Below are 52,848 nucleotides of genomic sequence, written 5' to 3'. Positions count from 1 at the left end.
CTATGAAGATAAGAAAACTTGCAGATTTAGCAAAGATATTCGCAAACTAATTTGCTGAATATCAGAGATTAAAAAGAATTTTAAGGGACGACTATATAATAGGGCTGTATTGTTAGTTCTGAGGAAGATTGATTAGCCCTAAACAAACATCTCCACCCCAGTTGCGGTCTTGGGTGGAGTTTTCTTAACTCGTAAGTTTTTGGGTGCAGAAAAGGGTGTAAATCTCATAACTCGCTGATTTACACCCTTGTTTGCGGAGAGAGAGGTCAGTGAACCTTCCCCCTTATGTGCTTAAAAGTCAATGCTTTTGTTTTTCCAAACTTATAATCGGTAACGAAATAGGCACAAATTAAATAGCCTTATTTGTCCACCTTTGACCTATGCTCTTCTGCATATATCGTGGGTTCAAAGATACATATAAATTTCATATTTGCAAATTATTTAGTCCTCAATGCTTTAGCATTAGTGCAAGGTGCAAGCTTATCTATATAGATACTTGCACCTTGCACTAAAAAATGCAGAAAAATTTGTTTGTTTGAAATATTGTTCGTAGTTTTGCGAACAACAAATAAAGGAGATAGAATTGTGAAGATTAAGAATGACATTGAAGAACAGGAATTAATTGCCCGCTTTGCAAAAGCAATGGGACATCCTACCCGGATTGCGATACTACTGTTTTTGGCATCGCAAGAAAGTTGTTTCTTTGGGGATATTCACGATGAACTTCCGATAGCTAAAGCGACCGTATCACAGCACTTAAAAGAACTCAAAGATGCGGGCTTAATTCAGGGAGAAATCGAAACCCCGAAAGTGAGGTATTGTATCAATAAGGAGAACTGGGAAATAGCCCGAAAGTTATTTGCAGACCTTTTTAATGTATATGTAAAAGATGTATGCTGTTAATCAGCATATATTTTTTCCGACAGACGTTCGTTGTTTGGCGAACTACATTCGTTTGGTGTGTTCAGATAAATAAAGTGATATGAAAATTAGAAAAGTAAAATTAGAAGACGCCCGTAGGATTTGTGAAATATATAACTATTACATTGAGAATACGGCTGTAACATTTGAAACTGCTCCTGTTTCAGTAGAAGAAATGAAAGGACGTATCAGTGAGATTATTGATTCCGGATTTTCCTATTATGTCGGAGAAATCAATGGTAATATAGTAGGATACTATTACATCCACAAATGGAATGGCAGGTGTGCTTATTCATCTACAAAAGAGGTTACAATTTATTTAGATAAAGACCATACTGGAAAAGGATTTGGAACAGTGTTATACAACCATCTATTCCAAAACTTAGATAAAAAAAATATCCATGTGTTAATTGCTGGAATTTGTATTCCAAATGAAGGCAGTGTGAAGTTGCACGAGAAATTTGGATTCAAGCAAGCTTCACACATGAAAGAAATAGGATGGAAATTTAATCAATGGCAGGATGTCGGTCATTGGTTGCTTAACATAAATAATTGAAGCTATGAAAATACTTATTCTATGTACTGGTAACAGTTGTCGTAGCCAAATGGCACATGGGTTCTTGCATTCTTTTGACCCATCACTAAAAGTATATTCCGCAGGGACAAAAGCGAGTGGAAAATTAAATCCTCAAGCAGTGGAGGTTATGAAAGATGCCGGAATAGATATTTCGCACCATACATCCGACAATGTAGATAAATACTTGAATGAAGAATGGGACTATGTTATTACGGTTTGCGGTGGTGCAAATGAAAGTTGCCCTACCTTTTCCGGTAATGTTAAGAATCGTTTGCACATAGGATTTGAAGACCCATCAGAAGCAACGGGTTCGCCTGAATTTATCCACTCTGAATTTATTCGGGTAAGGGACGAAATTAAAGAAGCATTTTACAAACTATATATCGAAAAAATAAAAAGCAATGAGTAAGAAGAAAATGAGTTTTTTAGATAAGAATCTCACTCTTTGGATATTTTTGGCTATGGCTATTGGCGTTGGGCTGGGTTACTTTTTCCCATCATTCAGCAGTACAATAGATTCATTATCCAGTGGAACTACAAACATCCCTTTAGCTATCGGTTTAATCTTAATGATGTACCCACCATTGGCAAAGGTCGATTACAAACAATTACCGAAGGTTTTCAAAAACGTAAAAATATTATCAATCTCGTTAATCCTGAACTGGATTATCGGGCCAGTATTAATGTTTTTACTTGCCATCATCTTCTTACACGATTACCCGGAATATATGGTAGGAGTAATTCTTATCGGATTAGCACGATGTATAGCGATGGTTCTTGTATGGAACGACTTAGCAGAAGGAAATACGGAATACGGTGCAGGATTAGTAGCCTTAAACAGTATCTTTCAAGTGTTCTTTTATAGCTTCTACGCTTGGTTGTTTGTTACAAAACTTCCTCCCCTATTCGGTTTTGAAGGGGCTATCGTTGATATTTCTATCGGTACGATTGCCGAAACGGTTGCTATTTACTTAGGTATTCCTTTCTTGATGGGAATATTAAGCCGATTTATATTGGTTAAATTAAAAGGAGAACAATGGTATAAAGAAAAGTTCATCCCTAAAATATCCCCTATAACTTTAATAGCACTACTGTTTACTATCATCCTTATGTTCAGCCTGAAAGGTGAACTGATTGTGCAAATACCACTGGATGTAGTTCGCATAGCTATACCGTTGCTTATCTACTTTGTGGTGATGTTCTTGCTTAGCTTCTTCGCAGGTAAGCTTATGGGGGCTTCTTATGATAAAAATGCTTCGATTGCCTTTACTGCAACCGGAAACAATTTTGAACTGGCTATCGCAGTGGCAATTGGTGTATTCGGATTACATAGTGGGCAAGCCTTCGCCGGAGTAGTCGGGCCTTTGGTCGAAGTCCCGGTATTAATCCTGTTGGTAAACTTAGCATTTTGGCTTCGGAAGAAATATTATAAATAAACATAGTACAAACCAATAAAAAGAAAATGTATGAAGAAATGTATTTTAATCGGACTTTTTGCTGTATTGCTGGTTGCTTGTGGTGGTAATACACAAAAGAAAAACGGACAAGCTGCTGAATCTGAAACGGCAGCTAAAGAACAAGTTGCAGATGCTTCTGTGGTGAATGTGTATTACTTTCATGGAAAGCAACGTTGCAAAACCTGTGTGGCAGTTGAGAAAGTAACTAAAGAAACCATAGAAAAGGCTTTTGCTGATAATAAGAAAGTTCGTTTTGTAGAGATAAACACGGAAGATAAAGCAAATGCTAAACTGGTAGAGAAGTATGAGATTACTTGGAATGCCCTTATCATTGAAAAAGGCGATAATTATATCGACCTGACAAAAGAAGGTTTCGCCAATGCTGTCAATACTCCTGACGTGCTTACAGAACTGATTAAGAAAGAAGTAAACGCAAGGCTATAATACCTATGATGGAGTTTTTACAAAATCTTGTCGATGGGTCTAATTTCCCACTACTGACGGCATTCTTGCTCGGCTTAATGACTGCAATAAGTCCTTGCCCGTTGGCTACCAACATTACGGCTACGGCTTATTTAAGCAAGGATATTGCCGACAAAAGGCGGGTATTGCTTAACGGGGTTTTCTATACTCTTGGCAGGATGTTTTCTTATACGGCTCTTGGAACTATCTTCTATTTCGGAGCAAGTCAGTTTCAGATAGCAAGGTTTCTTCAAAATATCGGTGGATTTTGGCTGGGGATAGCATTAGTTATAGTAGGAATCTTAATGCTCGATGTAATAAAATTCAAGTTTAATGGAATGAATAAACTTACATCAGGATTGGAAAATAAGCCAAATAAACGGAATTACTGGAATGCCTTTTTGATGGGAGTTGTGTTTGCTTTGGCTTTTTGTCCATATAGCGGAGTTCTTTACTTCGGGGTGCTTATACCTATGACGATAGCCAGCCCGTCAGGATTATTACTTCCTCCGGTATTTGCTATTGCCACCGGGTTGCCTGTAATAATCATCGCTTGGTTATTGGCATATAGTATCGGGAATGTCGGAAAGTTCTACAATAATATGAAAACCTTTCAGGTATGGTTTAAGCGGATAGTAGCCGCCATCTTTATCATCGTAGGAGTTTATTATATCATTACAAATATTTAAAGAGAACGAAAATGGAAATTATAGTATTAGGCACTGGATGTGCAAATTGCAAAACCACGTATAACAGAGTTGCCAAAGTAATTGCCGACACGAACAGTAAAGCAACTTTGAAGAAAGAAGAAGATATACTGGAGATAGTGAAGTATAACATTATGTCGTTACCCGCTATCGTTGTGGATGGTGAAGTGAAAATAAAGGGCTATGTACCATCCGAAGAAGAGATAAAGAAATTAGTAACAGAATAAATAAAAATAATATGGTTGATTTAAAGTTAGATACACGGAAAGCCGTAAAGATATACGACCCGGCATTGTGTTGTCCTACCGGACTATGTGGGGTAAATATAGACCCTGAATTAATGCGGATAGCAGTTGTTATCGAAAGCCTGAAAAAGAAAGGTGTTATCATCGAACGCTTTAATTTGCGTGACCATCCACAGGTTTATGTTGATAACAAGAAAATCAACGAATACCTGATGAAAGAATCGGCAGAAGTGCTTCCTATCACAACACTGGACGGTGAAGTCGTTCTGACAAAGCAATACCCCTCAAATAAGCAGATTGCAGAATGGTTAAATGTCCCCGAAGAGGACTTGACCGTTAAGAAATAACAGTAACAATAATCAGGTTTACAACAATTTATTCTATCTGTAAAAATAGGTAGAACAGGATGTTTACATCCCAGATTGTAACCATAAAACAGATATAGATATGAAAAAGTATAATCCGGCAAACGAAAAACTTACCCAGTATATATTCTTCACGGGTAAAGGTGGCGTTGGGAAAACATCCATCGCCTGTGCTACGGCAGTGAATCTCGCTGATAACAGTAATAAGGTACTTTTGATAAGTACCGACCCTGCATCCAATTTACAGGATGTATTTGATATGCCGTTAGACAATAAGGGAACAGCTATTAAAGAGGTTCCAAACCTTACAGTAGTCAATCTTGACCCGGAACAGGCAGCAGCCGAATACCGGGAATCAGTTATCGCCCCTTATCGTGGGAAATTACCCGAAAGTGTTATTACCAATATGGAAGAACAGCTTTCAGGTTCGTGTACCGTTGAAATTGCAGCTTTTAATGAGTTCTCCGACTTTATTACCAACGAAGAAAAGCGCAGGGGATTCGACTATATCATCTTTGATACTGCACCTACCGGACATACCCTGCGAATGCTTCAACTGCCATCGGCATGGAACACTTTTATTGCCGAAAATACAACCGGAGCATCTTGTTTAGGACAGCTTTCGGGACTGGAAGACCGTAAAGAAGTATATAAGAATGCTGTTGCTACCCTGACAGATAAAACCCAAACTACACTTTTCCTTGTCAGCAGACCGGAAGAAAGTCCTTTGAAAGAGGTCGAACGTTCATCTAATGAACTGCTGGATTTAGGCATTGAAACACAGCATCTAATTATAAATGGAGTTTTAGAAAACTACGATGCAAACGACAGTATTTCCAAACAGATTTACGAACGCCAGCAAAATGCACTCAATAACCGTTCGTCAGCCTTGTTAAAACTGAATACATACATAGTTCCGCTTCGTTCTTATAATATGACGGGTATTGATAATATCCGTAATATGCTGAATGCAGATGTAACCATAAAGAACGATGTAGCGCATATTGAAAAAGATGATTTCAATACGATTGACAGCGTTATTGAAGACCTCTACCAATCGGGTAAGCGTGTAATTTTTACGATGGGTAAAGGTGGTGTCGGCAAAACTACTATTGCCGGGAATATTGCTCGTGGGTTGGCTAAAAAAGGCGTAAAAGTGCATTTGACTACAACTGACCCAGCCAATCACCTGTCCTTCATCGAAACGAAATTAGATGGTATTACAGTAAGTCATATAGACGAAAAAGCGGTGCTTGCCGCTTATCAAAAAAACGTATTGGATAAAGCAAGGGAAACAATGGGGGATGCCGATTTAAGCTATATCGAAGAAGACCTGCGTTCGCCCTGTACACAGGAAATCGCTGTTTTTAATTCCTTTGCCGAAATTGTTGCCAAAGCGGATAATGAAGTGGTAGTGATAGATACTGCCCCTACCGGACACACGTTGCTATTATTGGATTCAACTCAAAGTTATCATAAAGAAGTGGAACGGACACAGGGAAATATTACTCCTGCGGTTCAAAACCTGCTGCCTCGTTTACGGAATGAGAAGGAAACAGAGGTGGTTATTGTAACTCTGCCCGAAACAACGCCTGTATTTGAAGCACAAAGGCTGCAACAGGATTTACAACGTGCCGGAATTAAAAACAAATGGTGGGTAGTTAATTCCAGTCTGCTGCTTACTTCAACGAATAGTCCTTTCCTTAAAGCCAAAGCACTAAGCGAAGTACAATGGATTAATAAAGTAAAGGAAATTTCAGAGGGGAACTTTGCAGTTATAGAATGGAAAGAAAAGGTGTAATGCTACAAAACAGGAAGGAATAGGAATTTTCTTATTCTCTATGTAAGTTATCCTTTTTGAGATAAGAACCTGAAACTGTTTTTTAGCGGATTCAGGTTCTTACTGTTTTATCACAGATAAAAATATATGAAAATGAGAAAATAAATATATCATCAGGAATCAAAACGATAACTACGATGGGAGAAATAACAATAAAAGACTATTTCAGCAATCTATTACAGGAAGTGGATTCGGAAATTCAAACAATAGAATTAAACGAATCCGACTTTCTCCATGTGTGTAAAAAAGTAATTAATTACTTACAGGATATAATTTCTGATTTAAAGTCGTTCGTATTGAATTATAAATTTCAGGATAATTCAGAAGAAATATTGTTTTTCAAACACTTGAAACCTCAAATTAGTAGTAAATTAATCTATTACAATAGCATTTACAATATTGAGTTAAAACGTCCTACCGGAAGCGATGATGTTCAAACGCAATATTATGTATCAGAATTAGATTCTCTCACTACTTTTTTCAATCAAAATCTCACTTTTTATCAATACTACCGAACAAATGCCTGTTATCTTGACGATAAATACTTTCTTCGTGGAAAGCCAGATATACATTTGATTATAGATAATTCTTTTTTCGATTCAGACCCACAGTTCTCCACCAGTTATGATTTCAAGGTCGCAAAAATTTTAGCCAACGAGTTAATTAAAATTTACCTCACGAACAGGATAAAAGAACTAACAAATGAAGGTCTTCGGAAAAGGAATCAGGGTTCTTGTTGTCAAATGACTTGGACAGGCTCAAAACGTGGGCTTGTTGAACTGATTTACGCCTTTGATACTTGCGGTGCATTCGATAAGGGAAATACTGATATAAAAACAATAGCTGTGAATTTTGAAAAGATGTTCAATATAGATTTGGGGGACTTCTATCACATATACATGGAGATAAAGGGACGTAAAATTAACAGAACAAGATATTTAGATATTCTACAAAAGAATCTTCTTCGGCGGATGGAAGAAGAGGATTAATTACTGTCAATCCGATACGAGGTACTGGCAAGTTACCAAAGGCGAAGCTATCAATGTTTCGCCTTTTTTATTGAATAAAAATTTCACCACAGGTGGGTAAAACTGTGGTTTTTATTTGATTTTATCCCTTCATCTTTGCAGCAAATCAATTAGTTACAATTATGGATGTCATAACGATAGAATCAAAAGCATTTAAGGAATTGGAAGCAAAGATTAACGCCATTGCAGATTATATCCTTAACAAACAGGAATCGGAAGATATAAACGAAGATGAAATATGGGTGGATAGTTACGAAGTCTGCACATTCTTAAAAATCAGCGACAAAACATTACAAAGGCTTCGGGTATCAGGCACAATCGCCTATTCCAATATTCGGGGTCGATATTTCTACAAAATCGGAGAAATAAAACGGATGCTGGAAGAACGACTGATTAAGAGCAATTCAGAATGTTTAAACGATTTAGTAACAAACCATAAGCTATATGTTAAGGAAAGAAGAAATCTTAGAAAGAACAAGTAACGGACTGAACGTTTTTAGATATTACATTGCTTGTCAATGGCGTGTAGGACGTAATTTCTTCAACCCATTGTATAAAGACAATAAGGCTTCGTGTAATATTTATTTCGACCGAAAAGCCGGAGTATATAAGCTGAAAGACTTTGGGAATGACGAGTATAGTGGGGATTGTTTCTACCTCGTAGGAAAACTGAAAGGTTTGAACTGTAACAATGCTAATGATTTTGTCGAGATATTGAAAACTATTAATAAGGATTTATCACTTGGATTATCAGAGAATACAGATACCTCTGTACCATATAGTCCGAAGGAATCTATACTTGTCATTCCTGAAAAGAAAGCTAAACCATATAGTTTTCAGGAACAAAAAATTTCCCGGAATGAATTGGAATATTGGAAAACGTTCGGCATCACTTCTGAAATATTGGCACAGTACAAGGTCTGTTCTATCAGAGAGTTCAAAAGCGAAAATTCAGAAGGAAAACCATACTCCATAACTTCATCATTGGGAGAACCCATATTTGGTTATAAGAGCAAACGATATATCAAACTATACCGTCCATTTTCCAAAATGCGATTCTTATATGGGGGTGATATGGGGGAAAATTACAGCTTCGGATTGGAACAGTTACCAGCCAAAGGTGACACAGTTTTTATCACTGGTGGTGAAAAAGATGTCCTTTCCCTCGCAGCGAAGGGATTTCATGCGATATGCTTTAACAGCGAAACCGTAAATATTCCGGCAACTATCATTCACAAACTGTCTTTCCGGTTCAAACATATCATCCTGCTTTATGATATGGATAAAACCGGGCTTGAGAGTTCTTCTAAACATGAAAAACAGTTAGCAGAATATGGTGTAAAACGTCTTCTATTACCGCTTTCAGGAACAAAAGAAGAGAAAGATATATCCGATTATTTCAGGCTTGGAAATAGCCGTGAATCGTTTCTGAAACTCTTCCTTGATTTTTTAGATACTCTATACAGCGATACTATGACTATGCTGAAATCGTGCGAAATAGATTTTAATAACCCTCCGGCAAAAGCACAGGAAATCATATCTGCCGGGGATGTGCCACTGGGAACACAGGGAAATATCCTTTGCATCACAGGTGGTGAAGGTACAGGGAAAAGCAACTATGTTGCTGCGTTGGTTGCCGGGTCAATCAGACCGGAAAATATTTGTATTGATACATTGGGAATCAATGTACACGAAAACAGCCAAAATAAAGCTGTCCTGTTGTATGATACAGAACAGTCCGAAGTACAACTGTTTAAGAATGTTTCCAACCTATTAAAGCGGGCAAAACAACCGGGAAAGCCGGAAGAGTTGAAAGCATTCTGTCTGACCGGGATGTCCCGGAAGGAACGTTTACAGGCTATTGTTCAAAGTATGGATAAGTTTCATTATCAATATGGCGGTATTCAGTTAGTTGTCATAGATGGTATTGCAGATTTGGTACATTCCGCCAATGATGAAGCCGAAAGTTTGCGGGTTGTCGATGAACTCTACCGATTGGCTGGAATATATCAGACCTGTATTGTTTGTGTATTGCACTATGTCCCGAACGGATTAAAGCTTCGTGGACACTTGGGGTCGGAACTGCAACGAAAATCGGCTGCCATCCTCTCCATCGAGCTGGATAATGAACCGACTGTATCAGTAGTGAAAGCCTTGAAGGTACGGGAAGGCAGTCCGTTGGATGTTCCGCTAATGCTTTTTTCTTGGGATAAGGAAACCGGGATGCACCTATATCGTGGTGAAAAGCCCCGTGAAGAAAAAGAGAAGCGGAAAGAAAAAGAACTGGTAAGCGTAGCCCGTGAAGTGTTCGACCAGCAAACATTTATCACTTATATAGACCTGTGCGAACAGATACAGCAGATTATGGATGTAAAGGAACGCACAGCGAAAAGTTATATACGCTTTATGCGGGAGAAGGAAATTATTATTAAAGACCCTTCAAATCAGAGTTATTTTATTAAAGGTCATTTTTAATCGGTTATTGTTATGAATATAGATAGGGAAACATTCATCGCTTGGATGGAACGTATAATGGACAGGTTCGATATGACCGAAAAGAAAATCGACCGATTGGCAACCCAGCGTAATTGTTTGGATGGTGAACAGCTTTTGGATAATCAGGATTTGATGTTTCTTTTGAAAGTCAGTCTTCGCACACTCCAACGTTATCGAAAAAAAGGTATCCTTCCGTATATAAAACTGGATGATGGTCGATGCTATTATAAAGCTACCGATGTACATAAGTTGATTCGGGAGAAACTGTAAAAAATAATAGCTTATATCACCGACTTTCAGTATCTTTGCAGAAGAAAATTTGAGATAAAAAGCTGAAAGTTAATCTTTCAGAATTGATATATAACATAACGTTCGCAGAACGTCTCGATACGAAAACTGGCAATTTTCAAAAGAATAGGGACTACTGTGCAATGTCTATGCTATCGTTGTATAGCGTGGGCTTGCCTGTCTTCTATTCTTAGGTATGCCAGTACCTCGTATCGGAGCAGTGTGAGTTCCACGCTTCTTTTTGATGGGCTGGCGAACAGTTTTATAACTGTTTAATACCTACTGATATGGGAATCTTAAAATCGCAAATAGCTGTATCTCTTGATGGGTTTATTGCCCGTAAAGATGGTGAAATTGACTGGATTACAAAAGAAGTAAAAGAATCTATCAACAAAGTTTATAGTTCCGCAGAAACGCTGATTTCCGGCACAAATACCTATAATTTTATTTTTGAACGCTGGGGTGGTTGGCCATACAAAAGTAAAAAGACTTTTGTTGTCACAAATACCCCTATAAATACTATTCAGGAAGAATATTTAGCTTTCATAACCGACAATCCTTTCGATGTTATTCAAGGATTGAAAAAAGGAATGGAATCCGATTTGGTAGTTATTGGGGGCGGTAAACTTATCACATCTTTAATCAATAATCAACTGCTGGATGAATTGACAATTTACACAGTTCCTATCATGTTGGGAGAAGGTGTTTCTTTTATCGGAAAAACAATCGGTTCAGAATGGGAATTATCAGATTGTCATTCACTGGATGGTGGAATATTATGTGCAACATATAATTTTAGGTATGAATTAAACTGAAAAGCACCCAGTGTCCCCACCGGGTGCTAACCACAAAAATCCTCAATTACGGATAGCATAAAATCTATTCATAATGGAATTTTCTGTGGTAAAGATACGGAATTTCGGATTATTTCCTTGATTTCCCTTTCTTTTCAGGGAAAACGAATACCACATTGAACTGGTCGTCAAAAGCCAGTGAAGCATCAAAGGGCTTTCCGGCTTTACTCCTGAAACCTTTTATCATTCCGGTTTTCTTCGCTGTTACCAGTTCCGTAATCTGTTTATCCGTTAATTGCTTATCACTTTTATTTCGGAAGATAACCAGCCCGCAATCAGTATTATCACACTTTGCTACTTTCGGATACAGCAGGATCCGACCTGTCCCGCATTTCGGGCAGGTTAAATCCTGCTGCGTTGATAAGGTGAGCTGCACCCCTAAAAGTTCGCTGGTTATCTGTGAAGCATGAACTTCTGTACTTTTATGGAAGGTGTCGGGATTCATTTCCCCGCTTTCAATCTTGGATAGTGCGTTTTCCCACATACCTGTCATTTCCACATCTGCGATTTTCTTGTCCCGGACTATATCGTAAACCGCCAGTCCCTTTTCTGTCGGCACAAGAGCTTTCTTCTCCCGGATAATATACTGGCGGGTAAAGAGAGTTTCAATAATCGCTGCCCGTGTCGCTGGCGTACCGATACCGGAATCCTTCATACTGGCTTTCAGTTCTGCATCTTCCAGTTCCTTTCCTGCATTTTCCATAGCCGACAACAAAGAACTTTCCGTATGTAACGGCTTGGGCTTAGTCTGCTTTTCCAGTAACTCAATATCGGAGAGGGGTAAATTTTCACCTTCTTTTAATGCTGGTAAAACTGTATTTTCTTCGCCTTCTTCTTGGGCGTTGAAAACAGTCCGCCATCCGGCAGACTTTATTACTGTTCCTTTCACTGCAAAAATACTCTCGCCACTGGTGAGAGAAATTGAAGTAACTTCCTTGACACACTTTTGCGAGAAAGCTTCCAGCATCCTTCCGGCAACCAGTTCATATATTGCCTGTTCATCCGCCTGTAAACTTCCGGGCTTATTTTCGGTAATAATCAGGGCGTGGTGGTCGGTAACTTTCTTATCGTCCACCGAACGCCGATTCAGACTGCTGCCTTTCATTGATTTTGCGTAGCCGGCAAACCGGTCGTAAGTTTCCAGTAGGGAAATACGTTCTGGTATTTCATCGAAAACATCCTGTGATATATAACGGCTTCCGGTTCGGGGGTATGAAATCAGCTTGCATTCATACAGTTTTTGTGCAATAGACAGCGTTTTATCTGCGGAGAAATTAAGTTTTGTATTGGCTTCCTTTTGCAAGGTGGTAAGGTCATACAAAAGCGGTGGCTCTTGGTTCACTTCCTTGCATTCTACCGATTTAACCTGCACCTGACCGCTATCCTTTATTATTTGCAACTTGTCGATGGCAGGTTGCTGGCTATCGAATTTTTCTTCTGAAAGGGCTGAAAACTCGATGCTGTCTTTCCCGGTGTGTAATTTCAGTTGCCAATACTTCTGTGGAACGAAGTTCTTGTTCTCAAGATAACGGGAACATATCATCGCCAGCGTGGGTGTCTGTACCCGTCCCAAAGAATATGTCCCTCTTCCGGCAGCTATACTTAACGCTTGGGAAGCATTAATGCCGATAAGCCAATCTGCTTCGCTTCTTGCCTTTGCCGACCGGAAAAGGTTATCGTACATTGTCCCGTCCTTGAGATTCTGCAATCCGTCCCGGATGGCTTTATCCGTCAGGCTGCTTATCCATAAGCGGACGAAAGGTTTCCGACACTCAAGATATTGGTAAATGTACCTGAATATCAGTTCACCTTCTCTTCCGGCATCAGTTGCAACGATAATCTTATCGCACTGGTCGAATATTTCTTTAATAATCTTGAGTTGCTTAACCGTCCCAGTATCGGGCTTATATCCTTTGTCGGTTTTTATCTGACGGGGAATAAGCTGGAATGACTGCGGTAGTATGGGTAAATTTTCCCGCCTGAAGTTTTCGATTCCGTAGGCATCAGGCATGGCAAGTCCTACCAAATGACCGAACGCCCAGGTAACGATGTATCCGTTACCTGAAATGTTCCCGTCATTCTTTTTTGTTGCACCCAGTACGGTGGCTATATCCCTTGCCACACTGGGCTTTTCTGCTATTACTGCTATCATTATATAATTGGATTTTTGTGGTTAATAATTATTTCATTTTGCGACCTTGCGACTTTTTAGGTTTGTCGGGCTTCTGTTCTTCTTTCTTTTCTTCCCGCTTTTTCTTCTGTTCCCCGGTAGGTGTAGCTTGTCCGGGCTTCAAAGGTTCTTTCGTATGCTTGGTCGCTTCGTTCGTTTTGCCTTCGGAATTGACCGCTACCTGTGTTTTATGTTCGTTGGCAGGGGTTATTTCTTTGGCTTTCTCTTTCGCTTTATCAGGATTGAATTTGTAAAAATCCAGCTTTCCTTTTTCATGGTTTACCTTTACATAGGCGTTATATTCCTGACCTTCTTTATCTTTCAACCCTTTTACATAGATGGTTTTATCCGCCCGCAAATCAGCCTGCTGTTTGTCGGATAATTCCACTCCTGCAAGGGATTTGGGAATACGCACCCCTTCGGGCTGGTCGTTCCTCTGCTGTTGTCCCTGTTGCTGGGTATGCTTTTGCTCTTTTTCGGGAAAGATAAATTCAAGGCTGCGTTTTTCCGCATTGACCTGAACGAAGGCAGAAAACGGTTTATTCTTGGCGGAAATCATATTTTCAAGGAATACCGCTTTACCTTCCATCAGGGCAGCTTTCTGTTTTTCATCCAGCTTAACACCTTTTATTTCATCGGGTAGTTTGAGGGACGAAGCCTTCATGGATACCAGTTCATTGGTCTGTTTGTCGATACTGATAAAAGAAGGTACAAGTTCACCTGTGCGATAGTTCTTTACATCAACAATTCTACCTATGTTTCCGGTTTCCCGGAGATTCTTTTTGTCTTCATCGGTAAACTGGTGTCCAAAGAACGGACGGTCAAGTTCCGGTTCTTTACGGATACCATGAATTGCCAAAACCACATTTCCTTCACTGTCCGGACGAAACGAAAGACGGGCATCCGTTTTCATTACCATTGACCCGAAGTTGGCTTCAATTGGAAAAGTGGAAGGCGACTTATATCCTCGCAGCATAGGTTCTAATGCCTTTGACTTCTCAAGCTGTTCTTTGGTGATTCCCAGATTTTTCAGGTCGTCCCAGTTAATTTTGTTAGGGTCGATGAAATACTTATTCGTATCGGCTGGCTTCTGTTCCTGTGTAGTGGATTCCTTTGGAACTTCCGGTTTCGGTTCTTTCGGCTCGATACGGATTTTATCAAGTATTTCATCCGCAGCAGGTGTCGGATTCTTGATATTCTCCTGAATGATTTTTACTGTCCGTTCGGTATCTTCGGGTGCTATTTTGAAGAAACTGAAACGGGTCGGGTCTTTTAGCTGGTTGAAAAAGTTCTTCAAGAAATTTTCAAGTGCGTTCCCCTGCTTATCCACTTTCAGGAAATCGTTGTTATGTTCCTGCTTTGGCGGAACAGTTTGCAGTTCCCCGTTTTCATCAATACCCTTTACGGCATTAATCGTTTTCTTTTCCTTGTCAAAGACAAGAAGAATTTCCATCATCTGTTCATCAGAGCCGGACTTGTTGTTTGAATTTACATCCATAACTTTAATTTTTAATGGTTAATAAAAAACTTATCGAATTAAAAGTACGGATGAAATAGTGTATATATTAAGTTGTGGCGTTAGGTGGCTGTATATGACCTTATTTGTCTTATTCCCAAACACAAAGACGGTTATATCCTTTGTTTTTGTTAAATTTGCACTATTATTCAAAATGTAATTATGGCAACAAGAAGAAAGTGTTTCACGCAGCCAACGTTAGAAGTTATTTCTAAAATATTAGGTGATACGAATGAAGGACTAACGGGTAGTGAAATCCAATACTTATTAATGCAAAGTCAAATAGCAGATATAGAACCAGCACTAACAAAATGGAGAAGATTGTATAGTGCATTTGCGAACTATCAGAATATAAATCAATGTTCAAATTCTATTCTGAATTTTATTGCATTAGCATTAGCACCAGCGAAGTATGTTGATTGCCCCGAAATATTTACAGAAAAACGAAATCTGATAAATCAACAATTAAGTTTTATAGGATACCAATTTAATGATAATGGTAAGTTTAGTGAAATTACACAGGCAACTACAATTTCCGAAGCCCAAAGAAAGGCTAATGATTTGAAAACGAAGTTGGAACAGAGAAAAGCACATGCCGATATTTTCAAATACTGCAAAGCAGAACTATTAGCAAGCAATTACTTTCATTCTGTTTTTGAAGCTAACAAAGGATTATTCCAAAGAATCAGAGATTTATCCTTGCATAATGACGATGGCAATAGATTAATTGAATATGTTTTCAGTAGTACCCCAGTATTGATAATAAATAACTATCAGTCAAAATCGGAACAGGACGAACATAAAGGATTCTGTAATATTCTAAAAGGATTATGTGGTATGTTCCGTAATCCAGAAGCCCACGAGCCAAAAATCAGTTGGGAGATTACAGAACAAGATGCGCTTGAAATATTATCAATGATTTCATATTGTCATAGAAGATTAGATAATGCACAAAAAATAAGATAACTAATTATGGGAGAAACTTATAGAACAGGAAAAGATGGAAAAAAGGTTACATTTCCATCGACTGGGTACACGTATAGAGAGGGAAAAGATGGTCGGGTAATAGCGTTTCCATCTACTGGTTACACATACAGAGAGGGTAAAGATGGCAGAGTAGTGGCTTTCCCATCTACTGGATATACATACAGAGAGGGAAAAGATGGTAGAGTAATAGCGTTTCCATCAACTGGTTATACATACAGAGAGGGTAAAGATGGCAGAATAGTAGCTTTCCCATCTACTGGATATACATATAGAGAAGGTAAAGATGGTAGAGTAGTAGCCTTTCCTTCGACTGGATATTCGTACAAAGAAAATAGTAAAGGAAGAATCGTTCCAACAAAAAATAAATAGCCCCAAAATTGAGGCTATTTATTTTTTATTTTATTCTTCGGATTTCACCAAATGCTGCAACTCCGGGTCGCTTTTGATGCGCTCCATTTCATCAATAACAATCTGCTTTACATCCTGCTTTATCCGCTCGTAATTAAGCTGGATTTGCTCTTTCATCAGGTCGTTGCCATCTGCATCCCGGAAGTCGATAATCTCCGGTATCTTTTCATAGCGGGCTGTTTCACGCTTTACCTTCTCGTTATCCACTACGATTTCAGCATGGAAAATCTTTTGGTCTATCCGTTCATCGAAATTATCACTGACCGCACCCACAAACATTCCCTGCGTAAGATTCGATATTTTACTGGCAGGTATCAAACTATCCATCTGCGTACTGATTGAGGTTGATTTATCCTGACGGTTGATTGTCATAGACTGACGTTTCTGCAAAACTTTCCCGAAACGGTCTGACAATGTTTTTGCTGTTTCTCCTACAACCTGACCGCTAAAAATATTTCCAACTGTATTTTGGATTACTTTACTTTCCTTATCGCCATAATCCCTTGTTAGCTGGCTGTAATCCTGAAAGCCCAAACAGACTGCTACTTTATTGGAACGGGCAGTAGCTATCAGGTTATCCAATCCCCGGAAATAAATGGTCGGTAACTCGTCAATAATAACCGAACTTTTAAGCTGTCCTTTCTTGTTAATTAGCTTCACTATACGACTGTTGTACAGTCCCAAAGCGGCGGAATAAATATTCTGCCTATCGGGATTGTTTCCGACACAAAGTATTTTCGGTTCGTCCGGGTTGTTTATATCCAGTGTAAAATCATCACCTGTCATTACCCAGTACAATGCCGGACTTATCATTCTTGATAGTGGGATTTTTGCCGATGCGATTTGCCCCTGTAACTGGTCTTGGGCTTGGGATTCCCACGCATCCATAAAGGGAGAAAGATAGTTTTCCAACTCCGGGTAGGAAGTCAGAATAACAAATGTGTCTGCATACTTCCGGTTCAGGAACTCGATGGCGTGTGGGAATGTGCAATACTTTCCACCCTTATATATCTTGAGAAACCAAATAATCGCTGCCAGCAGGATAATCGGAGATTCCACAAAGAAGTCGCCTTGCTTCTGAATCCAGCTTCTGTTCAGGTTCAGCATAATGGTGTATGCCGATTCATAAGCATCCGATATATCTGTCATAAAAGCCGGATTGATAGGGTTACATCGGTGGCTTCGGCGTGGGTCGTCAAAATTTATCACATAGAATGTGGGCTTTACCTTATAAGCATCCGAATGGTTCATCAAATGATTGTAAGCGATTTCCGATAAGTCCGGGAACTTATAATCATAACAGTAAAGTGCAAAACCCTTCTCTATCTGCTGTTTAATGTAATTATTCACCACTGCATAGGATTTACCACTACCGGGAGTACCCAGCACAATAGTAGCCCGGAACGGGTTCACCACGTTTATCCATCCTTTGTGCTGTTTTTTCTTATACCAAAAACGTGATGGAAGATTTACTGAATATTCATTCTCCATCAGGCGGGTTTCCTGCATGAAGCTTTCGTTCTCCAAATTGAAAACATCGTCCATCATATTATTTTTGAGTAGCCGGGACATCCAGACCCCAGCAACCAGTAAACATAAATATCCGCCAGCCATTGACAGGATATAAAAGGTAGCGTTCGCCGAAAGTGGTAATGGCAAATACAGCATCCACCAGTTCAGGAAAAACAGGATAAAACCAATAGCAAGGAAAACGTAAATCTTTGTCCATGTTACCTTTTCTTCCTTCACTCCTTTTGTTCCCAAACAACTCAAAGCAAGGAATATCACTGCAAATACTTTCGTTATCAGGATATGGCTAAATAGCCCTGCGGTTCGCTGAAAGTTTAATAGTATCTTATCGAGTACGCCGATATTGATACCCCAGTTTACTATCGACTGGTAACAAAACCAGTAGATATTGATTACCACAAATAAAATACTGATTGCCCGCATAAAGTCCATGACTTTGGCAAGTCCTCTTAAATCATCTTCATTTTGCATAATTGATTATTTTTATAGATTGTTATTACATCTGCCGTCCGTAACGGCGTTTTTTCTTTTTCTTGGGAGTTGGCGGAGTTTTATCATTCCCTGCCGATGAATCGCTGCCACCGGGCAGGATACTGAAAAGGCTTCCGATTGTAGATTCCCCGTTTTCAGATTGCCGTTCTAACGGCACGAACGGTTCTGCCAAAGGTGTGAACGGTTCTTTCGGAACAGCCTGTTTTGTGTGTCCCTCGTTTACATGGGATTCTCTAAACAGGTCATTAAATACATTGGCTGAAAATTCCTTCCCTAAACGAGAGCCGTTCAGGACGGCTTTGTTTTCGTGGTCGATAAAGGTTGCACCATATATGCGCCCTTCCGGGTTCTGCCGGAATACGACTTCAATTCCTTTATCTTTCAGGTTCTTTTCAAATTGTTCCTTTGAGCCGGAAGCTTTCAACGCTTCGCTTACCCGACCTTTGATATTGGCTTTCAGTTTGCCGTCTTTCCATTTGGTTGCTGCTTGTCCTATCCTGCGTTCCAATGCTTCATAACCGACCGACTTACCCAGCCGGGAAGACTTGATGGGATTACCCAGCTTTTCGCCTTTATCATCGGTTGCGGAATAGACAATACCATTATACGCCTTGCCCCGAACTTCACCTTTAACTTCTTCCGCACGTACATTATAAATTGATAACAGAGTATTCAGTTCCCCGATACTTTGGAACTGGTAAGTGTTTACTACGCCTTTAACCGTATTGGAAAGCTGGTGCTTTACATCACCCGCAGCATAATCGACCTTTCGGAACTGGTGGTGTTCCTGCTGTTGTTTCTTTTCGGCAGGATGCAGACCATATTTTGCTTCCAGTTCCCGTGTAATATCCTTGCTCCGGCGATGTTCAAACTTATCATTCAGTTTTTTGCCGTTCTCGTCCACCCGCAGGGATACGATATGCAGGTGGTGACGGTCGATGTCTTCATGCTTGTAAACCATGTAGGGCTGATTCCCATAGCCCAGCTTCTCCATATATTCCTGTGCAATCTCCGATAACTGTTCATCCGAAAGTTTATCATCCGGGTGCGGATTCAGGGATATATGAATTATGGGCTTTTCGGTTTTGATGTCTTGGGGCAGGTGCATTTCAAAACTTTCCAAGCAACGCTGGATATTGAAATTACCATCTTCACTTTCAAACATCCGGTTGCTGAAAAGTACCTTGCCTTGTTCTTCATCAACCTTATTCTGATTGTATGCCAGCGCACCGAAAAGCGAACTTCCCACATTTATTTTTGCAACCATCGCTGTTCAAATTCCTGTGTGAGTTCGATAATTTTCCGGCTTAATACCACCAGTTCTTCGGTCGCCTTTTCCAATTTATAGAGAAAAGAAAGGGCTTTCTTTTCGGTAAAATTGGTATTCAGAGCCTTCACAACCTGATTATAGTTCACGCCTATTGCCCGGAATTGAGCGTAAAAAGTTGTCAGGCGTGTGTAATAATCGACTGCTGCCTTATCAATTTTTATCACTTTGAATGAACCGCCAAAAATTCTTTCTATGATAAAATGCGCTTTCGTCCGCATACCGGACTGTTCAAAAAGAGCCAAAAAACGGGCATGGTCAGTTGCATTGAAGCTGACCGAATACCGGAAAACTGCCGGGTCTGCCTTTGGCTTTCGTCCTTTGCCACCGGATTGTGGCACATTCGTTTTTTCTTTTCCCATACCATTATTTTTTTAAGGGTTTACGACTTCGGAGTACAACCCATCCCGGCTTGTCCGGGCAAGGGGTTCTAAGCTGCTGAAAGAATTTCAAGCTGCGCAGAACACACCTTGCTATTTGCACGGCGCAAATAAAATCCGTCATGGGACGGATTAGCAGTTAGCCATAAGGTGAATGAACTCCGGGAAGCTACCGAACGGATACCTTTTTATCGGTTCAAATAGGATTCCGATGCAAAGTAACAGGGATTAATTATGCTGTGCCATAGCACATTATAGGACAAGCAAAGCCATCTAAAGCCATACGAAGCCACTTTCAAAAACGGACGGTTTTTCTCCATTTATTTGCGGTCAGAATCAGTATTGAAATAGATAAGTAAAGCGGTAAATACCGATAGAAATATTGGAATGAACTGGGCAATATGGAAAGACTGGTTTACTGATTTCAAGAAAGCAAGAAATACTGAAATCAATATTTCAAGCAATCAATAAAACAATATGTCTGCAAGTCGATAAAGACAGATTGAATTACAGATAACAATATGGAAATCAATACTGCACAGAATGAAGCAGTCAATCAATAATGAAGTAAAACAATAAAGAATTAAAGAAATGAAGAAAGAAACATTATTCGTAGCCTTCTCCACCCAAAAGGGCGGGGTCGGTAAAACCACTTTCACGGTATTGGTGGCAAGCTATCTCTACTACCTGAAAGGCTACAATGTAGCGGTTGTCGATTGCGACTACCCGCAGCACAGTATCAGTGCCATGCGTAAACGGGACGGTGAACAGGTAAACAACGATACCAATTACAAGGTGCTTGCCTTTAACCAGTTCAAAGCATTGGGAAAGAAAGCCTATCCGGTCTTGTGCAGCACTCCCGAAGCTGCCATCAGTACAGCCGAAGAGTTCCTGAAAACAGAGCCGATGGAAATAGATGTGGTCTTTTTCGACCTGCCGGGAACTGTGAACAGCGAAGGTATCATCAGTTCGCTGGCTTCTATGGACTACATCTTTACACCGATTACCGCCGACCGGGTGGTACTGGAAAGTAGCCTTTCATTCGCCATGACAGTAAACAACCTGCTGGTACAGAATGAAGTTTACCGGATACAAGGCTTGCACCTGTTTTGGAATCAGGTCGATGGCAGGGAGAAAACCGACTTGTATAGAATTTACGAAAATACTATCGGCGAACTGAAATTACCCCTCATGAAAACCTTTATCCCGGATACCAAACGCTACAAAAAGGAACTGTCCGGTGATAAGACTTCTGTCTTCCGTTCCACACTGTTCCCTGCGGATAAGCGAATGATAAAAGGCAGCAACCTTGAAGAATTGGTGGCTGAAATAGGATACATTATAAAACTATACTAATATGGCAAAACAGGAAAAAGTACAGGTGGATGAAGATTTTATGAAAGAAATCATTTCACAGGGTTTACCCATGAAACAGGAAATTTCACCTAAAGCAGTAAGTAAAGAACCGGATACGCCGGAAGTTATACAGGAAACTGTGGAAGAACCTGTCCGGCAACCGGAAGCAAAAACCATCCGGGAAACTACCCGCCGGAAGAAAAGTACCCCTGCCGATTACCGGGAAACCTATTTCCAGAAAATGGAACTTCCCGACCGCCAGCCGATATATGTAAGTCGTTCCACCCATGAAAAATTAATGAAAATAGTAATGGTTATCGGTGAACGAAAAGCGACTGTAAGCAGCTATGTGGAAACAATTATCCTGAATCACTTCGACCAGTATCAGGACGAAATCAACGAACTGTATAAGAAAACTTTTGAAAGCCCGATATGATACTAAAATTAATGATAGCTGGGGTTGTCCTTTACTACCTCGTCCTGTTTTGTCGGTTCAGGAAGGAAGCAAACAATTCCCCTTCCAAAAGTCCCGGCAACCGTAAAAACGAAAGGGCTGTCGTAGGAAAAACTACCTTCCGGTTAAGACAAGTAACGCCATCCGAAGACACTGAAAGCCAGTTTTCTAAAGGGGTTGATAATGCTTCTATATTTGCCCCGGCTGACACGGAAGATACCCCGCAGCCGATGGATGTTGAATTTGAAATGAAGTATGAAGATGAAGTACCGGAAGATGAACTGGAAGCGGAAGAAATCGCACTTATCACTGGCGGTGAAGGTCAGTCGGCACGGGGTATCTCCTTTGAAGAAATGGCACAAGCAGTACAGGTCGTTAGGGAGCAGGAAGCCCCGGAAGAAGAGGAACGGAAAGCCCTGCAAACCTTGTCGGTTATGCAACAAACCAGCCTGTACGACACAATGATGGAACAGATAAACGGGGGCATGGTACGGGTGGCGGAAATGCTGGGTAAATATGATGCTGTATTTATCGCCCCGCCAAACGAAACCAGCCCCGAAGATTTACAGGCGTTCGATATGAACGACTATATGTAGAACCTTTAAAACGAATCAGGTATGAAAGAAAAAGATTACGGTTAGCTGGGCTTAACCATTCAAAAGAGGTCAGAAGACCAACCACAAAAATTCTCAATTATTAATCCCGCCGGAATAGCGGACTATCCACCCGCTTTCCGGCATCATAAAATCAAGTTTATAATGAAAAAGAAAATATTTCTTTCCGCAGCCATCGTCTTGGCTGCAACTTCCGCATTTGCACAGGGCAACGGCGTAGGTGGTATTACAGAAGCTACAAACATGGTTACCAGCTATTTTGACCCGGCGACAAAGTTGGTGTATGCCATTGGGGCTGTCGTTGGTTTGATTGGGGGTGTAAAGGTGTATAACAAGTTCAGTTCGGGTGACCCGGATACAAGCAAAACCGCAGCTTCATGGTTCGGGGCTTGTATCTTCCTGATTGTGGCTGCTACCATCCTTCGTTCATTCTTCCTGTAATCATAGGTGTTATGATTAGCTATTCAATTAACAGGGGGATTGGAAAACCTGCGGAGTTCAAAGGGCTTCGCAGCCAATACCTTTTCATTTTTGCAGGCGGGCTACTTGCCGTCTTCGTATTGTTCATCATTCTTTACATGATAGGTATAAACCAGTGGGTTTGCATCGGGTTCGGGGTCGTAGCGGCTTCGGCTCTTGTGTACTTCACTTTTATGCTGAATGATAAATACGGTACTCACGGTCTTATGAAAATGACCGCCCGCAAAAGCCATCCCCGGTACATTATCAACCGGAAAGCCATCCCCCGATTATTCACCTATAAAAGACAGAAGCACGCATGAGGAATATATTAAAAGCTGCCACATTGGAAAGTAAATTTCCCCTGCTGGCAGCCGAACACGATTGTATCATCAGTAAGGATGCCGATATTACGGTGGCGTTCCGGGTTGAACTACCCGAACTGTTCACCGTTACCGGGGTCGAATACGAAGCGATACATTCCGCTTGGCATAAGGCAATCAAAGTATTGCCCGATTACAGTATTGTGCATAAGCAGGACTGGTTTATTAAGGAAAACTATACCCCTGAAATTCAAAAGGATGGGTTAAGTTTCCTGTCCCGAAGCTTTGAACGGCATTTCAATGAAAGACCGTTCCTGAATCATACCTGTTACCTGTTCCTGACTAAAACCACAAAGGAAAGAAGCCGTACCCAAAGTAATTTTAATACGCTTTGCCGGGGCTTCATCATTCCAAAGGAAATTCAGGATAAGGAAACCGTAACGAAGTTTTTGGAATCGGTCGGGCAGTTTGAACGGATAATGAACGATTCGGGATTTATCACCCTTACCCGCCTGACTTCGGATGATATTACCGGAACGCCGGAAAAAGCTGGGATTATTGAAAAATACTTTTCCCTGTCGCAGAGTGATACGACTACACTACTGGATATGCAACTGAACCCCGAAGATATGCGTATCGGCGATAATATTTTATGCTTGCATACGCTTTCGGATGTGGAAGACCTGCCGGGTGCGGTTACTACTGATTCCCGTTACGAAAAGCTGTCCACCGACCGTAGCGACTGCCGTTTGTCGTTCGCTTCGCCTGTGGGCGTATTGCTTTCCTGTAACCATATCTATAACCAGTATATCTTTATAGACGACCATACGGAGAACCTGAAACGCTTTGAGAAGCAAGCCCGTAATATGCATTCGCTGTCTAAATACAGCCGTTCCAATCAGGTGAACAAAGAGTGGATAGAGGAATACCTGAACGAAGCGCACAGTCAGGGTTTGACCTCCGTTCGCTGCCATTGCAACGTAATGGCATGGGCGGATGATAAAGAGGAATTAAAGCATATCAAAAATGATGTGGGAAGCCAGCTTGCCTTGATGGAGTGCAAGCCCCGTCACAATACAATGGATACCCCGACCCTTTACTGGGCGGGTATCCCCGGCAATGAAGCCGATTTTCCGGCGGAAGAATCCTTCTTTACATTTATTGAACAGGCTTTGTGCTTCTTCACGGAAGAAACGAACTACCAATCATCACCCAGCCCTTTCGGGATTAAGATGGTGGACAGACTTACCGGAAAACCACTTCACATTGATATTTCCGATTTGCCCATGAAAAAAGGAATTATTACGAACCGTAATAAATTCATTCTTGGGCCGAGCGGAAGTGGGAAATCCTTCTTTACCAACCACATGGTACGTCAATATTACGAACAGGGTACACACGTCCTGTTAGTGGATACCGGAAATTCCTATCAGGGATTATGCGAATTAATCCACCGGAAGACTGGCGGGAAAGATGGCGTGTATTTTACATATACCGAAGATAACCCGATTTCATTTAATCCATTCTATACCGAAGATAATGTCTTCGATATTGAGAAACGGGAATCCATCAAAACGCTTATCCTGACCTTGTGGAAACAGGAACATGAAAAACCCACCGGGGCGGAAAGCGTTGCCTTGTCCAATGCTGTAAGCGATTTTATTAACCTGATTACACAGGATAAGTCCATCGTACCCAGTTTTAATTCCTTTTACGAATTTATCAAAAATGAATACCGGAATAACCTGAACGAACAGAATGTCAGGGAAAAGGATTTCGATATTGATAATTTCCTATTCGTGTTGCAACCTTTCTATAAAGGTGGTGAATACGATTACCTGTTGAACTCGGATAAGGAACTGGATTTGTTGAACAAACGCTTCATCGTTTTTGAGGTAGATGCCATCAAAGATAACCCCGTACTTTTTCCTGTGGTTACAATCATATTGATGGAAGTTTTCATCAACAAAATGAGGCGGTTAAAGGGAATCCGTAAGATGCTGCTTTTGGAAGAAGCGTGGAAGGCTATCGCCAAAGATAGCATGGCACATTATCTGAAATACCTGTTCAAAACGGTGCGTAAATACTTCGGTGAAGCGGTGGTGGTAACGCAGGAAGTGGACGATATTGTCCATTCTCCCATTGTGAAAGAATCCATCATAACGAACTCCGACTGTAAAATTCTGCTCGACCAGCGCAAATACATGAACAAGTTTGACAGTATCCAAGCGATGCTGGGTTTGACCGACAAAGAAAAAGCGCAAATACTTTCCATCAACATGGCGAACCATCCGGGACGGAAATACAAAGAAGTATGGATTGGACTGGGTGGCGTACAATCGGCTGTCTATGCCACAGAAGTAAGTTTGGAAGAGTATTACGCATTTACAACGGAAGAAACTGAAAAACTCGAACTGTTCCAACTTGCCGATAGGCTGGATGGCGACCTTGAGTTAGCTATTAAACAGCTTGCCGAAAGCAAGCGTAATCCTAATTAAAATCAAATCAATATGAAACAAATAAAAATCATCTTCCCGGTTCTTCTCTGTGCTATTCTACTGGCTTTGTCTTCCTGTAATGAAACAAACGCCGACCGACTGAAAGCCATGTGCGGTCATTGGGAAAGCGTTACAAACCGACCATCATTCACGGTCTTTGAAAGTGCGGATGGCTATAAAGTAACCATGCAACGAAGAACCCGCAGGGGTGAAACCCGTGCGGAAACCTATCAAATCATAGAAAAGGACGGATACCTGTTTATCGAAACAGGATTTTCCATACTGGTAAGCTATGATAGTGAAACCGACCGGATACTATTATCCTCCGGCGGTGAATATGTAAGAAGTAAAAAACAATCAAAAAATTAAAGCGATGAAAACAAAAATAATGATGTTAGTCGTGGCACTCTGCCTGTTTGCAGGTAACGCCAGCGCACAATGGGCGGTCATTGACCCGACAAATTTGGCTCAGGGTATTGTCAATACTACCAAAGAAATTGCACAGACTTCAAAAATTGTAGGCAATACGGTAGATACTTTCAAGGAAACCAAGAAATTGTACGACCAAGGCAAGCAATATTATGATGCCTTGAAATCGGTAAACAATTTAGTGAAAGATGCCCGCAAAGTACAGAAAACCGTGCTTTTGCTGGGTGAGATTACTGATATATACGTTACCAACTTCCAGCTAATGTTATCGGATAAGAACTTCCGACCGGAAGAACTCAACGCCATTGCTTTCGGATATTCCAAACTGCTGGAAGAAAGTTCGGATGTATTGACCGAACTTAAAAATGTTGTGAATATCAACGGGCTGTCCATGACCGATGCCGAACGTATGGAACGGATAGACAAAGCATATAATTCCGTATTGAATTACCGGAATTTGGTTTCCTACTATACCCGTAAAAATATATCCGTGTCTTATCTGCGGGCAAAGAAAATCAGCGACACCGACCGTGTGATAGCCTTGTATGGAACTGCTAACGATAGATACTGGTAATTATGACGTTGTTAGCCGTTGATTGGGGAAACCTGCATGAGATTCTGAAAAATCTCTATGTGGATATGATGCCCCTGTGCAGTAATATGACTGGGGTAGCCAAAGGTGTGGCGGGATTGGGTGCATTGTTCTATGTGGCAGCGAAGGTATGGCAAGCCTTATCGAGAGCTGAACCGATAGACGTGTACCCGCTTTTGCGACCGTTCGCCATTGGTCTGTGCATTATGTTCTTTCCGACTATCGTACTGGGAACGATAAACAGTGTATTATCCCCGGTAGTAAAAGGAACGAATCAAATACTGGAAGGACAGACCTTTGATATGAATAAATACCGGGAACTGAAAGATAAAAAGGAGTATGAAGCCATGCTTCGGAATCCTGAAACCGCTTATCTCGTTTCTGATGAAGAGTTCGACAAGCAACTGGATGAACTTGGATGGTCGCCTTCGGATTTGATTACGACAATGGGGATGTATATGGAACGGGCTTCTTACAATATAAAGAAAGCCGTCCGGGACTGGTTCAGGGAACTGTTGGAAATACTCTTTCAAGCTGCTGCCCTTGTCATAGATACGATACGGACGTTTTATTTGATTGTATTAGCCATACTTGGCCCGATTGCTTTTGCAATATCGGTCTATGATGGCTTCCAATCAACCTTAACACAATGGATAACACGCTATGTAAGTGTGTACCTGTGGCTTCCCGTATCGGATTTATTCAGTTCCATTCTTGCCCGGATTCAGGTCTTAATGCTGGAACGTGATTTACAATTATTGGACGACCCCAGTTTTATACCCGACAGTTCCAATACGGTTTACATCATTTTTATGATTATAGGAATTGTGGGATACTTTACCATCCCGACTGTATCCAACTGGATTATTCAGGCTGGCGGATTGGGTGGTATGAACCGGAATCTTTCTAAAACAGCAAGTGGTGGTGGAAACCTTGCGGGTGCAGCAGCCGGGGCAGTAGGTGGAAACATCGCCGGAAAATTAATTAAAAAATAAACAGTAAAAATATGGAGTTTAAAAGTTTAAAAAATATAGAAACCAGTTTCAAGCAAATACGCCTGTTCGGGATTGTATTTGTATGCCTGTGTGCCGGGATTGTGGGTTATGCCCTTTGGAACTCGTACAGTTTTGCAGAAAAACAGCGTGAAAAGATTTACGTTCTCGATGGGGGTAAATCCCTTATGTTGGCACTTTCGCAGGACTTATCACAGAATCGTCCCGTGGAAGCAAAGGAACACGTTCGGCGTTTCCACGAACTCTTTTTTACCCTGTCGCCGGATAAGAACGCCATTGAATCGAACATACAGCGTTCCTTATACTTGGCGGATAAAAGTGCTTTCAATTACTATAAGGACTTATCCGAAAAGGGGTATTATAACCGTATCATTTCCGGGAACATCAACCAGTCGGTACAGGTGGACAGTGTAATATGCAACTTTGACCACTATCCCTATCAGGTGGCGACCTATGCCCGGCAAATGATTATCCGGGAAAGCAGTGTTACCGAAAGAAGCCTTGTTACCCGATGCCGGTTGCTGAACTCTGTAAGGAGTGATAACAACCCACATGGATTTACCATTGAAGCTTTCGAGATTACGGAGAATAAGGATTTACAAGTATTAAAACGGTAGAGCTATGGTAAAGAAATCATTAATAAACCTGCGGGACTGGATAGATGATAAGTTGCGTTACGCTTGCGGAAGCCTGTCGAAAGATGCCCGGATAATCATTATCATAACCTTTATTCTCGGTGGTAGCATCCTATCTATTTACTGGACGGTTTCTTCCATATATAATATAGGAAAGAAGAGTGCAGAGAAAGAATTTATGGAGATAAGGCACATTGAACGCTTGGAACTGGAACGAAAAGACAGTATAAACCATTATCAATTACAAAAATATGGAACAGAATCAGAATTTGAATCAGGAAACGAGTAACAACAAAGAAAGGAAAGAGAAAAAACAGCTTTCCCCGCAGGAATTACAGAAACGGAAGAAACTAATCATCTTCCCTTTGATGTTCCTTGCCTTTGCCGGATGTATGTGGCTGATATTTGCCCCGTCCTCAAAAGACGAAGTAAAGCCGGACGAAATCGGCGGTTTTAATGCCGATATTCCATTACCCAAAGAAGACGGGATATATAGCGATAAAAAGACGGCTTATGAACAGGAATCCATGAAATCCAAACAGGAAGACCGGATGCGTTCTTTGCAGGACTTCGGATTTACATTGGGTGAAGAAAATAAGGTTACGGATAATTTGAGCCTGACCGCCGACCTGCCGGAAGAACAACCAGCAAGGAACAACCGGAGTTACTACGGCGGTTCTTCCCGTAATAGTTCTTATGTGCAATCTTCGGCTTACGCCTATCAGGATATAAACCGCCAGTTGGGAAGTTTCTACGAAACACCCAAAGAAGACCCGGAAAAAGAAGAACTGGCACGGAAGATTGAAGAACTGGAATCCCGGCTGTACGAACGGGAGAATACCCAAAGTACGGCAGACGAACAACTGGCACTACTTGAAAAATCCTATGAATTGGCAGCCAAATACATGAACGGCGGGCAGGAACAGGCAGTGAAACAGGTAACACCCACTGCATCCATACAGGGAAAGGTTCAGGCGTTGCCTGTGCAAGCGGTAACAGAACAGACCGTTTCGGGACTGCAAGTGCCTATGAGTGATGCGGAGTTTATCGCAGCATATAGCCAGCCCCGGAACTTTGGATTTAATACGGCGGTCGGAACTGAGTCGTTAATGGGAAAGAATACAATTCTTGCCTGTATCCATGAAGACCAGTCGGTGATGGACGGGCAGAATGTCCGGCTTCGCCTGTTAGAGCCGTTACAGGCGGGTCATATCCGTATGCCGAAAAACAGCCTGTTATCAGGAACGGCACGGGTTCAGGGTGAGCGCATGGATATTAATATCTCTTCATTGGAATATGAAGGTAATATCATTCCGGTTGAATTGGTGGTCTATGATTCAGACGGGCAAAAAGGTTTATCCGTTCCGTCTTCGCTGGAAATGCAAGCCCTGAACGAAGGTATGGCAAATATTGGGGCTGGGCTTGGCTCAAGTTTTACTGTCAATCAAAATGCGGGGGCTGCCATCGTGTCGGATTTGACAAGGGGTGTTCTGCAAGGCGGTTCGCAATACCTGTCAAAGAAGTTCAGGACGGTAAAAGTAAACCTGAAAGCCGATTATAAAGTAATGCTATACACAAAACAGTAATAATAACCACAAAAAAATCTCAATTATTAATCTGCCGGAAAGTGGGCTATCCACCCGCCAACGGCAACTAAAAATCAATTTGTAATGAAAAAGTTAATTATCATGTTCGCACTGGTTATCGGTGCGGTAACGGTCAAAGCGCAAAGCAATGATTTCTTTCAGGGTATTACCCAAAAATTTCCTTACGGGCAGATGGTTACGCCTTATGGCGTTCAGGTCACTTTTGCCAAAACAGTACACATTATCTTCCCTTCCACTGTCAAATATGTGGATTTGGGTTCTAACCATCTTATCGCAGGAAAAGCGGATGGGGCAGAAAATGTTATCCGTGTTAAGGCTGCTACCGAAGGTTTTCCGGGAGAAACCAACTTTTCAGTTATCTGTGAGGACGGCAGTTTTTATTCTTTCAATGCCAAATACGCCCATGAACCGGAAATGCTGAATATAGAAATGAAAGATTTCCTTGAGAATGAAAGTATAACCGATTATTCCCATACCCGGATGAACATTTACTTCCGTGAACTGGGTAATGAATCGCCTTTGCTGGTAAAGCTGATAATGCAGTCTATTTATAAAAATAACGATAGAGAAATACGCCACTTGGGATGCAAGCGTTTCGGGATACAATTTTTAATCAAGGGAATTTACGTGCATAACGGAATGTTCTATTTCCATACACAGGTGAAGAACTCTTCCAATGTTCCGTTCGATACGGACTTCATTAAATTTAAGGTGGTCGATAAGAAGGTGGCAAAGCGCACTGCCATTCAGGAATCGGTACTTTATCCCGTCCGCAGTTTTAACGAAGTGATTACCATAGGCGGAAAATCCACTGTCCGCACGGTCTATACCTTACCAAAGTTCACCATCCCGGACGATAAGATATTGGTGGTAGAGCTGGTCGAAAAGAACGGTGGCCGTCACCAAAATATCCGTATCGAAAGTTCGGATATTGTGAACGCCAGAGTGATTAACGAACTTAAAATCAAGTAAGATGAAGAAATTAATCTGTGTTATAGCAGTGTTGTGTTTGTGCCAGACTTTTAACCTGGCACACGCACAACGTTACCTGCCCGGACAAAAGGGATTCCAACTTACGTGCGGAATGGCAGATGGCTTTAAGAAGCCCGGTGAACCGGAATCGGCTTACTATTTCGGTGCTGCGCTTGCCACTTATACCAAAAACGGAAACCGTTGGGTGGTCGGTGCGGAATACTTCAATAAGGAGTATGAATATAAGAATGTAACCGTGCCTTTAAGCCTGTTTACAGGAGAAGGCGGGTATTATATAAAAATACTTTCCGACCGCCGGAAAACCTTCTTTCTGTCCTTCGGGTTGTCAGCTCTTGCCGGATATGAAACAAGCAACTGGGGAGATAAGGAACTATACGATGGTTCTACACTCACGAACAAAGATGCCTTTGTTTATGGTGGGGCTGCTACGCTGGAACTGGAAACTTACCTGACGGACAGGGTGGTTTTTCTTATCAATGCCCGTGAACGTGCGCTGTTTGGTTCTTCCATCGGGAAGTTCCACACACAATTCGGGGTCGGTTTTAAATTCATAATAAATTAGTGCGATATGAAAAAAATAATCAGAAACATAATAATGGGGGTGTACTTGCTGGGAGCAATGCTGCTGGTGTTTTCTTGTGATGATAAGCTGGATGTTCAGCAGGTTTACCCGTTTACGGTAACAACGATGCCCGTGCAAAAACGTATTAAGATGGGTGAAACGGCAGAAATACGTTTTCAACTTCAAAGGGAAGGATATTACGAAGATACCAAGTATTTCATCAGGTATTTTCAACCGGATGGAAAAGGTACGCTTCGGATGGCGAACGGAACAGTTTTTCTTCCAAATGATTTGTACCCGCTTCCGGGCGAAACGTTCCGCCTGTACTATACTTCCGCTTCCACAGACCAGCAACAAATTGATGTGTATATCGAAGACAGCTTCGGGCAGGTGGTACAGCTAACGTTTGCTTTTAATAATGAGAACGAGAAAGAAGAGCAAAAGGAATAAGCAACTTTAAACAACTTATTGAAAAGCATCTGATAACAGTTTGTCAGGTGCTTTTTTATGGGTATTTTTGCAAAAAACATAGAATCATGGAAGATACATTACAGGACTTAACATCTTTATTTGAAGAAGCAAAAAATAAAAGTGAGTTTGAGTTTGTATTAACTCTTATAAATTACAGGGGTATGGGTACACAAAAACTGACCTCTAATCTTTATGAATGGTTTGATGCAATAGAATTTTATAAGAAGCTGTATGAATCGCATACAGGAAAAGAAAAAACAAGAATCGGGACATTACTTTATTCTACCTTCTTTGAAAATAGTGATTTTTATAATATTATTGGTAGCCTATGCCGAATAAAATTGGGTTATAAAGGTTCATCTTATCTTTTTTGGAAAACGAAAAAATACGAACGATTATTGGGAATTGGAGAAAAGCAGGATTATCTAATCGAGCTTTTGAATGATGCAGGTAAGCAAAATATAATTGCTTTTTTTGAAGAAAATCACTTCAAAGAAATAAGAAATACGTTTTTTCATTCTGCGTATTCTTTGAGTGAAGAAGACTATGTCTTGCATGACTCCGACCCTATTGTTATTAATGGGATTGGACAATCTATTTTTAATGTAGAAGAATTTTTTTATCCTAAAATAGAAAATGTAATTGCTTTTTTTGATGCTTTTAAGAAGCTTTTTTTGGATAGCTTGGATTCATATAAAGCAGATAAAGAAGTTATGGGATATTTCCCAAATTTACAGAGGATAACTATATTAGGCTCTGATAAAGGTCTTCAAGGATTTAGGATTAAAAATTCGGTGCAATTTTGTGGGAAATGGTATGATTCAGGAATTTGGTATGAAGAAGAATATGATATGTGGGCTGGACATAATATCAGGATTAGTGCAGCAGACAAAGAAACTATTGAAATTGGAGAACAACTTTCTCGATTCGAGAATAAGGATGATATAACTAAAAATAATGCAGAGTTTTTCAACTTAGTGGACAAGGTTTCAGAAAGAAAGCAACAAAATGAGATTAATAGAGCTGCTTCATTATTGATAAAGTTTGGAGATGTACGGTATCAAAAGATGCAGGATGAACAAAACCTACATAAAAAACAAAGCTTTCCTAAAATAATTTTACCGTATTATAAACAAGCGATAGAATTAAATTCTCAAATTGACCTAACAGAAACACGAAAGCGTATAAAGGAACTTGAATGAGCAAAAGTGAACAATAAATACCTACTATATATTGATATACTTGGATTTTCCGATATGGTAAAAAACGATTATGGGAAAATCACGAAACTTTTCGATTATATAAATAATCTGAATGTACATCGACATGGTGCATTTCAAACTATTGTATTTTCGGATACAATTTTAATTTTCAACAAAGAAACTCCGATAAGTACCCATGACCATGAATATTTTGTCATGTTTGCTTGTGAATTTGTTCAGGATTTAATGTGTAGAAGTGTTGATTTAGAAATACAGTTTCGTGCTATATTAACTTATGGTGAGTTCTTTTATGAACGTTTATCCAATATAGAAGCATATCATGGTAAAGCTTTAGTCAATTCATACCAAAAGGAAAAAGACATAAATGGCATAGGTCTTTTTATAGATAAAAACATCCTGAAATATAATACCATATTCAAAACTACTCCATTTGACAAGGATTTGCATTTTGTCTTTTTAACGCAAAGCATGGAAACACTTTATAAGTCTGATTATACTATTCCATTATCCCGGTTCAATATTGAAGATGAGTTAATTTGCTATAACATCGAATGGGAAAGTAAGATATTGAAAACAATAAAAAAAAATATTGATATACAGACGGACTCCAAAATAAGAGGGAAGTACCTTCAAACTTATCACTTATATAAACAACGGTATCAAAAAATCATAAATATATTTGAAGAAAACGACTTTGATTATAAAGTTTTATCTCCTGATGCTGACTGGGGAAATGCAATAAAAGGAAAGGAATAAATTATATGGAAAAATCCACCGGGTTAGCGGTGGATCCTTTCATTAATAAAAATCAAAAGTTTGGAAAGCGGTTTCTTTGCTACTTTCTTTTTCAGCACACTTCACGAAAGAAAGTAGCGGGCGGGGTTTCCGCCCGTTGGTTTATAATTCTTCAAATTTATCTATATCACATTCGATGATTACGACTTCCGACTGGTAACTGTATAAGTCGTTTTCTTTTGCTACTGTGATGGCTTTTTCTTGCGTAGAAAAAACGCCAAAGCAAACACGGCTTGACTTTGTTTTGTGTACGTCCGTTTGAAATAAAATATATACTTTCATGTTACTGTTGCTTAATGTGTGAATGATAGATTTCTGTTTTCTCTTCAAATGTTTTAATATCCCAAAACAGGTTACAGGCATCAATAAACCGTGCATCTTCTTCGTTATTACCGTCCCTATCTTGTTCTATACCTGTAATGTCTTCCAATTCATCAAAATTGAGCATTTTCCACCATTCATTGTAGGTTAGTAGGGCATTTTTCCGGTTTAACCATTCATCCCGCCGTTTTCGGCACTCTTCCAGCGTTTTCGCTACCGTAGAGAAAAGTTCTCCATCCGTATGGCGATAATCATATTGGAAATATTCTGTTCCCCTGAACGCTCCCGCAATGAACGTTACATATTTTTCTTGTCCCGGCTCTTGGGTCGTGGACACTCCATTTTTATTTAGTGATTCCATATATTTACATTAATAAAGTGAGTAATAAGGCGATGAAAACCGCAGCTATCAAAAGGCTATACAAAACAGATACAAATAACCGCAGGATAAAGCGGATAACGAAAAACGCAATTATCAATACCGCCCATATACCCGCCGAAGTGGACAGAAAATAAATTACTGAAGCCAGTAACCCCACCCGGAACAATAATCTGAATAAACCGCTTATTTTCAATGTCTTTTATTTTGTAGGCGGGTTTCCCCGCCCGGTGAATAATCAGCAAACACGGAAGACAAAACCGTCTTCAAACCAGTAATCACCCATAAATAGGTCGCGGGCAAACTTTTCGTAATCAAAGTATGTTTTTGCGAACTCCGGCAATTCGTATAACTCTTCTACAATTTCATAGGCGTAATCTTCTTCATCGTTGTATTTGCCCTGAAAATCGTCCCTGAAAGAAGAAATAAGGTCGTTTGCATCTTCGGTCGATAGGTCGTGTGAACCGTGATTACACCACACTAAAAATGCTTCCTGCTCGTCTTCGCTTAAATCGTCCATTGCATCCCGGATGTCGAAAAAGTTGTCAGATAGCCAGCTTTCGCCGATTAATTCATCCGGTATATTTTCCCAGTCCTGAAACATATATTCAGGGTCTTCCTCGTCTGCGTGGAGTTCCGCACAGGCTTCGTAAAACTCGTCTTTGTCCGAAAAGTCGGAAAGGTCAAACCACTTGCCCTCGATTGAGCCATCGTTGTACTTTGCATATGTACCTACATAAATCCTTGCTTCGCTTAAACTTGTTGCTTCCATAACTTCTGATTTTTTAGATATATGCGGATTCTTGAGGTGAGGGAGTTGAGTTTCATAACCTTTTTTTCCTGCTTCTCGTAAATCCGACTTTTTTTATATGCGTCTTTCCGTCGGGTCGGTCGTTTTCGTTTCATATATGCCGGAAAGTGTAGGCTTTAGTCTTTGCAAGTTTTTGTGGAAAAATACTCTCAAGCGAAGCGCAGTAGGAAGATTTTTGCATCAAACCCTTTAGGGCTTGAACTTTCAAAGACGTTAAGAAGCCGTAAATACTTTTGCATATAGAAATGGAAAGGAATAACCGCCCCGATGGAATGACTGCCTATGGGAGTGGTTTACGGTTAAAGAAGCTGGCAAAAAAGCATTACTTTTGTATCATATAATAAAGGTTCTAATTATGTATAAATCAATATTTCATATTCCAAAAATGGATTGCCCCTGTGAAGAAAGCCTTATTCGCATGAAATTACAGGATAATAAATCTATCAAGCATCTTGATTTCGACCTTGCAAAACGGATATTAGTTGTAACACATAGTGGCGACAGCAGTAATTTTATTACAGAACTTGAATCACTTAATCTTGGTGCAAAGCTTCAAGAAACAGTGGCAACAGATGGTAATGATTCTACCGATAATCCAGCCCGACAGCGAAGAGTTCTATGGATTGTACTCGCAATCAATTTTGCTTTCTTCTTGATTGAAATTACAACAGGGCTTATTTCAGGTTCAATGGGATTAGTAGCAGATAGCCTTGATATGTTGGCAGATGCTCTTGTTTATGGTATGAGCCTTATGGCTGTGGGGGCTGTTATTGCAAAGAAAAAGCGAGTGGCACTTATAAGCGGCTACCTGCAAATTTTACTTGCAGCATTAGGGCTGTCAGAGGTTATAAGGCGTTTCTTAGGATTTGAGGTTATGCCCGAATTTAAGACTATGATTGTCATTAGCTTACTTGCATTACTTGCTAACTCCATCTGTCTATGGTTGCTTCAACGTACTAAAAGTAAGGATGCACATATTAGAGCAAGCGTAATATTTTCGGCAAACGATGTTATTATAAATATTGGAGTTATTATAGCAGCCTTATTTGTTTGGTGGCTTGAAAGCAATATCCCTGATTTGATAATAGGTATAGTAGTTTTTCTTGTTGTTATTCGTGGTGCAATCCGAATTTTGAAACTGGCTAAATAAAAAATGGCGGGCTTTGTCGGCTCGCCATCATTAGGTTATCACAATTTGTGATAAGTTATTTTTCTTCATCAGGTATTCTGTATCCTATGGGTTTTCTTGGTTTAGGGTCAGGTTTACTTAATAGCTGGGTTAAAGCTTGGTATATCTCACTGAACTGTGCATCGGTGCTTTCTTCCAGTTCCTCGATACGTTTAAGAAGTTCATCATATCCGATAACCATTTGTCGCATCAGGACAAATGCCCGCATAATAGATATATTTACATCTATTGCTGTTTGGCTTCTCAATACAGTAGAAAGCATTGCTACACCCTGTTCCGTGAAAACCATTGGGCTGACAGAACTGTGTTTTAGGGTTTCGGGGAACTGGTCACAATTTGTGACCAGTTGGTGAAATTCTTCTTTATCCAGTTCAAACATAAAGTCAGAAGGAAATCGCTGAATGTTACGTTTGACAGCCTGTTTGAGAACCTTTGTCTTTACATTATATAACTCTGCTAAATGGAAGTCCAGCACTACCCTGTATCCCCGGACTTCAAAGATTTTGTTTTGAATGACTTGTAATTCCATATCTATTTATATTTTAATGTTTTAGAATAAAAATCGTTACCTAATTCGTTACCCATTGGTTACCTACTGGAAATAGGTAACTATTGAGCCACTTTTTTATAGATTTTTTCAATACCCGTAAATTGCTCGGAAAGTCCTTTCATATCATCACTAATCTTATTATTAGTAATGCGGGCGTAGATTTGGGTCGTTTCAATATTGGTATGCCCCAGCATTTTAGAAACGGTTTCAATGGGAACTCCTTTACCCAGTGTCGTTGTGGTGGCAAAGGTATGACGGGCAAGGTGAAACGTAAGGTTTTTCTTGATTCCGGCAAGGTCGGCAATCTCCTTTAAATAGGAATTAAGTTTTTGATTACTGATTACAGGAAGGATTTTACCGTTAGGAAGCTTATCCTTATATTTATCCAAAATCATCTTTGGAATGTCCAGTAACGGTACATTTACATCTATTCCAGTTTTCACCCGCTTAGTCATAATCCAAAGGTTGCCGTCAAACGACTTGCGGATATGCTCTTTTCTAAGTCCTGCTACATCTATATAAGCCAAACCGCAAAAACAAGAAAAAAGAAATAAATCCCGAACGTGTTCCAGCCTTTCGGAAACAAGGTTGAGTTCAAGGATTTTCTTGATTTCATCTTCCGTAAGGTATCCTCTATCAACCCTTTGTAAGCGTATTTTATAGTTGGCAAAAGGGTCGCCGACTATCAGCCCGTTGTTCCGGGCAATCAAGACTATACGTTTGAAGAACTGCATAAACTTGGCAGTCGTGTTATGGTTACATCTGCCAACTGTCATAAGATAGACCTCAAAGTCATTTATAAACATATTGTTTATAGACTTCAAAGCTATATCGGAAAGATTGTACTTAGCTTGGATAAAACTCGCAAGATGCTTGCGGGTTACTTCATACTTTTGATAGGTAGATGCAGATTTAGATAGACCTATAAGCTGCTTCACATCATCATTGTGCTTCTGAAATAAATTCAGCAACGTTTCGTGGTTCTCCGTATGCCCTAAAAATTCATTCTTGATTTGCTCGGCAGTAACATAGTTTTCTCGCCGTTGCTGTTCATGGTAGATTTGGTGTAATGATGCTTTAATGTCTTCCAGTAACTTATTGAGTTGTGCGCAGGACTTCCCGGTTGCTTTACCAGCTTTCACACTCCAATTATCGGGATGGATGCTTTGTTTGGTACTAAACTGGCAAATTTTTCCATCAACGGTAATTCTTGCCATAATTGTTACCTCTCCATTACGTTTTTCTGACCCTTTTTTCAGGTAGAAAAGGACTTTGAATGTACTCTTCATAATCTCACTTTTTAATGTTACAAAATTACTTTTAATGTATTAATTGTGAGATATATACAGGCTGTACAAATTCGGACAGCGAGAGGTCATTTTTGGACAAATCGTTACCGTTTTTGTCCGGTATGGAATCGGTAACGATTTAGGCACAAATTTGTGTCTTTTGAGGTCTTTTTGGTGTCTTTTATGCTGGACAAAATACAAACAAAAAAGCCTACAAATCATTGACTTGTAGGCTTTTGTCTGTTTATTGTCTGTTTTTGTCCAGACCTTCCAGCGGAGAGAGAGGCTCTTTCTCTTGAACTCTCGTAAATAGTCATAAGTGTTCAATCTTTTGTTTTTCAGTAGTTTGTATATTTCTTCGATAAAGTAAGATTTCATGAAAAATCTTTGGTGATATCGATTTTTGGGTGTAATTTTGGGTGCAGAAACTACACACCCAGACAATATGAATATCAAACGCAATATCATCTTTGCTCTTGAGAGTCGCAAGAAGGCTGGTGTTCCCATCGTGGAGAATGTGCCTATTCGCATGCGTGTGAACTTCGCCTCTCAGCGCATCGAGTTTACTACAGGCTATCGCATTGATGCAGCCAAGTGGGATGCGGATAAGCAGCGAGTCAAGAATGGCTGCACTAACAAACTCAAGCAGTCCGCAGCCGAAATCAATGCTTCGCTCCTCGTCTACTATACCGAGATACAAGAGATCTTCAAGAAGTTTGAGGTCGATGAAGTGATGCCTACGCCCGAACAGATTAAGGAGGCATTCAACGCCCTGCACAGACCTGCGGAGGAAGAAGCGAAGCCCTCCAAAAAGAAAAAAGCTACGGAAGGCAGTGATTTTTACAAGGTCTTCGATGAGTTTGTGCGTGATTGTGGGCGACAGAATGATTGGACGCACTCCACTTATGAGAAGTTTGCAGCCGTGAAGAACCACCTTTCGAACTTTCGGGAGAGACTCAACTTCGAGTTTTTTGATGAGAAGGGGCTGAACGACTATGTCGCTTATCTTCGTGAGGTCAAGGAGATGCGTAATAGCACTATTGGCAAGCAGCTGGCATTCCTCAAATGGTTTTTGCGCTGGGCTTTCAAGCAGGGAGTGCATCAGAACAATGCTTACGATACTTATAAGCCCAAACTCAAGAGCACGCAGAAGAAAATTATCTTCCTGACGTGGGATGAACTGACGAAGCTCCGAGAGTTCGAAATACCTGCGAACAAGCAGGCTCTCGAACGAGTGCGTGATGTCTTCCTCTTTCAATGCTTCACAGGCTTGCGATACTCCGATGTGTTCAACCTCCGCCGAAGCGATGTCAAAGGCGAACATATTGAGGTGACCACCGTTAAGACCTCGGACAACCTGATCATCGAACTGAACAATCACAGCAAGGCGATTTTGGATAAATATAAAGATGTGGTATTTGAGGACGATAAGGTCTTGCCTGTGATTACTAATCAAAAGATGAACGACTACCTCAAGGAACTGGCAGAGCTGGCAGGCATAGATGAGCCTGTGCGTCAGACGTACTACCGAGGCAATGAGCGTATAGACGAGGTCACACCCAAGTACGCCCTCCTCGGCACGCATGCAGGTCGTCGCACCTTTATTTGTAATGCCCTTGCCCTCGGCATCCCTCCACAGGTGGTTATGAAGTGGACAGGACACAGCGACTACAAGGCGATGAAACCCTACATCGACATTGCCGACGACATCAAGGTGAATGCGATGAGTAAATTCAATCAGTTATAGCCCTATGAAACAAGAAATACAAGCCATAGACCGCAAGGACTTCGCCCCTATCGTACACGCTATTGGGGCAGACATCGAGCAAACACAGGTGCGCATCGTCGCATCAGCCAATGCCGATATGCTCTTTCACTATTGGAAGGTGGGGCATTTCATTCTGTACCTCCAAGAGAAAGAGGGTTGGGGAGCTAAGGTTATCGACAAGCTCTCGGAGGCTATCCGCTCACAATATCCCGATAAGAAGGGGTATTCGGCTCGTAATCTGCTTTATATGTGTCAATTCGCTAAGGCTTACACATTAGCAGTCTTAGCACAGTTGGGAGAGGCGGACAAGACATTGACCAATCCTTCCGTGGAGCAGGTTTTGAAGCAAACGAAAGCCCTAAACGAAATTACGCAAGAGCCTCTTGCGTTAATTCAAAATACAGAAAATCAGTCTGTTGAGATTGTTCAACAAGCTGTTGCACAATTAGGCGAAGTAGCTCAAACGCTTTCTTCGGTTTATCGCATAGACATTCAGCAAATAGAGCAGATCTTCAAGCGTTCTGCGGTCGTTCGTACAAATTGGGCGAGCCATGTAATACTCCTCAACAGCAAGCTCCCCCTCGGCGAACGCTATTGGTACATCACGCAAGCCGTGGCGAATGGCTGGAGTAGCAATGTGCTGAAAACACAGCTGGACACGAATCTCTTCGCTCGTCAGATTGAGGCGAAGAAGGTAAATAATTTTGCCGTACGTCTGCCCGAGCCACAGAGTGACCTTGCCAACTATCTGATGAAAGACCCCTACATTTTCGACATCATGGGGCAGACTGAGCAAATGGCGGAGCGAGACATCGAGCGTCAATTGGTATCGCATATCACAAAGTATCTGCTTGAGATGGGGAGTGGCTTTGCCTTTGTGGCTCAGCAGAAACATTTTCAGGTGGGCGAACAAGATTTCTATGCCGATCTCGTTCTCTACAACATTCAACTACATGCCTATGTGGTCATTGAGCTGAAGGCAACACCCTTCAAGCCCGAATACATGGGGCAACTAAATTTCTACATCAATGTAATAGACGACACACTCAGAGGCGAACACGACAACAAGACCATCGGCTTGCTGCTCTGCAATGGTGGCGATAAGGTCGTGGCACAATATGCCCTCTCGGGCTACGAACAGCCAATAGGCGTCAGTGACTATCAACTCACTAAGGCTATCCCCGACAACCTTCGTTCTACCCTCCCCAGCATCGAAGAGGTCGAGGAGGAGCTCAATAAGATTGTGGATAGCCAGTAGATTTTAAGAGAGTTTGTTGTGTAAATACTTGCATTTACATAACAAAGTGGGGACTGATAGATATTAGTTTATCGGCAATAAATGGGAATTATTGCTGATAAACTAATTCTTTTGTGAGCGGGTTTTGTCGCAAAAAAGATGCGTTTTTGCGACAAAATCTCATCAAGGAGCATGTATAAGCGTTTCAATTATATGTGATTAGGGGATTGTTTGAGTGCGGAAGGGGGCTGTTCCTTCTTACAATCTCTTCCCTCTATTTCGCCCGATAAGCTGCTGCCATTTGTGTTCGCACCAATCGGGGACGGATAAGCCGTTGATGGAGAGAAAGGGCTTTTGCTTTTGGTCTTTCTCTATGCAAAGCATTGTATCATCTTCCTCGAAGTAGCGTCTATACATAGAGGAGTAGACCTTGGCTTTGGCTCGCACGGCATTGCCTGTGCGATACATTTGCGTTATTTGCTCGTCCGAAAAGCCCATAAACGCTAAAAGCCTGCGTACATTGAGGAGGGCAAAGAATGGAGGCATAAACCTCTGAATGAAGCTCCGCTCCTCCTCATAGGCTTTCAGCTCTTTTTGTCGTTGCTCCAGTTCTCTGTCCTTATCTTTGAGCCTGTCTTGTAAAACGACAACCTCCTTGCGGATGTCGTTCTTTTCTTGTTCGCTAAGGTATTGGGCTTGTTTTGCTTCCTTCTCGAGGGCTTCGATACGCTGTTCGGCTTTGTCCAGCTCCGAATTGCCAAAGAAAGAGTAAAGTGTGTCCTTGATGCGGAGCTTGCCTGCTTTCTTCTCCAGTTGGGCAACACGTTCTTTGAGCTGAGCTTCCTCTGCCTGTTTGTTCTCGGTTGCTTTGACCAATTCTTTGTAATACGCCATGTTCGTGCGGTGCTTGGCTTCCGAGCCGTGCATGCCTCGCTCTAAGCCGAAGCCTGCCATTGCTCGGGCATAGGTCGTTTGATATTCCTCCAGCTTCTTCGGGGTGAGCACATCATCGGCACAGAGGCGTACCTTGTTTCGCTTGGTCTTGTATTTGCGTTTGCCCTTGTCGGCTTCCTCCTTGGCTTTACGCCTTTCGCCTTGCACGATTGGCACAACGGTGGCGTGGATGTGGGGCGTCTCCTCGTCTGCGTGAAGCGTGGCTGCTACGACATTCTCCGCTCCGAAGGTCTGTCGTAGCCAATCCATCGAAGCCTCGCACCATTCGGAGAGGTGTCCGTCCTTTTCGATACGAAGCATATCCTCGTGCGAGCCTGAGAGGATAAATCGCAAGGCTCGTACTTGATTTTCAGAGACCTTTCGGTAGATACCTGCGGTCGCTATTCGGTGTTCGATAGCCTGTGTTCGGCTCGTGACATTTTCGGGGAATTGCACCAGTTCCCGATTGAGGTGCGTGCGAGAGGCATCGACATTATTGGGGGTGTACGTCCGCTCGATATGAGCGGTCACGCCCGAGTCGTTGCCTTTCGCCTTATCTATATGTAATACGGCATAGCCCATAGTTGAAGATTGATTTTAGGGGTATCCAAAGGGGCGAAGTCCCTTGGCTCAGGAGGGCTTTTTTAGCGGTAACGGAGTGGAGCGTGAAGAAAATGCCCTAATGAGCTATGGCATTTCTCGAAATGTCCGCTCCGCCTGCTACCTCTGAATTCAGTGTGTCTAAGCATTTGCTGAATGCTTGTTGGCTTTGTTTCTAAGTTCTCCCTTTGAGAACTTGCAGGCGGTCAGCTCTGCCATAGTCCCGAAACAAAGCTGAGCCATTGCTTCGACACCCTTGGAAATCCCGATGAATACTCGGTTTGAATTGCGTGCTTTTGCCTTATCTGCGAAGCCTTCGCTTGCGAGGAGCCTGAACTTGCTTTTGCGACTTGCGCTCAGCACAGAGCCACTCGTTGAGGTCTTTGTGTGGAGCATAGAGACGGCTCATATCCTTAACCTCTATACCTGTCTCTCGAAGGTGCTGCAAAGCCTTTCGTCCAGCCTCGTCAATATCGAAGAAGCTCTCCACACAGGGATATGTTTGCAGTTGTGGCAAAGCTCGTGGGAGGAGAGTCAAGGAGTTTAACACCAGGCTGTCGCTTGGCTCATTGGGGTGCAGTATCCGCCAAGAGAGGAAATCCATAAAGCCCTCAAAGACCTGCACGCTCTTAGTACCGGCTCCGAGTGTACTTATAGCTTTCGGGGCGATGCAACCCTTGAAGTAGGGGTTGCGTAGCTCCCAACCCCCTGCATCGTTGGGGAAGCCGAGGGCGTAATAGGTGCGTTCGCCTGAGCGATAATGCACCTCGAAGCAATACTTTTCTAACTGGGAGGGCGAAATGCCGCGCTCCGAGCCGTAGCGTTGCAGCTGCGAGCTAGAAATGGGTAGCACCGAAAGAATTTCGAGTCCTTGCTGAGTGGAGGTTTTTGTTCCGCCAAAAGAAAAATCAGTCTTGGATAGTCCTGTTTCTCCACGGAGGCGTTGCAGTGCCTCTGCCGTTGAGCAGCGTTGCAAGGCACAAACAAGGTCGATGATGTCTCCATGCTCGCCAGTGGCGAAGTCGTACCACTGATTGCGTTCGGTGTTTACTTTGAAGGAGGGCGTGCGTTCCTGCCTCAGTGGCGAGCTGTACCAATAGGCATTGCCCTTGATTTGTTTGGGCTCGTGTCCAGCCTGCTGGAGGTAGTTCACGATAGATAGTTGCTTGATTTCTTGTATCGTTTTCATATCTTTTTTTCTTGGAGGGTTCTTGTGAGGAATTGGTCAGTCGGGCGAAACCTATAGGCACACAGACCGTCCGACCAAATGTTGTTTTTCTTTGGTCGGTCAGTTCAGGTATATATAGCCTGCGTCCGACCGACCGAAAAATCTTGTATAATACGGCACTCTCTTCGTTGTTTTCGGTGCTCGCACTCGGTCACATACGAGAGTATGCTCCCTTCGTGCTCGATCTCGACGCCTTGAAATGACCGCATTCTACAGCGATTTTTCATCTGCTTAGTAGTGGTACTCTGGATTGAAGCGGTATTTGCCACGCTCTTCTTTGATGACCATGCGCTTGTTCAGAAGGAAGCGGAGCAATTCTTTGAGCTTCGTCTGCCCATATTCGTGAGCGGTGACACCCTTATAGGCAGACCGCAGTCGGGGTATTAGGTCGCCATAGCTTAGGGTGATGTCCTCTCCAAAGGTCGCCTTGAGTGCCTCTCGATGCTGCTCATCCGTCAGTTCTTGATAGGAGAAGTGCTTGACGGTCTTCGTGTCCTCTACATAGGCCGCATCGACCTCGGGCAGGCAGATGCCATCGGCTTGCTCCGTAAGGCGAAAGGCAAACTTGTCAAAGGGCTTGGAACGAATAATCGCAGGAGCAACCACGCTGCGGTCGGCATCAACGCTGTCCTTTGTGATTTGCAAGACACACTCCGCCTTGTTGTTCAGCTCTGTGCCGATATGTCCTCGGGCGTTGTCGTCGCCCTTGTTGAGGTGCAGCACGGTGTGCAGGTGGATGTTTCGCTCGCCTGTCCACTTCATCAAGTCGCCCACAAGGCGTGTCGCCTCGGTGGAGTTGTTGATGTCGAGCATCAGGTCACGGATGCCATCGATGACAACCAAGCCCACATCGGGCGTGTTGTAGATGGCATGGCGGATAATCTCTCGGCGTTGATTCGGGTCAGCGATGGCTCTGAGGTGGCTGAATTGCAATCGCTCGGGTTCTCGGTCGAGCGGTAGCCCTGCCAGCCTCAGAATGCGTTGCATCACCAGCTGGCAGTGGTAAGGGCTTTGCTCGGTGTCGAAGTAGAGGATGTTGCGTTTGCTCTCGGGAAAGCACGCCCGATATTCCAACACCTGACGACCAGCGAGGGCTGAGGCAACCAAGGCACTTACATTGAAAGTTTTCTTCGCCTTGGCTTTCCCTGTAGAGACGCTGAAGTTGCCCAGCGTGCCGATGATGGCATCGTCCACACGCAGTACGATGGGCGGTAGGCTAAATCTATCCGTTACCCGAATGAGCGACTGCTGCCAAATGTTCTCGTAGTCTGGTGCATTCATCTTCGTCCTCCTGTTTTGTGACCTGCCAATTCGAGAGCGAGGTCAGCATCCACGATAATCTTACGCCCTACCTGCGTGATGGCTCGGTCTATCTTGCCACTCTGCTTGATGCGATTGGCGGTGGGGAGGCTACAGCCGAAAAGGCGAGCGATGCCCGATAGCCCATACACATAGCGTCTTTGTTCTTTGGAGGGGCTTGCCTCCGTAGTTGTATTGCTGGGCTGTGAGCTGTGGCGAGCAAGGAAGAGCAATTCCTCGCCAGTCATCTGCCATACGGGCTTGCCCAAGAGTTCTTCTAAAAACATACTTCATTGCAGTTAAGTTGTGAATACTTTTGCCCTTGCGCTTCGGGCTATTAGTCAGCTCTGACACTGCGAAAGTATGAGCTAATTCGTTGTCTATGAAATGGTAGGGACGTCTCAGGAAACACAGGGAAAAGGCAGGAAATCACAAGCCCTCACTCCATAGTCCTCACCCCACATCTTCACACAAAAAGAGGCTCGCAGAGCATCACTGCCCCGAGCCTCTCGCGATATTTTGCCCCCTTAGGGGTTCGCACCTTGGTTTTCCGTGTTAAATAGGCAAATCCCCCTCGCCCCTCTGCTCATAACTTTGTATTTTTGTAAGTAAAACAGATTTAACTGATGGCAAAGAAGGAAGCGCAAACGGATATATGGGTGTACGATTTGTTGAAATCCGCCCACATTACATTAGAATATCAAGGCTCTACTATCGCAGAGATAGATAAAGCCCTCAAAACTGCGTCTAAGGCAGGTACAGGCAAATCGGGTAAGCCTGAATTCATCGGAGTGGTCAAGGACTTTGTGATCGTGATAGAGAACAAGGTGGATACTGCTATGCACGAATGCCGAGATAAGCAAAATAATCTGCTCGAAGACACTGCTAGTAAGCAGGACTATGCCCTAAATGGGGCACTGCACTATGCTAAGCATTTAATCAAGCATACTAGCTACAAAAAAGTTATAGCCATAGGCGTATCGGGCGATGAAAAGCGACATCGTATTACTCCGGTTTTTATAGATGATAGTCTCTATCCTAAAGAGTTGGCGGATGTAGAAACTTTCGTGTCGTTTAATGAGGCGAATATCGACCGTTACTACCATCGTGAGGTTTTGCAGGAGGCGAGTGAAGAGGAGAAGACTACAGCTGAAATCTTAAAAGATGCGGAAACGCTTCACGAAATGCTCTGGAAGGGAGGACTCACGAACCAAGAGAAGCCACTCGTGGTTTCCGGTATCCTTTTGGCTCTTCGAGAGGAAAGTTTCAAGGGGTTCTCCATAGACGATCTTACGGGAGATAGCGTCAAGTCTGACGGAAAAAAGATATATGATGCCATCGAAGCCAATCTGACTCGAGCCAATGTATCCCCTACGACCAAGCGAGATAAGATATTGGCTCAGTTTGCCGTGATCAGGGACAATCGTAAAATCAATGACAAAGACCCTAAGAGCCAACGCACCCTGCTAAGAGAGTACACCGAGTTTCTCCGAGAGAGTATTCATCGCTCTATCCTTTATACACAGTCTGCCGATGACTATTTGGGCTTGTTCTACGGGGAGTTTATGTCGTACTCAGGTAAAGATGGTCAAAACCTTGGTATTGTCTTGACCCCGAAGCACATTACAGAGCTCTTTTGCGATTTGGTCAATCTCAAGCCTACAGATAGAGTGCTCGACCCATGTTGTGGCACAGGTGGCTTCTTGATTGCAGCTATGCACTCCATGCTTGCCCAGACGGAGGATGCCAGCCAACAACGTTCTATTCGTAAGGAACAGCTGATGGGGATAGAACTCCAAGACTACATGTTTACCATTGCCACAACTAATATGATATTGCGTGGCGATGGTAAGAGCAACTTGCACAATCTGGATTTTCTTGCCGAATCGCCCAGTAAGATTCAAAAAGAGATGCACTGCACAGTGGGTATGATGAATCCTCCTTACTCACAGGGGAGCAAAGAGGATTCGGATAAATATGAGATAGCCTTTACTGAGCACCTGCTAAACTCTTTGAGTGAAGATGCAAGAGCATTGGTGATTATTCCCCAATCATCTGTTACGGGGAAAACAACGGTAGAGAAATCTATTAAACGCAACATCCTCAAGCGTCATACACTCGAAGGGGTAATTACACTGAATAATAATACCTTCTATGGCGTGGGGACAAATCCTTGTATCGCCATATTTACGGCAGGGGTTCCTCACCCCAAAAACAAGAAGTGCAAGTTTATCAATTTTGAGGATGACGGGTTCTCCGTTGCTAAACATGTGGGCTTGGTGGATAACGGCACGGCCAAAGACCGCAGGCAGCATCTGCTTGATGTTTGGTATGGACAAACAGAGGCAGAGAGCAAGTTCTGTGTAGAAACGACCATAGAAGCCGAGGACGAATGGCTGCATTCGTTCTACTATTTCAATGACGAGATCCCGAGCGAGGACGATTTCCGCAAAACGATGGCAGATTACCTCACCTTTCAGTTCAATATGATTATCCACGGAAGAGGATACCTCTTCGAAAATGATGCCTGCGATGAAGAGTAAGTTGAAATTGACGGATAGGGTGTGGAAGGACTTTTTATTAACTGAGTTCTTTTGTCCGATAAAGGGGAACCAAAACAACATGTCTTCATTACTCTCTGGAAGACATCCTCTGATTTCTGCGAAAAAGGAGAATAATGGGCTAAAAGGCTTTATCCTTCCTAATAATAAGGCTTCTTTTCAGCCTCATTGTATAACACTTAACCTAGACGGAGATGGTGGTGCGGGTTTAGCCTTTTATCATGAATACTCTTTCGCATTAGATAGTCATGTTGTGGCATTGTACCCCAAACGTGATTTAAGCAGATGGATTTTATTATTTATTGTACGCAGTCTATCTTCTCAACAATCCCGTTTTGGACACGGAAGAGCAATAAAAATGTCTCGGTTATATCATTTCCCTCTGATGCTACCTGCAAACTCTAACGGTGCTCCCGACTGGGCTTTTATGGAGGCTTATATGAAGGAGGTTGAGGAAGAATTATTGGCTAAATCCCTACCAAAACTTGAGTCGCAACTCCTTGATAATATCATTATGCTTGGGGCTCTTGAGGATAGAGAGTGGAAAGAATTTGTTTTTGGCGATTTGTTTACTATTACCTCGACAAGCAGTAGTATAGATAAAAAGCGTCTTTCTGGCAACAAAGGAGACAATCCCTACATCACCCGTAGTGAAAACGATAATGGAATTGACTCTTTTGTAGAGGAGCAGTCTGGTTATGTTATGGACGAGGGGAATGTGATAACAATAGGTCTTGATACCCAAACGGTTTTTTATCAATCTTGCCCTTTTTATACGGGACAAAATATCCAGATTGTTAGGCATACCAAGCTAAATAAACACAACGCTCTTTTTATCATTAGAGCCATTAAGGTGCTCGTTCAAAAGTTTAGTTGGGGAAGTTATGGAGCTACTTTAATGCGTTTAAGACGGGGAAAACTATATCTCCCAATAGGCATGGATGGCACTCCTGACTGGGAGTTTATGTCTGCTTTCATGAAAAGAGTGGAGCAAGAAACCCTACTTCCAGCCCTCCAACACTTCAAGAGTAAGAAGTGTAATCAAATGTTAATGGGGGGGGGGTAAAATAAGACCCTACTTTATGGAAGATGTTGTACAGATTATCAATGGTGTACGTTTAACGAAGGCTGATATGACGGCAGGCAGTCGCCCCTTCGTAGGTGCCTCGGAGGGTGTTAATGGTGTGACGGAGTTTGTCGGCAACATTAACGCAAGCTTGGATAGCAACGTGTTGGGCGTGAATTACAATGGCAGTGTAGGCTTTTCGTTCTATCATCCTTACGAGGCTTTATTCTCGGATGATGTAAAGCGAGTGAGATGGAAAGACGAAACAGCCAACAACAAGTACACCCTCCTTTACCTCTCTACCGCTATCGCACAGCAAAGAGGTAAATATGCCTATGGCTACAAGTTTAATGCCCAGCGGATGAAGCGCCAAATCATCATGCTACCCTCTTTGCCCGATGGCACGCCCGGCTTCGCTCATATGGAGCACACTATGCGTGTGATGGAGTATGATGTTCTTAGTGAATATCTAAAACGAGTAGAAGTATGATTAAGAAGATACTTGAGATTAAAGACTTTGCTGTCTTCAAAGATTTTGAATGGGACAAACATGTTGTAAACAGTCAAGGGAAGGCTGTGTGTCTGCAAGATGTAAATATATTCTTTGGGCGTAACTATTCGGGGAAGACAACTCTTTCTCGGATCTTTCGTGCATTTGAAGTGAGGGTGGGACTCGAGAAATATGAGGGTGGAACTTTCAAGTTAGAAATGAATGATAAGAGTATTATTGATGAAAACACCTTGGAAAATTTATCTTATTCCGTCCGTGTGTTTAACGAAGATTTTGTTAGAGAAAATCTTCTCTTTATCAATGTTCCAGAGCAAGGAGTTGCACCATTTGCTGTTTTAGGTGGAAATGTGGAGATAGAGCAGGAGATTCAGGAACTCAAGGAGAAGCTTGGCTCACCTGATGAAGGAAACGAAACAGGGCTTTATCGAGAGAAACTTGAGGCAACTAATGCCTATAATACTGCGTATAAAAATTATCAAGATGAGCATAATACTCTAGAGTTAAGATTAAAAAATAAGGCTCTCGCAAGAGAGGTCGGAATAAAGTATCAATCAGGAATATATGGAGATCAAAATTATACCATCCAAAAGCTTAAGGATGAGTTAAGTTTTGTTGCAAAAGAACATATCCTTGGCAATCATCAAGTTGATGAGCTAAAAGCCACATTGAAAGAAGACTTGAGACAGATACCTAGCATAAATGCAGTTGTATTTCCTAGCTTCGAAGAAATCAATACAAGAGTAAAAAGCATCGTGGAACAACAAATATTAGCTTCAGATAAGATAGAAGAACTTGTTCACAATGCAATGGCTCACAAATGGGTTGAGGAAGGTTGTGAATTGCATAAAGATAGGGATATTTGTTATTTCTGCGGGGGAATAATTACAAATTCTCGATGGGCAGCCTTAGAACGTCATTATGATGAAGCAACAAAAGACTTAAAAACGAGGATTGAAAAAGCTATCACGTGGATGAATGAGAAGATTCAGATAGCTCAAGAGCTCTACAAAGTTTCATCAAGTAACTATTATTCCTGTTTTAAGGATGAGATAGAGGTGATAAATAAAGACATGGATGCTCTTCGGAAAGATCTCATTTCTGCCTTGGAAGGGATACTCCAGCAGTTAAAGAGCAAACAAGAAAGCATTCACTCCGCTTTCTCCTATACAGAACACACCTTTGATTTTACAGCCATAGAGGCTATATATCAACGCATTCAAATCCTTAATGAGAACGCTAATCTGTATGGTGGCAATTTAAGCGAAGTGCAGGCAGAAAACCGAAGAAAACTGCGACTAAGTGAAGTCGCTCGCTTTAAAGAAGAAATTGGATATTCTAATTCTTCGGCTGCGATTAAAGAAAAAAAGGATATCGTTAGTAAACAGGAAACTCTCAAAGAGCAGAAAGAATCGGAGATTCGTAGACTTGAACACGAAATCAAAGCCAAGGAACGTCTTCGCCAAAATGAAGAGGAAGGAGCAAGAAGGGTAAATGAGATTCTTCAAAACTACTTTGGGCATCGATTTATTGAGCTAAGATCAGTAAAGAGAGAAAACGAAGAGGGTATTTATTTTGATGTGTTCAGGCAAGACAAGAAAGCCTATAACCTTAGTGAGGGTGAGAGAAATCTTGTTGCCTTTGCTTACTTCGTAGCCAAACTCAGTGATGTTAATACTGTCTCAGAAAAGCCAATAATCTGGATAGACGATCCGATATCAAGTTTGGATGCAAATCATGTCTTCTTTGTTTTCTCGCTGATAGATCAGCAGGTGGTAAAAAAGGAGCAGTGGAGTCAACTTTTTATATCTACGCATAATCTTGACTTCTTACGCTATCTCAAACGCCTACATACAAGTAAACAGCGTGCATGGTTTTTGATTGAACGGCAAGACGACCAGTCTTGTTTACGAAAGATGCCTACTTATATGAAGGAGCATGTGACAGAGTTTAACTACTTATTTCACCAAATCCACAAATGTAGTCAAGCTACCGAAAATGAAAATTATGAGCTATTCTACAACTTTGGGAATAATGCACGTAAATTTTTAGAGGCGTATCTTTACTATAAATATCCTGACAACGAGGTAAATTGCCTTCATAAGAAGATGATGCGTTTCTTCTCTGACGGGTGTGCGGCTACTGCCATAGATCGTATCGACAATGAACTCTCACATCTTGAGGGGTTAATAGAGAGGGGAATGTCTATGACTGATCATGCCGAGATAAAGAAATGTGCTCAGTATATACTAGAGACTATCAAGACAAAAGATCCAGATCAATATGATGCGTTTCTTCTAAGTATTAACTCTAAATAAAGAACCCTTGGGCAAAACTTCATGCTTGCAAGTTTTTGGGTGTAATAAAGGGTGTAAATCGCGTAACTCGCTGATTTACACCCTTGTTTGCGGAGAGAGAGGGATTCGAACCCCCGGTACCTCTCGGTACGGCGGTTTTCAAGACCGCTGTAATCGACCACTCTACCATCTCTCCTAATCAAGAAATAAATGACGTATCTCTCAATTGCGGTGCAAATATAAAGGTATTTTCTAAACGGGCAATCCTTTTGCCTGCTTTTTTGTTTTTGTACAGAACCGGTTAGAAGAGTAACGCTTTGGCTAGGGGTGACGCATTAAAATTGTATTGTGATTAGTTGTTGTGGCTTTATTCGAGCCGGTTTCTTTTGAATACGAGGGATTGAGGACTTCATATTTGTCTTCAGTCGCTCTATAATGAGTAAATTGATCTTTTGAATGATATCCATAATCTGCGCCACATTCTTCGTTCTCTTGCGCGAGGTATCGTGTCTGAAATAGACATCCTAACAGTGGTGTAACTTATTCTCTATCGCCCAATGCCCACGAATAGCCTGCTTCAATAAGGATACATCTGTTAATGACGAAATGTAGTAGGCCACTTCTTCACTCGTTTTGTCACTCTTTTTATCCCTTCGTTTGCGTACAACTTTGTGTATCGACCTCAAGCCTTTCCAGCGAGTTAATACCTCGTTGGCTTCTATCTCCAAGGGATTGAGA

At 41.7% G+C, this 52,848-nt stretch carries 52 protein-coding genes, 1 tRNA gene and 2 pseudogenes; 40 read left to right on the top strand and 15 right to left on the bottom strand.

The window, feature by feature from the left end:
* Positions 1-585 precede the first annotated feature (585 nt).
* From HQ50_RS01400 to HQ50_RS01335, 14 genes are all read left to right on the top strand, one after another.
* Positions 586-903 carry a helix-turn-helix transcriptional regulator gene (locus HQ50_RS01400; protein ID WP_034542507.1) on the top strand — a complete coding sequence of 106 codons (318 nt, stop codon included), beginning with the start codon at positions 586-588 and terminating at the stop codon, positions 901-903.
* Positions 904-982: 79 nt separating this feature from the next.
* Complete coding sequence (locus tag HQ50_RS01395; RefSeq protein WP_025836647.1) at positions 983-1,477, top strand: GNAT family N-acetyltransferase; 495 nt, start codon at positions 983-985, stop codon at positions 1,475-1,477.
* A gap of 4 nt (positions 1,478-1,481) precedes the next feature.
* Positions 1,482-1,907 (top strand): arsenate reductase ArsC, encoded by a 426-nt coding sequence (locus HQ50_RS01390; protein ID WP_025836648.1) that lies wholly within the window; start codon positions 1,482-1,484, stop codon positions 1,905-1,907.
* A complete protein-coding gene (arsB, locus tag HQ50_RS01385; protein ID WP_036868517.1) occupies positions 1,900-2,934 on the top strand; it encodes an ACR3 family arsenite efflux transporter in 1,035 nt (344 codons plus the stop codon). The genes HQ50_RS01390 and arsB overlap by 8 nt, the downstream gene beginning before the upstream one ends.
* A 30-nt stretch (positions 2,935-2,964) precedes the next feature.
* A complete protein-coding gene (locus tag HQ50_RS01380) occupies positions 2,965-3,399 on the top strand; it encodes a nitrophenyl compound nitroreductase subunit ArsF family protein (RefSeq protein ID WP_025836651.1) in 435 nt (144 codons plus the stop codon).
* Between the two features lie 8 nt (positions 3,400-3,407).
* Positions 3,408-4,106, top strand: coding sequence for an aromatic aminobenezylarsenical efflux permease ArsG family transporter (locus HQ50_RS01375; protein ID WP_025836653.1), 699 nt, complete (start codon positions 3,408-3,410; stop codon positions 4,104-4,106).
* Between the two features lie 11 nt (positions 4,107-4,117).
* Positions 4,118-4,351 carry a thioredoxin family protein gene (locus HQ50_RS01370; protein WP_025003744.1) on the top strand — a complete coding sequence of 78 codons (234 nt, stop codon included), beginning with the start codon at positions 4,118-4,120 and terminating at the stop codon, positions 4,349-4,351.
* Between the two features lie 11 nt (positions 4,352-4,362).
* A complete protein-coding gene (gene arsD, locus HQ50_RS01365) occupies positions 4,363-4,716 on the top strand; it encodes an arsenite efflux transporter metallochaperone ArsD (RefSeq protein ID WP_025003743.1) in 354 nt (117 codons plus the stop codon).
* A 100-nt stretch (positions 4,717-4,816) separates the two neighbouring features.
* Positions 4,817-6,535, top strand: a complete 1,719-nt coding sequence (gene arsA / locus HQ50_RS01360) for an arsenical pump-driving ATPase (protein ID WP_036868521.1) — start codon at positions 4,817-4,819, stop codon at positions 6,533-6,535.
* A 176-nt stretch (positions 6,536-6,711) separates the two neighbouring features.
* Positions 6,712-7,563, top strand: a complete 852-nt coding sequence (locus tag HQ50_RS01355) for an RteC domain-containing protein (protein ID WP_041993577.1) — start codon at positions 6,712-6,714, stop codon at positions 7,561-7,563.
* A 161-nt stretch (positions 7,564-7,724) separates the two neighbouring features.
* A complete protein-coding gene (locus tag HQ50_RS01350; protein ID WP_025003740.1) occupies positions 7,725-8,084 on the top strand; it encodes a helix-turn-helix domain-containing protein in 360 nt (119 codons plus the stop codon).
* Positions 8,047-10,077, top strand: coding sequence for a bifunctional DNA primase/helicase (locus HQ50_RS01345; RefSeq protein ID WP_036868528.1), 2,031 nt, complete (start codon positions 8,047-8,049; stop codon positions 10,075-10,077). The genes HQ50_RS01350 and HQ50_RS01345 overlap by 38 nt, the downstream gene beginning before the upstream one ends.
* A gap of 12 nt (positions 10,078-10,089) precedes the next feature.
* The gene (locus tag HQ50_RS01340) at positions 10,090-10,368 is read left to right on the top strand and encodes a helix-turn-helix domain-containing protein (RefSeq protein ID WP_025003738.1); all 279 of its coding nucleotides are present in this window, start codon (positions 10,090-10,092) and stop codon (positions 10,366-10,368) included.
* Between the two features lie 305 nt (positions 10,369-10,673).
* Positions 10,674-11,201, top strand: coding sequence for a dihydrofolate reductase family protein (locus tag HQ50_RS01335; RefSeq protein WP_036868532.1), 528 nt, complete (start codon positions 10,674-10,676; stop codon positions 11,199-11,201).
* A gap of 109 nt (positions 11,202-11,310) precedes the next feature.
* Here the strand turns inward: HQ50_RS01335 and HQ50_RS01330 are convergent, their stop codons facing one another.
* Both HQ50_RS01330 and HQ50_RS01325 read right to left on the bottom strand, forming a co-directional pair.
* Positions 11,311-13,392 (bottom strand): type IA DNA topoisomerase, encoded by a 2,082-nt coding sequence (locus HQ50_RS01330; RefSeq protein WP_036868535.1) that lies wholly within the window; start codon positions 13,390-13,392, stop codon positions 11,311-11,313.
* Positions 13,393-13,420: 28 nt separating this feature from the next.
* Positions 13,421-14,908: a DUF3945 domain-containing protein gene (locus HQ50_RS01325; RefSeq protein WP_039427728.1), complete on the bottom strand. Its 1,488-nt coding sequence runs from the start codon at positions 14,906-14,908 to the stop codon at positions 13,421-13,423.
* A 180-nt stretch (positions 14,909-15,088) separates the two neighbouring features.
* Between HQ50_RS01325 and HQ50_RS01320 the strand changes: the two genes are divergently transcribed.
* Positions 15,089-15,892 carry a TIGR02391 family protein gene (locus HQ50_RS01320; protein ID WP_036868543.1) on the top strand — a complete coding sequence of 268 codons (804 nt, stop codon included), beginning with the start codon at positions 15,089-15,091 and terminating at the stop codon, positions 15,890-15,892.
* A gap of 6 nt (positions 15,893-15,898) precedes the next feature.
* Positions 15,899-16,282, top strand: a complete 384-nt coding sequence (locus HQ50_RS11065; RefSeq protein WP_152566846.1) for a hypothetical protein — start codon at positions 15,899-15,901, stop codon at positions 16,280-16,282.
* Positions 16,283-16,312: 30 nt separating this feature from the next.
* On the opposite strand, the gene mobC is transcribed toward HQ50_RS11065, so the two are convergent.
* Genes mobC through mobA form a run of 3 tightly spaced genes read right to left on the bottom strand, consistent with a single transcriptional unit; the run spans position 16,313 to position 20,032 of the window.
* Positions 16,313-18,322: a conjugal transfer protein MobC gene (gene mobC, locus HQ50_RS01315; protein WP_039427727.1), complete on the bottom strand. Its 2,010-nt coding sequence runs from the start codon at positions 18,320-18,322 to the stop codon at positions 16,313-16,315.
* Positions 18,323-18,347: 25 nt separating this feature from the next.
* Complete coding sequence (mobB, locus tag HQ50_RS01310; RefSeq protein ID WP_036868550.1) at positions 18,348-19,610, bottom strand: conjugal transfer protein MobB; 1,263 nt, start codon at positions 19,608-19,610, stop codon at positions 18,348-18,350.
* Positions 19,595-20,032 (bottom strand): conjugal transfer protein MobA, encoded by a 438-nt coding sequence (mobA, locus tag HQ50_RS01305; protein ID WP_036868555.1) that lies wholly within the window; start codon positions 20,030-20,032, stop codon positions 19,595-19,597. The genes mobB and mobA overlap by 16 nt, the downstream gene beginning before the upstream one ends.
* A gap of 609 nt (positions 20,033-20,641) precedes the next feature.
* Between mobA and HQ50_RS01300 the strand changes: the two genes are divergently transcribed.
* The 17 genes from HQ50_RS01300 to HQ50_RS01220 all read left to right on the top strand — a co-directional run bounded on the left by HQ50_RS01300 (position 20,642) and on the right by HQ50_RS01220 (position 34,035).
* Positions 20,642-21,406 carry a ParA family protein gene (locus HQ50_RS01300; protein WP_036868557.1) on the top strand — a complete coding sequence of 255 codons (765 nt, stop codon included), beginning with the start codon at positions 20,642-20,644 and terminating at the stop codon, positions 21,404-21,406.
* A gap of 1 nt (position 21,407) precedes the next feature.
* On the top strand, positions 21,408-21,842 hold the full coding sequence (locus HQ50_RS01295; protein ID WP_036868561.1) for a DUF3408 domain-containing protein: 435 nt from the start codon (positions 21,408-21,410) through the stop codon (positions 21,840-21,842).
* Positions 21,839-22,456: a hypothetical protein gene (locus tag HQ50_RS01290; protein ID WP_230623906.1), complete on the top strand. Its 618-nt coding sequence runs from the start codon at positions 21,839-21,841 to the stop codon at positions 22,454-22,456. Before HQ50_RS01295 ends, HQ50_RS01290 begins: the two co-directional genes overlap by 4 nt.
* Before the next feature lie 162 nt (positions 22,457-22,618).
* Positions 22,619-22,915: a DUF4134 domain-containing protein gene (locus tag HQ50_RS01285; protein WP_025003727.1), complete on the top strand. Its 297-nt coding sequence runs from the start codon at positions 22,619-22,621 to the stop codon at positions 22,913-22,915.
* An 11-nt stretch (positions 22,916-22,926) separates the two neighbouring features.
* The gene (locus tag HQ50_RS01280; RefSeq protein ID WP_025003726.1) at positions 22,927-23,256 is read left to right on the top strand and encodes a DUF4133 domain-containing protein; all 330 of its coding nucleotides are present in this window, start codon (positions 22,927-22,929) and stop codon (positions 23,254-23,256) included.
* A complete protein-coding gene (locus tag HQ50_RS01275; RefSeq protein ID WP_036868565.1) occupies positions 23,253-25,754 on the top strand; it encodes a TraG family conjugative transposon ATPase in 2,502 nt (833 codons plus the stop codon). The genes HQ50_RS01280 and HQ50_RS01275 overlap by 4 nt, the downstream gene beginning before the upstream one ends.
* Before the next feature lie 12 nt (positions 25,755-25,766).
* Positions 25,767-26,123 carry a DUF3876 domain-containing protein gene (locus HQ50_RS01270; protein ID WP_036868568.1) on the top strand — a complete coding sequence of 119 codons (357 nt, stop codon included), beginning with the start codon at positions 25,767-25,769 and terminating at the stop codon, positions 26,121-26,123.
* 4 nt (positions 26,124-26,127) lie between these two features.
* Positions 26,128-26,757 carry a DUF4141 domain-containing protein gene (locus HQ50_RS01265; RefSeq protein WP_025003725.1) on the top strand — a complete coding sequence of 210 codons (630 nt, stop codon included), beginning with the start codon at positions 26,128-26,130 and terminating at the stop codon, positions 26,755-26,757.
* Positions 26,758-26,759: 2 nt separating this feature from the next.
* Positions 26,760-27,770: a conjugative transposon protein TraJ gene (gene traJ / locus HQ50_RS01260; RefSeq protein ID WP_036844670.1), complete on the top strand. Its 1,011-nt coding sequence runs from the start codon at positions 26,760-26,762 to the stop codon at positions 27,768-27,770.
* A gap of 11 nt (positions 27,771-27,781) precedes the next feature.
* Positions 27,782-28,405 (top strand): conjugative transposon protein TraK, encoded by a 624-nt coding sequence (gene traK / locus HQ50_RS01255; RefSeq protein ID WP_036872642.1) that lies wholly within the window; start codon positions 27,782-27,784, stop codon positions 28,403-28,405.
* A 4-nt stretch (positions 28,406-28,409) separates the two neighbouring features.
* Positions 28,410-28,712, top strand: a complete 303-nt coding sequence (locus tag HQ50_RS01250; protein ID WP_039427726.1) for a TraL conjugative transposon family protein — start codon at positions 28,410-28,412, stop codon at positions 28,710-28,712.
* Positions 28,675-30,009, top strand: a complete 1,335-nt coding sequence (traM, locus tag HQ50_RS01245; protein ID WP_036868576.1) for a conjugative transposon protein TraM — start codon at positions 28,675-28,677, stop codon at positions 30,007-30,009. Before HQ50_RS01250 ends, traM begins: the two co-directional genes overlap by 38 nt.
* An 84-nt stretch (positions 30,010-30,093) precedes the next feature.
* Positions 30,094-31,002, top strand: a complete 909-nt coding sequence (gene traN, locus HQ50_RS01240; protein WP_036868578.1) for a conjugative transposon protein TraN — start codon at positions 30,094-30,096, stop codon at positions 31,000-31,002.
* 1 nt (position 31,003) lies between these two features.
* On the top strand, positions 31,004-31,585 hold the full coding sequence (locus tag HQ50_RS01235; RefSeq protein WP_036868581.1) for a conjugal transfer protein TraO: 582 nt from the start codon (positions 31,004-31,006) through the stop codon (positions 31,583-31,585).
* Between the two features lie 6 nt (positions 31,586-31,591).
* Complete coding sequence (locus HQ50_RS01230) at positions 31,592-32,035, top strand: DUF3872 domain-containing protein (protein WP_036872646.1); 444 nt, start codon at positions 31,592-31,594, stop codon at positions 32,033-32,035.
* Positions 32,036-32,121: 86 nt separating this feature from the next.
* Positions 32,122-33,258 carry a hypothetical protein gene (locus tag HQ50_RS01225; protein ID WP_036868587.1) on the top strand — a complete coding sequence of 379 codons (1,137 nt, stop codon included), beginning with the start codon at positions 32,122-32,124 and terminating at the stop codon, positions 33,256-33,258.
* Positions 33,259-33,312: 54 nt separating this feature from the next.
* Positions 33,313-34,035, top strand: coding sequence for a hypothetical protein (locus HQ50_RS01220; protein ID WP_052074860.1), 723 nt, complete (start codon positions 33,313-33,315; stop codon positions 34,033-34,035).
* 508 nt (positions 34,036-34,543) lie between these two features.
* Here the strand turns inward: HQ50_RS01220 and HQ50_RS11970 are convergent.
* A pseudogene (locus HQ50_RS11970) lies at positions 34,544-34,756 on the bottom strand (DUF3873 domain-containing protein); the annotation flags it as partial.
* Between the two features lie 256 nt (positions 34,757-35,012).
* Positions 35,013-35,546 (bottom strand): antirestriction protein ArdA, encoded by a 534-nt coding sequence (locus tag HQ50_RS01205; RefSeq protein ID WP_036868595.1) that lies wholly within the window; start codon positions 35,544-35,546, stop codon positions 35,013-35,015.
* Positions 35,547-35,940: 394 nt separating this feature from the next.
* Here HQ50_RS01205 and HQ50_RS01200 point away from each other — a divergent pair, with 394 nt between their 5' ends.
* Positions 35,941-36,735, top strand: coding sequence for a cation transporter (locus tag HQ50_RS01200; RefSeq protein WP_036868598.1), 795 nt, complete (start codon positions 35,941-35,943; stop codon positions 36,733-36,735).
* Positions 36,736-36,790: 55 nt separating this feature from the next.
* Here HQ50_RS01200 and HQ50_RS01195 read toward each other — a convergent pair whose 3' ends face one another.
* Positions 36,791-37,303 carry an ORF6N domain-containing protein gene (locus HQ50_RS01195; protein ID WP_039427722.1) on the bottom strand — a complete coding sequence of 171 codons (513 nt, stop codon included), beginning with the start codon at positions 37,301-37,303 and terminating at the stop codon, positions 36,791-36,793.
* Between the two features lie 80 nt (positions 37,304-37,383).
* Positions 37,384-38,613 (bottom strand): site-specific integrase, encoded by a 1,230-nt coding sequence (locus HQ50_RS01190; RefSeq protein WP_036844689.1) that lies wholly within the window; start codon positions 38,611-38,613, stop codon positions 37,384-37,386.
* 445 nt (positions 38,614-39,058) lie between these two features.
* Here HQ50_RS01190 and HQ50_RS01185 point away from each other — a divergent pair, with 445 nt between their 5' ends.
* Together HQ50_RS01185 and HQ50_RS01180 are read left to right on the top strand one after the other, a co-directional pair.
* Positions 39,059-40,360, top strand: a complete 1,302-nt coding sequence (locus HQ50_RS01185; protein ID WP_039427720.1) for a site-specific integrase — start codon at positions 39,059-39,061, stop codon at positions 40,358-40,360.
* Positions 40,361-40,364: 4 nt separating this feature from the next.
* Complete coding sequence (locus tag HQ50_RS01180) at positions 40,365-41,639, top strand: YhcG family protein (RefSeq protein WP_039427718.1); 1,275 nt, start codon at positions 40,365-40,367, stop codon at positions 41,637-41,639.
* A gap of 237 nt (positions 41,640-41,876) precedes the next feature.
* Here HQ50_RS01180 and mobV read toward each other — a convergent pair whose 3' ends face one another.
* The 4 genes from mobV to HQ50_RS01160 form a co-directional block, all read right to left on the bottom strand.
* Positions 41,877-43,133 (bottom strand): MobV family relaxase, encoded by a 1,257-nt coding sequence (gene mobV, locus HQ50_RS01175; RefSeq protein WP_039427716.1) that lies wholly within the window; start codon positions 43,131-43,133, stop codon positions 41,877-41,879.
* Between the two features lie 319 nt (positions 43,134-43,452).
* Positions 43,453-44,340 (bottom strand): CHC2 zinc finger domain-containing protein, encoded by an 888-nt coding sequence (locus HQ50_RS01170; RefSeq protein ID WP_039427714.1) that lies wholly within the window; start codon positions 44,338-44,340, stop codon positions 43,453-43,455.
* 270 nt (positions 44,341-44,610) lie between these two features.
* Positions 44,611-45,660, bottom strand: coding sequence for an AAA family ATPase (locus tag HQ50_RS01165; protein WP_039427712.1), 1,050 nt, complete (start codon positions 45,658-45,660; stop codon positions 44,611-44,613).
* Entirely contained in the window at positions 45,657-45,965 is a 309-nt protein-coding gene (locus tag HQ50_RS01160; protein WP_039427710.1) for a DUF3853 family protein, read from the bottom strand. Before HQ50_RS01160 ends, HQ50_RS01165 begins: the two co-directional genes overlap by 4 nt.
* A 339-nt stretch (positions 45,966-46,304) precedes the next feature.
* Between HQ50_RS01160 and HQ50_RS01155 the strand changes: the two genes are divergently transcribed.
* The 4 genes from HQ50_RS01155 to HQ50_RS01140 are packed head-to-tail and all read left to right on the top strand — an operon-like array spanning position 46,305 to position 52,131.
* Complete coding sequence (locus tag HQ50_RS01155; protein ID WP_039427706.1) at positions 46,305-48,221, top strand: class I SAM-dependent DNA methyltransferase; 1,917 nt, start codon at positions 46,305-46,307, stop codon at positions 48,219-48,221.
* Entirely contained in the window at positions 48,199-49,305 is a 1,107-nt protein-coding gene (locus tag HQ50_RS10295) for a restriction endonuclease subunit S (RefSeq protein ID WP_052074859.1), read from the top strand. The genes HQ50_RS01155 and HQ50_RS10295 overlap by 23 nt, the downstream gene beginning before the upstream one ends.
* Positions 49,306-49,321: 16 nt before the next feature.
* Positions 49,322-49,795 carry a restriction endonuclease subunit S gene (locus HQ50_RS01145; protein WP_052074858.1) on the top strand — a complete coding sequence of 158 codons (474 nt, stop codon included), beginning with the start codon at positions 49,322-49,324 and terminating at the stop codon, positions 49,793-49,795.
* Positions 49,792-52,131, top strand: coding sequence for an AAA family ATPase (locus tag HQ50_RS01140; RefSeq protein WP_039427702.1), 2,340 nt, complete (start codon positions 49,792-49,794; stop codon positions 52,129-52,131). The genes HQ50_RS01145 and HQ50_RS01140 overlap by 4 nt, the downstream gene beginning before the upstream one ends.
* Before the next feature lie 90 nt (positions 52,132-52,221).
* Here HQ50_RS01140 and HQ50_RS01135 read toward each other — a convergent pair.
* A tRNA-Ser gene (locus HQ50_RS01135) sits at positions 52,222-52,306 on the bottom strand.
* Positions 52,307-52,445: 139 nt separating this feature from the next.
* Positions 52,446-52,848, bottom strand: a pseudogene (locus tag HQ50_RS01130) (ISAs1 family transposase); the annotation flags it as partial.

This window comes from Porphyromonas sp. COT-052 OH4946 (assembly GCF_000765965.1).
In the GTDB taxonomy this organism is placed as follows: domain Bacteria; phylum Bacteroidota; class Bacteroidia; order Bacteroidales; family Porphyromonadaceae; genus Porphyromonas; species Porphyromonas gulae.
This window is presented reverse-complemented; position numbering and strand designations above follow the sequence as displayed.

Excerpts from the sequence above, each read along its gene's own strand:
- HQ50_RS01395 (WP_025836647.1), top strand. The coding sequence starts at position 983 with ATGAAAATTAGAAAAGTAAAATTAGAAGACGCCCGTAGGATTTGTGAA.
- HQ50_RS01390 (WP_025836648.1), top strand. The coding sequence starts at position 1,482 with ATGAAAATACTTATTCTATGTACTGGTAACAGTTGTCGTAGCCAAATG.
- arsB (WP_036868517.1), top strand. The coding sequence starts at position 1,900 with ATGAGTAAGAAGAAAATGAGTTTTTTAGATAAGAATCTCACTCTTTGG.
- HQ50_RS01380 (WP_025836651.1), top strand. The coding sequence starts at position 2,965 with ATGAAGAAATGTATTTTAATCGGACTTTTTGCTGTATTGCTGGTTGCT.
- HQ50_RS01375 (WP_025836653.1), top strand. The coding sequence starts at position 3,408 with ATGGAGTTTTTACAAAATCTTGTCGATGGGTCTAATTTCCCACTACTG.
- HQ50_RS01370 (WP_025003744.1), top strand. The coding sequence starts at position 4,118 with ATGGAAATTATAGTATTAGGCACTGGATGTGCAAATTGCAAAACCACG.
- arsD (WP_025003743.1), top strand. The coding sequence starts at position 4,363 with ATGGTTGATTTAAAGTTAGATACACGGAAAGCCGTAAAGATATACGAC.
- arsA (WP_036868521.1), top strand. The coding sequence starts at position 4,817 with ATGAAAAAGTATAATCCGGCAAACGAAAAACTTACCCAGTATATATTC.
- HQ50_RS01355 (WP_041993577.1), top strand. The coding sequence starts at position 6,712 with ATGGGAGAAATAACAATAAAAGACTATTTCAGCAATCTATTACAGGAA.
- HQ50_RS01350 (WP_025003740.1), top strand. The coding sequence starts at position 7,725 with ATGGATGTCATAACGATAGAATCAAAAGCATTTAAGGAATTGGAAGCA.
- HQ50_RS01345 (WP_036868528.1), top strand. The coding sequence starts at position 8,047 with ATGTTAAGGAAAGAAGAAATCTTAGAAAGAACAAGTAACGGACTGAAC.
- HQ50_RS01340 (WP_025003738.1), top strand. The coding sequence starts at position 10,090 with ATGAATATAGATAGGGAAACATTCATCGCTTGGATGGAACGTATAATG.
- HQ50_RS01335 (WP_036868532.1), top strand. The coding sequence starts at position 10,674 with ATGGGAATCTTAAAATCGCAAATAGCTGTATCTCTTGATGGGTTTATT.
- HQ50_RS01330 (WP_036868535.1), bottom strand. The coding sequence starts at position 13,392 with ATGATAGCAGTAATAGCAGAAAAGCCCAGTGTGGCAAGGGATATAGCC.
- HQ50_RS01325 (WP_039427728.1), bottom strand. The coding sequence starts at position 14,908 with ATGGATGTAAATTCAAACAACAAGTCCGGCTCTGATGAACAGATGATG.
- HQ50_RS01320 (WP_036868543.1), top strand. The coding sequence starts at position 15,089 with ATGGCAACAAGAAGAAAGTGTTTCACGCAGCCAACGTTAGAAGTTATT.
- HQ50_RS11065 (WP_152566846.1), top strand. The coding sequence starts at position 15,899 with ATGGGAGAAACTTATAGAACAGGAAAAGATGGAAAAAAGGTTACATTT.
- mobC (WP_039427727.1), bottom strand. The coding sequence starts at position 18,322 with ATGCAAAATGAAGATGATTTAAGAGGACTTGCCAAAGTCATGGACTTT.
- mobB (WP_036868550.1), bottom strand. The coding sequence starts at position 19,610 with ATGGTTGCAAAAATAAATGTGGGAAGTTCGCTTTTCGGTGCGCTGGCA.
- mobA (WP_036868555.1), bottom strand. The coding sequence starts at position 20,032 with ATGGGAAAAGAAAAAACGAATGTGCCACAATCCGGTGGCAAAGGACGA.
- HQ50_RS01300 (WP_036868557.1), top strand. The coding sequence starts at position 20,642 with ATGAAGAAAGAAACATTATTCGTAGCCTTCTCCACCCAAAAGGGCGGG.
- HQ50_RS01295 (WP_036868561.1), top strand. The coding sequence starts at position 21,408 with ATGGCAAAACAGGAAAAAGTACAGGTGGATGAAGATTTTATGAAAGAA.
- HQ50_RS01290 (WP_230623906.1), top strand. The coding sequence starts at position 21,839 with ATGATACTAAAATTAATGATAGCTGGGGTTGTCCTTTACTACCTCGTC.
- HQ50_RS01285 (WP_025003727.1), top strand. The coding sequence starts at position 22,619 with ATGAAAAAGAAAATATTTCTTTCCGCAGCCATCGTCTTGGCTGCAACT.
- HQ50_RS01280 (WP_025003726.1), top strand. The coding sequence starts at position 22,927 with ATGATTAGCTATTCAATTAACAGGGGGATTGGAAAACCTGCGGAGTTC.
- HQ50_RS01275 (WP_036868565.1), top strand. The coding sequence starts at position 23,253 with ATGAGGAATATATTAAAAGCTGCCACATTGGAAAGTAAATTTCCCCTG.
- HQ50_RS01270 (WP_036868568.1), top strand. The coding sequence starts at position 25,767 with ATGAAACAAATAAAAATCATCTTCCCGGTTCTTCTCTGTGCTATTCTA.
- HQ50_RS01265 (WP_025003725.1), top strand. The coding sequence starts at position 26,128 with ATGAAAACAAAAATAATGATGTTAGTCGTGGCACTCTGCCTGTTTGCA.
- traJ (WP_036844670.1), top strand. The coding sequence starts at position 26,760 with ATGACGTTGTTAGCCGTTGATTGGGGAAACCTGCATGAGATTCTGAAA.
- traK (WP_036872642.1), top strand. The coding sequence starts at position 27,782 with ATGGAGTTTAAAAGTTTAAAAAATATAGAAACCAGTTTCAAGCAAATA.
- HQ50_RS01250 (WP_039427726.1), top strand. The coding sequence starts at position 28,410 with ATGGTAAAGAAATCATTAATAAACCTGCGGGACTGGATAGATGATAAG.
- traM (WP_036868576.1), top strand. The coding sequence starts at position 28,675 with ATGGAACAGAATCAGAATTTGAATCAGGAAACGAGTAACAACAAAGAA.
- traN (WP_036868578.1), top strand. The coding sequence starts at position 30,094 with ATGAAAAAGTTAATTATCATGTTCGCACTGGTTATCGGTGCGGTAACG.
- HQ50_RS01235 (WP_036868581.1), top strand. The coding sequence starts at position 31,004 with ATGAAGAAATTAATCTGTGTTATAGCAGTGTTGTGTTTGTGCCAGACT.
- HQ50_RS01230 (WP_036872646.1), top strand. The coding sequence starts at position 31,592 with ATGAAAAAAATAATCAGAAACATAATAATGGGGGTGTACTTGCTGGGA.
- HQ50_RS01225 (WP_036868587.1), top strand. The coding sequence starts at position 32,122 with ATGGAAGATACATTACAGGACTTAACATCTTTATTTGAAGAAGCAAAA.
- HQ50_RS01220 (WP_052074860.1), top strand. The coding sequence starts at position 33,313 with ATGGTAAAAAACGATTATGGGAAAATCACGAAACTTTTCGATTATATA.
- HQ50_RS01205 (WP_036868595.1), bottom strand. The coding sequence starts at position 35,546 with ATGGAAGCAACAAGTTTAAGCGAAGCAAGGATTTATGTAGGTACATAT.
- HQ50_RS01200 (WP_036868598.1), top strand. The coding sequence starts at position 35,941 with ATGTATAAATCAATATTTCATATTCCAAAAATGGATTGCCCCTGTGAA.
- HQ50_RS01195 (WP_039427722.1), bottom strand. The coding sequence starts at position 37,303 with ATGGAATTACAAGTCATTCAAAACAAAATCTTTGAAGTCCGGGGATAC.
- HQ50_RS01190 (WP_036844689.1), bottom strand. The coding sequence starts at position 38,613 with ATGAAGAGTACATTCAAAGTCCTTTTCTACCTGAAAAAAGGGTCAGAA.
- HQ50_RS01185 (WP_039427720.1), top strand. The coding sequence starts at position 39,059 with ATGAATATCAAACGCAATATCATCTTTGCTCTTGAGAGTCGCAAGAAG.
- HQ50_RS01180 (WP_039427718.1), top strand. The coding sequence starts at position 40,365 with ATGAAACAAGAAATACAAGCCATAGACCGCAAGGACTTCGCCCCTATC.
- mobV (WP_039427716.1), bottom strand. The coding sequence starts at position 43,133 with ATGGGCTATGCCGTATTACATATAGATAAGGCGAAAGGCAACGACTCG.
- HQ50_RS01170 (WP_039427714.1), bottom strand. The coding sequence starts at position 44,340 with ATGAAAACGATACAAGAAATCAAGCAACTATCTATCGTGAACTACCTC.
- HQ50_RS01165 (WP_039427712.1), bottom strand. The coding sequence starts at position 45,660 with ATGAATGCACCAGACTACGAGAACATTTGGCAGCAGTCGCTCATTCGG.
- HQ50_RS01160 (WP_039427710.1), bottom strand. The coding sequence starts at position 45,965 with ATGTTTTTAGAAGAACTCTTGGGCAAGCCCGTATGGCAGATGACTGGC.
- HQ50_RS01155 (WP_039427706.1), top strand. The coding sequence starts at position 46,305 with ATGGCAAAGAAGGAAGCGCAAACGGATATATGGGTGTACGATTTGTTG.
- HQ50_RS10295 (WP_052074859.1), top strand. The coding sequence starts at position 48,199 with ATGATGCCTGCGATGAAGAGTAAGTTGAAATTGACGGATAGGGTGTGG.
- HQ50_RS01145 (WP_052074858.1), top strand. The coding sequence starts at position 49,322 with ATGGAAGATGTTGTACAGATTATCAATGGTGTACGTTTAACGAAGGCT.
- HQ50_RS01140 (WP_039427702.1), top strand. The coding sequence starts at position 49,792 with ATGATTAAGAAGATACTTGAGATTAAAGACTTTGCTGTCTTCAAAGAT.